Annotated in this window: 48 protein-coding genes, 5 tRNA genes, 3 rRNA genes and 2 pseudogenes (2 of these 58 only partly in view); 37 read left to right on the forward strand and 21 right to left on the reverse strand. The window is 39.7% G+C overall.

Features of this window, described 5'->3' with window-relative positions; translation table 11 throughout:
- From INP95_RS06900 to INP95_RS06915, 4 genes are all read left to right on the forward strand, one after another.
- Nucleotides 1–802: the 3' portion of a FecCD family ABC transporter permease gene (locus INP95_RS06900; protein WP_054418916.1), read on the forward strand. Its footprint begins 248 nt before the window's first position; only the last 802 of its 1,050 coding nucleotides appear in the window; its start codon lies off the left edge, out of view; its stop codon occupies nucleotides 800–802.
- Complete coding sequence (locus INP95_RS06905) at nucleotides 802–1,575, forward strand: ABC transporter ATP-binding protein (RefSeq protein WP_005696236.1); 774 nt, start codon at nucleotides 802–804, stop codon at nucleotides 1,573–1,575. Before INP95_RS06900 ends, INP95_RS06905 begins: the two co-directional genes overlap by 1 nt.
- 12 nt (nucleotides 1,576–1,587) lie before the next feature.
- A complete protein-coding gene (locus tag INP95_RS06910; RefSeq protein WP_197560402.1) occupies nucleotides 1,588–2,022 on the forward strand; it encodes a pseudoazurin in 435 nt (144 codons plus the stop codon).
- Between the two features lie 70 nt (nucleotides 2,023–2,092).
- Nucleotides 2,093–2,914: an ATP-grasp domain-containing protein gene (locus tag INP95_RS06915; RefSeq protein ID WP_197560403.1), complete on the forward strand. Its 822-nt coding sequence runs from the start codon at nucleotides 2,093–2,095 to the stop codon at nucleotides 2,912–2,914.
- A 55-nt stretch (nucleotides 2,915–2,969) separates the two neighbouring features.
- Here INP95_RS06915 and INP95_RS06920 read toward each other — a convergent pair whose 3' ends face one another.
- From INP95_RS06920 to erpA, 12 genes are all read right to left on the reverse strand, one after another.
- Nucleotides 2,970–3,593: a PM1805 family lipoprotein gene (locus INP95_RS06920; RefSeq protein ID WP_111387819.1), complete on the reverse strand. Its 624-nt coding sequence runs from the start codon at nucleotides 3,591–3,593 to the stop codon at nucleotides 2,970–2,972.
- A 100-nt stretch (nucleotides 3,594–3,693) separates the two neighbouring features.
- Nucleotides 3,694–4,017 (reverse strand): c-type cytochrome, encoded by a 324-nt coding sequence (locus INP95_RS06925; protein ID WP_049373315.1) that lies wholly within the window; start codon nucleotides 4,015–4,017, stop codon nucleotides 3,694–3,696.
- A gap of 5 nt (nucleotides 4,018–4,022) precedes the next feature.
- Nucleotides 4,023–4,502: a TlpA family protein disulfide reductase gene (locus INP95_RS06930; protein ID WP_197560404.1), complete on the reverse strand. Its 480-nt coding sequence runs from the start codon at nucleotides 4,500–4,502 to the stop codon at nucleotides 4,023–4,025.
- Nucleotides 4,492–5,163 carry an ABC transporter ATP-binding protein gene (locus INP95_RS06935; protein WP_197560405.1) on the reverse strand — a complete coding sequence of 224 codons (672 nt, stop codon included), beginning with the start codon at nucleotides 5,161–5,163 and terminating at the stop codon, nucleotides 4,492–4,494. Before INP95_RS06935 ends, INP95_RS06930 begins: the two co-directional genes overlap by 11 nt.
- A gap of 1 nt (nucleotide 5,164) precedes the next feature.
- On the reverse strand, nucleotides 5,165–6,298 hold the full coding sequence (locus INP95_RS06940) for an ABC transporter permease (protein WP_005697665.1): 1,134 nt from the start codon (nucleotides 6,296–6,298) through the stop codon (nucleotides 5,165–5,167).
- Entirely contained in the window at nucleotides 6,285–7,625 is a 1,341-nt protein-coding gene (locus INP95_RS06945; protein ID WP_197543210.1) for an ABC transporter permease, read from the reverse strand. The genes INP95_RS06940 and INP95_RS06945 overlap by 14 nt, the downstream gene beginning before the upstream one ends.
- On the reverse strand, nucleotides 7,625–9,019 hold the full coding sequence (locus INP95_RS06950) for a Fe-S-containing protein (RefSeq protein WP_197560406.1): 1,395 nt from the start codon (nucleotides 9,017–9,019) through the stop codon (nucleotides 7,625–7,627). Before INP95_RS06950 ends, INP95_RS06945 begins: the two co-directional genes overlap by 1 nt.
- Before the next feature lie 114 nt (nucleotides 9,020–9,133).
- A complete protein-coding gene (locus tag INP95_RS06955) occupies nucleotides 9,134–9,655 on the reverse strand; it encodes an iron transporter (RefSeq protein ID WP_070590714.1) in 522 nt (173 codons plus the stop codon).
- 28 nt (nucleotides 9,656–9,683) lie between these two features.
- Nucleotides 9,684–11,591 (reverse strand): FTR1 family iron permease, encoded by a 1,908-nt coding sequence (locus INP95_RS06960; RefSeq protein ID WP_197560407.1) that lies wholly within the window; start codon nucleotides 11,589–11,591, stop codon nucleotides 9,684–9,686.
- 219 nt (nucleotides 11,592–11,810) lie between these two features.
- A complete protein-coding gene (mrcB, locus tag INP95_RS06965) occupies nucleotides 11,811–14,210 on the reverse strand; it encodes a penicillin-binding protein 1B (protein ID WP_070590706.1) in 2,400 nt (799 codons plus the stop codon).
- Nucleotides 14,211–14,234: 24 nt separating this feature from the next.
- Nucleotides 14,235–14,588 (reverse strand): YacL family protein, encoded by a 354-nt coding sequence (locus tag INP95_RS06970; RefSeq protein WP_032822421.1) that lies wholly within the window; start codon nucleotides 14,586–14,588, stop codon nucleotides 14,235–14,237.
- A gap of 1 nt (nucleotide 14,589) precedes the next feature.
- Nucleotides 14,590–14,937 carry an iron-sulfur cluster insertion protein ErpA gene (gene erpA, locus INP95_RS06975; RefSeq protein WP_005696219.1) on the reverse strand — a complete coding sequence of 116 codons (348 nt, stop codon included), beginning with the start codon at nucleotides 14,935–14,937 and terminating at the stop codon, nucleotides 14,590–14,592.
- A 125-nt stretch (nucleotides 14,938–15,062) separates the two neighbouring features.
- Between erpA and map the strand changes: the two genes are divergently transcribed.
- Both map and glnD read left to right on the forward strand, forming a co-directional pair.
- Entirely contained in the window at nucleotides 15,063–15,866 is an 804-nt protein-coding gene (map, locus tag INP95_RS06980; RefSeq protein WP_070590703.1) for a type I methionyl aminopeptidase, read from the forward strand.
- Nucleotides 15,867–15,928: 62 nt separating this feature from the next.
- The gene (glnD, locus tag INP95_RS06985; RefSeq protein WP_070590700.1) at nucleotides 15,929–18,514 is read left to right on the forward strand and encodes a bifunctional uridylyltransferase/uridylyl-removing protein GlnD; all 2,586 of its coding nucleotides are present in this window, start codon (nucleotides 15,929–15,931) and stop codon (nucleotides 18,512–18,514) included.
- Between the two features lie 46 nt (nucleotides 18,515–18,560).
- On the opposite strand, the gene hemL is transcribed toward glnD, so the two are convergent.
- On the reverse strand, nucleotides 18,561–19,844 hold the full coding sequence (gene hemL, locus INP95_RS06990; protein ID WP_070590696.1) for a glutamate-1-semialdehyde 2,1-aminomutase: 1,284 nt from the start codon (nucleotides 19,842–19,844) through the stop codon (nucleotides 18,561–18,563).
- A 121-nt stretch (nucleotides 19,845–19,965) separates the two neighbouring features.
- On the opposite strand from hemL, the gene wecA reads away from it, so the two are divergent.
- The 14 genes from wecA to rnd all read left to right on the forward strand — a co-directional run bounded on the left by wecA (nucleotide 19,966) and on the right by rnd (nucleotide 33,170).
- Nucleotides 19,966–21,030: a UDP-N-acetylglucosamine--undecaprenyl-phosphate N-acetylglucosaminephosphotransferase gene (wecA, locus tag INP95_RS06995; RefSeq protein WP_197560408.1), complete on the forward strand. Its 1,065-nt coding sequence runs from the start codon at nucleotides 19,966–19,968 to the stop codon at nucleotides 21,028–21,030.
- A gap of 183 nt (nucleotides 21,031–21,213) precedes the next feature.
- A tRNA-Arg gene (locus INP95_RS07000) sits at nucleotides 21,214–21,290 on the forward strand.
- A 30-nt stretch (nucleotides 21,291–21,320) separates the two neighbouring features.
- Nucleotides 21,321–21,396, forward strand: a tRNA-His gene (locus INP95_RS07005).
- A 24-nt stretch (nucleotides 21,397–21,420) separates the two neighbouring features.
- Nucleotides 21,421–21,497 (forward strand) — tRNA-Pro (locus INP95_RS07010).
- Nucleotides 21,498–21,667: 170 nt separating this feature from the next.
- A 16S ribosomal RNA gene (locus INP95_RS07015) occupies nucleotides 21,668–23,207 on the forward strand.
- An 82-nt stretch (nucleotides 23,208–23,289) separates the two neighbouring features.
- Nucleotides 23,290–23,366, forward strand: a tRNA-Ile gene (locus tag INP95_RS07020).
- A gap of 53 nt (nucleotides 23,367–23,419) precedes the next feature.
- Nucleotides 23,420–23,495: transfer RNA gene (locus INP95_RS07025), tRNA-Ala, on the forward strand.
- Between the two features lie 244 nt (nucleotides 23,496–23,739).
- Nucleotides 23,740–26,637: ribosomal RNA gene (locus INP95_RS07030) — 23S ribosomal RNA — on the forward strand.
- Nucleotides 26,638–26,780: 143 nt separating this feature from the next.
- Nucleotides 26,781–26,896, forward strand: a 5S ribosomal RNA gene (gene rrf, locus INP95_RS07035).
- The 16S, 23S and 5S rRNA genes sit together here with 5 tRNA genes alongside, the layout of an rRNA operon.
- Before the next feature lie 119 nt (nucleotides 26,897–27,015).
- Nucleotides 27,016–28,938, forward strand: coding sequence for a DNA repair helicase YoaA (yoaA, locus tag INP95_RS07040; RefSeq protein ID WP_420026387.1), 1,923 nt, complete (start codon nucleotides 27,016–27,018; stop codon nucleotides 28,936–28,938).
- 2 nt (nucleotides 28,939–28,940) lie between these two features.
- Nucleotides 28,941–29,651 carry a tRNA (adenosine(37)-N6)-threonylcarbamoyltransferase complex dimerization subunit type 1 TsaB gene (gene tsaB, locus INP95_RS07045; RefSeq protein WP_197560409.1) on the forward strand — a complete coding sequence of 237 codons (711 nt, stop codon included), beginning with the start codon at nucleotides 28,941–28,943 and terminating at the stop codon, nucleotides 29,649–29,651.
- Between the two features lie 20 nt (nucleotides 29,652–29,671).
- Complete coding sequence (locus tag INP95_RS07050) at nucleotides 29,672–30,214, forward strand: Slp family lipoprotein (protein ID WP_177989184.1); 543 nt, start codon at nucleotides 29,672–29,674, stop codon at nucleotides 30,212–30,214.
- A gap of 46 nt (nucleotides 30,215–30,260) precedes the next feature.
- Entirely contained in the window at nucleotides 30,261–31,949 is a 1,689-nt protein-coding gene (fadD, locus tag INP95_RS07055; protein ID WP_197560410.1) for a long-chain-fatty-acid--CoA ligase FadD, read from the forward strand.
- A 69-nt stretch (nucleotides 31,950–32,018) separates the two neighbouring features.
- Nucleotides 32,019–33,170, forward strand: coding sequence for a ribonuclease D (rnd, locus tag INP95_RS07060; RefSeq protein ID WP_049384199.1), 1,152 nt, complete (start codon nucleotides 32,019–32,021; stop codon nucleotides 33,168–33,170).
- 87 nt (nucleotides 33,171–33,257) lie between these two features.
- Here the strand turns inward: rnd and pta are convergent.
- From pta to INP95_RS07070, 3 genes and pseudogenes are all read right to left on the reverse strand, one after another.
- Nucleotides 33,258–34,310, reverse strand: a pseudogene (pta, locus tag INP95_RS07065) (phosphate acetyltransferase); the annotation flags it as partial.
- A gap of 75 nt (nucleotides 34,311–34,385) precedes the next feature.
- Nucleotides 34,386–34,709, reverse strand: a pseudogene (locus INP95_RS09950) (AAA family ATPase); the annotation flags it as partial.
- 64 nt (nucleotides 34,710–34,773) lie between these two features.
- Entirely contained in the window at nucleotides 34,774–35,979 is a 1,206-nt protein-coding gene (locus tag INP95_RS07070; RefSeq protein ID WP_049384197.1) for an acetate kinase, read from the reverse strand.
- A 221-nt stretch (nucleotides 35,980–36,200) separates the two neighbouring features.
- On the opposite strand from INP95_RS07070, the gene yfbV reads away from it, so the two are divergent.
- From yfbV to purF, 3 genes are all read left to right on the forward strand, one after another.
- On the forward strand, nucleotides 36,201–36,647 hold the full coding sequence (gene yfbV / locus INP95_RS07075) for a terminus macrodomain insulation protein YfbV (protein ID WP_049384196.1): 447 nt from the start codon (nucleotides 36,201–36,203) through the stop codon (nucleotides 36,645–36,647).
- Between the two features lie 104 nt (nucleotides 36,648–36,751).
- Nucleotides 36,752–37,243: a CvpA family protein gene (locus tag INP95_RS07080; RefSeq protein ID WP_005696203.1), complete on the forward strand. Its 492-nt coding sequence runs from the start codon at nucleotides 36,752–36,754 to the stop codon at nucleotides 37,241–37,243.
- Nucleotides 37,244–37,257: 14 nt separating this feature from the next.
- A complete protein-coding gene (purF, locus tag INP95_RS07085) occupies nucleotides 37,258–38,775 on the forward strand; it encodes an amidophosphoribosyltransferase (RefSeq protein WP_049384195.1) in 1,518 nt (505 codons plus the stop codon).
- 126 nt (nucleotides 38,776–38,901) lie between these two features.
- Here purF and dacB read toward each other — a convergent pair whose 3' ends face one another.
- A complete protein-coding gene (dacB, locus tag INP95_RS07090) occupies nucleotides 38,902–40,341 on the reverse strand; it encodes a serine-type D-Ala-D-Ala carboxypeptidase (protein WP_178162586.1) in 1,440 nt (479 codons plus the stop codon).
- Nucleotides 40,342–40,492: 151 nt separating this feature from the next.
- Between dacB and greA the strand changes: the two genes are divergently transcribed.
- Nucleotides 40,493–40,969, forward strand: a complete 477-nt coding sequence (gene greA / locus INP95_RS07095; protein ID WP_005697514.1) for a transcription elongation factor GreA — start codon at nucleotides 40,493–40,495, stop codon at nucleotides 40,967–40,969.
- A gap of 31 nt (nucleotides 40,970–41,000) precedes the next feature.
- Here greA and yhbY read toward each other — a convergent pair whose 3' ends face one another.
- Nucleotides 41,001–41,300 carry a ribosome assembly RNA-binding protein YhbY gene (gene yhbY / locus INP95_RS07100; protein WP_005699441.1) on the reverse strand — a complete coding sequence of 100 codons (300 nt, stop codon included), beginning with the start codon at nucleotides 41,298–41,300 and terminating at the stop codon, nucleotides 41,001–41,003.
- Nucleotides 41,301–41,466: 166 nt separating this feature from the next.
- On the opposite strand from yhbY, the gene rlmE reads away from it, so the two are divergent.
- The 9 genes from rlmE (at nucleotide 41,467) to bioD (ending at nucleotide 50,894) form a co-directional block, all read left to right on the forward strand.
- Nucleotides 41,467–42,099 carry a 23S rRNA (uridine(2552)-2'-O)-methyltransferase RlmE gene (gene rlmE, locus INP95_RS07105; RefSeq protein WP_005697532.1) on the forward strand — a complete coding sequence of 211 codons (633 nt, stop codon included), beginning with the start codon at nucleotides 41,467–41,469 and terminating at the stop codon, nucleotides 42,097–42,099.
- 96 nt (nucleotides 42,100–42,195) lie between these two features.
- A complete protein-coding gene (gene ftsH, locus INP95_RS07110) occupies nucleotides 42,196–44,094 on the forward strand; it encodes an ATP-dependent zinc metalloprotease FtsH (RefSeq protein ID WP_193451943.1) in 1,899 nt (632 codons plus the stop codon).
- A 115-nt stretch (nucleotides 44,095–44,209) separates the two neighbouring features.
- Entirely contained in the window at nucleotides 44,210–45,040 is an 831-nt protein-coding gene (folP, locus tag INP95_RS07115; RefSeq protein WP_005699464.1) for a dihydropteroate synthase, read from the forward strand.
- Between the two features lie 75 nt (nucleotides 45,041–45,115).
- Nucleotides 45,116–46,450, forward strand: coding sequence for a phosphoglucosamine mutase (gene glmM, locus INP95_RS07120; protein WP_197560411.1), 1,335 nt, complete (start codon nucleotides 45,116–45,118; stop codon nucleotides 46,448–46,450).
- Nucleotides 46,451–46,519: 69 nt separating this feature from the next.
- Nucleotides 46,520–46,993, forward strand: coding sequence for a phosphohistidine phosphatase SixA (gene sixA / locus INP95_RS07125; protein ID WP_197560412.1), 474 nt, complete (start codon nucleotides 46,520–46,522; stop codon nucleotides 46,991–46,993).
- Between the two features lie 179 nt (nucleotides 46,994–47,172).
- On the forward strand, nucleotides 47,173–48,873 hold the full coding sequence (locus INP95_RS07130; protein WP_197560413.1) for a hypothetical protein: 1,701 nt from the start codon (nucleotides 47,173–47,175) through the stop codon (nucleotides 48,871–48,873).
- 301 nt (nucleotides 48,874–49,174) lie between these two features.
- The gene (locus tag INP95_RS07135; protein ID WP_197560414.1) at nucleotides 49,175–49,720 is read left to right on the forward strand and encodes a prolipoprotein diacylglyceryl transferase; all 546 of its coding nucleotides are present in this window, start codon (nucleotides 49,175–49,177) and stop codon (nucleotides 49,718–49,720) included.
- Between the two features lie 70 nt (nucleotides 49,721–49,790).
- Nucleotides 49,791–50,057, forward strand: coding sequence for a YcgL domain-containing protein (locus tag INP95_RS07140; protein ID WP_049371326.1), 267 nt, complete (start codon nucleotides 49,791–49,793; stop codon nucleotides 50,055–50,057).
- A 102-nt stretch (nucleotides 50,058–50,159) separates the two neighbouring features.
- The gene (gene bioD / locus INP95_RS07145) at nucleotides 50,160–50,894 is read left to right on the forward strand and encodes a dethiobiotin synthase (protein WP_070852786.1); all 735 of its coding nucleotides are present in this window, start codon (nucleotides 50,160–50,162) and stop codon (nucleotides 50,892–50,894) included.
- Nucleotides 50,895–50,949: 55 nt separating this feature from the next.
- Here the strand turns inward: bioD and can are convergent, their stop codons facing one another.
- Nucleotides 50,950–51,642: a carbonate dehydratase gene (gene can / locus INP95_RS07150; RefSeq protein ID WP_197560415.1), complete on the reverse strand. Its 693-nt coding sequence runs from the start codon at nucleotides 51,640–51,642 to the stop codon at nucleotides 50,950–50,952.
- Nucleotides 51,643–51,770: 128 nt separating this feature from the next.
- A complete protein-coding gene (gene asnS / locus INP95_RS07155; RefSeq protein WP_197560416.1) occupies nucleotides 51,771–53,174 on the reverse strand; it encodes an asparagine--tRNA ligase in 1,404 nt (467 codons plus the stop codon).
- Nucleotides 53,175–53,314: 140 nt separating this feature from the next.
- Between asnS and sohB the strand changes: the two genes are divergently transcribed.
- Nucleotides 53,315–54,370: a protease SohB gene (gene sohB, locus INP95_RS07160; protein ID WP_197560417.1), complete on the forward strand. Its 1,056-nt coding sequence runs from the start codon at nucleotides 53,315–53,317 to the stop codon at nucleotides 54,368–54,370.
- 213 nt (nucleotides 54,371–54,583) lie between these two features.
- Nucleotides 54,584–55,441 carry an OmpA family protein gene (locus tag INP95_RS07165; protein ID WP_049365443.1) on the forward strand — a complete coding sequence of 286 codons (858 nt, stop codon included), beginning with the start codon at nucleotides 54,584–54,586 and terminating at the stop codon, nucleotides 55,439–55,441.
- Nucleotides 55,442–55,506: 65 nt separating this feature from the next.
- Here INP95_RS07165 and INP95_RS07170 read toward each other — a convergent pair whose 3' ends face one another.
- A complete protein-coding gene (locus INP95_RS07170; protein WP_197560418.1) occupies nucleotides 55,507–56,370 on the reverse strand; it encodes a fructosamine kinase family protein in 864 nt (287 codons plus the stop codon).
- 199 nt (nucleotides 56,371–56,569) lie between these two features.
- Here INP95_RS07170 and pheS point away from each other — a divergent pair, with 199 nt between their 5' ends.
- Nucleotides 56,570–57,559, forward strand: coding sequence for a phenylalanine--tRNA ligase subunit alpha (pheS, locus tag INP95_RS07175; RefSeq protein ID WP_049365446.1), 990 nt, complete (start codon nucleotides 56,570–56,572; stop codon nucleotides 57,557–57,559).
- A gap of 75 nt (nucleotides 57,560–57,634) precedes the next feature.
- Nucleotides 57,635–57,671, forward strand: partial view of a phenylalanine--tRNA ligase subunit beta gene (pheT, locus tag INP95_RS07180; RefSeq protein ID WP_197560419.1) — the 5' end (the start) only. It continues 2,354 nt past the right edge of the window; only the first 37 of its 2,391 coding nucleotides appear in the window; the start codon lies at nucleotides 57,635–57,637; its stop codon lies beyond the right edge, outside the window.

Genomic DNA, 57,671 nt, shown 5'->3' on the forward strand with positions numbered 1-57,671 from the left:
AGTCGGGGCAACATTGGCTGTAGGTGGGGCAGAGATCCAAACCTTATTAAATAACCCTATGGCAAGTCCTTATACATTAGGACTCGCTGCAGCAGCAGGTTTTGGGGCTTCTGTTGTGATTGCTTTCGGAAGTTTTGGTTTACCGGTACAAATTGCAGTGCCAATTGGTGCGTTTGTCATGACCATGCTTGCGTCAGGGATTCTTTTCTTGTTCGCGTCTAAACGTCGTTTTAATTCTGAAATGCTCGTACTGGTAGGGATTGCATTGCTCTTTATTTTCCAATCCTTACTCTCATTAGTACAATTTATTTCGGCTCCCGAAGTCTCGCAGCAAATTCTGTTTTGGCTATTTGGTAGCTTAAATAAAGCCACGTGGCAAAGCTTAGTCATCATTACTGTTGTGACAACGATATGCGTAGCATTACTTTCAAAAGAGCTTTGGAAATTGACCGCACTTCGTTTAGGTGAAGATCGTGCAGCAAGTCTTGGTATCAATTTGCAAGTATTACGTATCAAGGTATTAGTTCTTGTCGCAATGATGACGGCGACAGCAATTAGTTTCGTTGGCGTGATTGGCTTTATCGGCTTAGTTGCACCACATGTTGCTCGAATGTTACTTGGTGAAGATCAACGTTTCTTCTTACCGGGCGCAATGTTAGTCGGTGCAGCATTCTTATCCCTTTCTTCGGTATTATCCAAAGTTATTATCCCTGGTGCATTATTCCCAGTAGGGATTGTTACCTCGTTTATTGGGGTGCCTTTCTTCTTTTGGATTATTTTAAATAACAAGAGGGGACAATAATGTTAGAATTAAAGAATCTTACGGTAAAACGAGGTGATCTCACCGTTGCTGATCACATTAATGTCCGTTTTGAAGAAGGTAAAGTTTACACGGTGCTTGGGCCAAACGGCACGGGAAAATCCTCCATGCTGAAAACCATTTTTGGTGAATTACCACATGAAGGAATGATTACCTATCAAGGCAAACAGCTAGAACGGACGAAGTTAGCAGATTGGCGTAAACCAATTGGTTATATGCCTCAAGATAGCCGAGTAGATGCAAGCTTGACCGCACTTGAAGTTGTCCTTTTGGGACGAATGGATAGTCTAACGATGCGAGTAAGCGATGAGCTTCTCACTGAAGCAGCAAGTATTATGGCACAATTAGGCATTGGTCATTTAGCCCATCGTGATATTCTGAATCTCAGTGGTGGACAGCGTCAAATGGTGATGTTTGCCCAGGTTTTATTACGTGAGCCACAGATTTTAATGTTAGACGAGCCGGTGAGTGCGTTAGATATGCATCATCAGCTTAATCTATTAGAAGAAGTTTACACCTATACGAAACAGAAAAATCTGATTACTATAATGGTATTACATGATTTAAGTCTTGCCGCTCAATTTTCAGATGAGTTGATTTTACTTGGTGAAGGTAAAGTGCAAGGCGTGGGCGATGCGCATCATGTTTTACAAGTTGAAACCATTAATCGTTTATATCGTGTAAACGTTGAATTATTACAATGTAGCGCAGGTTTGCCGGTGGTTCGTCCACAACGTAAATCAGCACATTCTTAGAAGGAAATGAAAATGAAGAAAATCGCACTTGCAGCATTATTAGGTTTAAGTTTTGCTGCTCAAGCCGCTCATCATGACATCAAAATGTTGAATTCAAACAGTGAAGGCTCAATGGTTTTTGAACCGGGTTATTTAAAAGTACAACCAGGTGATACAGTGACATTTCGTCCGGAAAATAAAAGCCACTTTGTACACAGTAAAGCGATTCCTGAAGGTGCACAAAAATTCCAATCTGAAGAAGATCAGGAACTCACGATCACTTTAGATAAAGAAGGTGTTTATGTTTATACTTGCCCAGTACACCGTTCAATGAATATGAATGGTGTGATTCAAGTGGGTGATAATCTATCAAACAAAGAACAAGCAGAGAAAGTGGTGAAAGACCTTGAGAAAAAATCTATGACGAACAAAGGTCGTCTTGAAAAATATTTTGCTCAAGTAAAATAATTATTGAAATCGATGCGCCAGTTTGATGATTGGCGCATCTTCTTTATGTTTAAATCCGTTATTATTTACTATGCTTACAATCACCACTTGCAAAACTTATCCTTCGGCTCCTCAAAATCTTATTCCTGTTCAAACACAACTTTCTGATCAAGGTATTCCTACTCAATTTTTACCTTGGCAAGAAACATTACAGAGCCATTTTATTCTGCCTTTAGCCGCATGGGATTATGCAAATTTTTATGATGAATTTACTCAATGGATTAAACAGCATAAGAATGCGTTCATCAATCCTGCGGAATTAATGTTGTGGAATAGTCATAAAGGCTATCTATGTGATTTACAGAATTGGGGTGTCAATGTTATCCCAACCCTTATTTGTTCACCAAAAACATCTGAAATTTTGACCGCACTTGAAAGCCAAGATTGGCCTGAATTTGTGATTAAACCTGCTGTAGGGCAGAGCGGTAATTTAGTGACAAAACTCAAACAAGGTGAAGCGTTACCTAATCTTTCTGCGTATGGTGAGCAAGTTGTGCTACAGCCGTTTATTCCTGAAGTGGCAACAAATGGTGAAACTAGTTTGATTTTTTTCAATGGTGTATTTAGTCATGCTATTCGCCGACAGCCACCTCAAAATGAATGGCGAGCGAATTCACAATATAAAGTTGAAATTATCCCTGTTGAGGTTGATAGCCATATCATTGAAACCGCTCGTCATGTTTTACATAAATTGCCTGAAATGCCTGTTTATGCCCGCGTAGATGGAACGATTATTAACAATGCATTTTTATTGAATGAATTAGAGTTGATTGAGCCAGCGCTATATTTAGATCGTTGGGAAGGGGCGACAGAACGATTTGTGGATGTGTTGAAAAGCAGAATACTAAAATAAGCGCATAAAAAAACCTTACTTTTTACAGTAAGGTTTTTTTCATCTTAACGATTAATTATTTTGCAGCTGGAGCGGCTGGAGCAGCTGGGGCTGCAGGTGCAAATTTTTGTGCTAAATCAGCACCGTCTTTTTGTAATTTAGCTACTGCAGCTTGTAGTTTTTCAACTTTAGCTTGGTAAGCTTTAGTTTGTTCTTCAGTTGGCGCTTTAGTTGCTAAGTTTAATTGATCAACTAATAATTCGCTTGATAATGAAAGCACTTCTTTATTTTGATCTTTAATGCTTTTCACTGAAGGTGCTGTAATATCTAATTTATCTAAGCTTGCAATTGTATCTTCAACAGTTTTGTTGAACGTTTTGATTGCTTCTTCAATTTTTTTGTCATCTTTTGCTTGAACAGCCGCAGTTAAATCAGATTGAAGTTTTTGTTGAGCAGCCATTTGAGCTTGCGCTTGGCTTGCGTTCCATTCAAGTAATTTGTTGTAGTCAGCTTGTTCTTGCGCTGGTGTAGCTTCAGCTGGTTTTGCAGCTTCAGCAGGTTGAGCCGCTTCTTGTTTAGCTTCCGGTGCAGGCTGAGTGGTTTCAGGTTTTGCTGGAGCTGGTTTATCTGCTGGTTTATCACAAGCAGTTAAGAATAATGCAAATAATGCAGTTGCGCTGATTTTAGTGAATTTGTTCATAAAAAATCCTTTATTGATACAATAAAAATTTCTTAGCTTGTAAAACTAAGCCCCTTCTAAGACCGTACATTTTAGAATTAGTTTAAAAAAAATTCAAAAACTATTTTAGTGTTTGAATATATTCACTTAAATTATGAATATCTTGCTCACTTAAACGTTGTTTTGCCGGGCTTCCTGCACTAGGAATATTTCCTGCTTTTCGTTCTAAAAGTGCGGTTGAAATTTCTTCTGGTTTTAATTGATTAATAATTTTGGATTCACCCATCGCTGGTTTTTCGCCTTGTTTCCCATGACAAGTTGCACAAGAGCGTTTATATACCTTTTCTGCTTTCACTAAGTCAGCTTCGGCAGAAAGGGCAGGAGGGGCAAATAAAAAGCCTAAAACAGGTAAAAGTGTAGAGAGTAAGTAAATTCGTTTTTTCATTTTGGCTAGCCTTTAAATAATTTATCTAAATCTTCTGCGGGAATCGCGCCTTCATATTTAGCCTGAATATTACCTTCAGGTGTAATTACAAAACTTGTTGGCGTACCGATAAGCTGATAGCGTTCAGCAGTAATTTTTAATTGGTCTTTGATAACCGGTAACGTAAGCTGACGTTTGGCGACCACGGCTTTGGTATCCACTTTATCCCCATCCACATTTATGGCGATAAGCTGAACTTTATCTGGATTAGCTTCGGCCAATTTTTCGAATTCTTTTAGTTCTGCGACACATCGTCCACAGGTTTCAGACCAGAATGTCAGTAAGCGAGTGCCTTTCCAATCATTAAGTTTCACTTCTTTACCTTGTAAATCATAGGCAGCGATGTCTGGTGCTTTTTGACCAATTGCAGCGACTTCATCTTTACAAGAAACGCTGCCAAAAATGACCGCACTTATGGCTAGTAGTTTGACGAATTTATTTTTCATGAATTTCCTCTTTTACAAATTTTCCGTGATGGAGATAAATAACACGATCGGTTAACTCACCCAATTCTGGATTGTGTGTCACCATCACAATGGTTCTCCCTTGGCGATTTAATTCTTGTAGTAAATCCAGTACAAGCGCTTCATTTTTTTCGTCGAGATTACCCGTAGGTTCATCGGCAAAAATGACTGGTGGTTGGTTCACCAACGCGCGAGCAATACATACCCGTTGTTGTTCGCCCCCAGAAAGTTGGCTTGGACGGTGATCAATACGATGACCTAATCCCACTTGTTCGAGTACCGCTTTAGCCGCGGCTTCATCAGTCACACTGTGATAGTGCTGAGCCAGCATCACATTTTCAAGTGCGGTCAAATAAGGAATTAAATGGAATTGTTGGAAGACTAGACCAATTTTTTCTGCACGGAAACGCTGACGACCGATTTCATCCAATTGTGCCGCATCGACACCATCTAGAATGACTTTACCTTCACTAGCCGTATCTAAGCCGGTCAGAATATTCATCAGCGTTGTTTTACCGGAACCTGATGCACCCATTATCGCAATAAATTCACCTTGGCGAATTTTAATATTAATATCTTCTAAAGCGGTGACTTGCCCGAATCGTTTATATAAATGTTGCGTTTCAATTACAAATTCACTCATTTTATTCCCCTTTTAATACATTTGCGGTTTGGATATTTAAAGCGCGTTTGGTTGGTACAATCACCGCAATAAAGGCAACCAATAACGATAAGACGATAGTAATTGGAATAACCGGTAGACGCATATCAATGTAAGATTTAAATACGGTTAATCCAAGTAATTGTGCCAAGATGTAGCCGAGAATCAGTCCCGCGACAATTGCACAAAGTGCTATGATGAGAATCTCGGTACTAATCTGTTTAATGATGTCACTTTGTTTGGCACCTAGGGCTTTTTGTAGCGCAAATTCTTTTGCTCGCTCACCAACAATTGCAATCAACGTGGTGTTCACACAAAGGGTCGCGAGAATCAAAATGACCAATGAGATTAAGCCCATCAATCCTTTGATTTTATCTAAAATCTGTCCTTCTGAAGCGGAGACTTTTCGAATCGGTCGAGCCGTCAGATCGGGTTGATGTTGCATAATGTCTTGGGCAAATTGTGCGACATTACCTTGTTCATTTTTTACATTGAGTAAGGCGTTGTTGGCTAATCCTTCTTTATCCAACCAATTTTGGGCAAACTCTAAATTCACGATTAGCATGTTGTCTGTGGCATCACCTGCCTCAACAATACCTTTTATTGTGAATTCATGTTTTTCAACCGCATTTTTAGACAGCGTTAATTTACTTCCGACGCCTAAATTGAGGCGTTCCGCTAAGGTTTTCCCAATCATGGCATTGCGATCATCAAAATTTACATTAATGGCTGAGCCGGTAATTTGCCAATAAGGTGCAAGCACACGCATATCTTCAAACCAGACGCCCATAATCACGATTTTTTCTAAATCACTTCGCGCAACACCATATAAATAAGGACTGGCAGCGGTAATGAAATTATCCGGTGCATTGTGCAGAATTTGCTTTAATTGGCGTTCTTTCATCAATCCACCATTGGCTGCACCGATGTAAAAGTTTGCCCCAAAGGTACGGAGCTCTTGGCTCATTTTGGTATTAATATCGAAATAGACCGCAGCCATTGCTGTCACAATGGACGCACCAACAGTCAGGGCAGAGAAGATAATAAATACTCGTTGTAAGCGTAGGCGTAATGCTTGGAAGATTAAACGCCAAAACATACTTTTATTGGCGGCCATAGAGCACCTCCACAGGGTAAAGTTTGGCAATACGATGAGCAGGGAACCAAGTACCCACTACAGCAATTAAAATAGACAGCATCAATACGCAAGGGATTACAATCCAAGCAAAACTGAGCGGAACACCAAATAGCGCAGATCCAATAAATCTTGCTAAGCCCCAACCAGCAATACAACCAAGCGAACCACCAATTAAGGCACTGATAATGGCTTCACAATAAAACAATAACGCGATTTGCCATTGGTATGCGCCTAACGCTTTCATTAAACCAATTTCTTTTGAACGCTCAATGATCCCTGTACTCATTAATGAGGCAATCCCCATAGCTGCCGCGATTAAAGCGGCGAGAGTCACGACAGCAAGCAATAACTGGATTTTACCAATGACGACCCCTTCTGATGCGGCAACTTGCCAAATTGGGCGAACAATAGCACCAGAAATGGCTTCTTCTAACTGATGTGAAATAGAAGAGACATAAGCCGTACAATACCAACGATCGTACTCTTCCGCATCTAATGCATCGGTATTAGCACGGGCTTTACGAGAAAGATCATTTTCTGGTACGGTAAGCGCAGAGACTTTAACTGATTGAATTTTTCCTTCTAAGCCCAGTAATTTTTGCACAGCGTTGAGCGGCATGACTAATTGATTATCTTCAGTCCCACCCGTGGATAAAATACCGGTAATTTCAACCGCACTTTGATTATCTAGCTCATTATTTTGATAGCGAAGCTGGATTTTATCACCTTGTTTTAAGCCAGTTCGTTGAGCCAATTGCTCACCAATCAATGCAGGAATAAATTCTCCTTGAGGTGTTTCAAGATCGTTGACCCATTCCCCTTGCACATGCCAATAAGGACTAATGATTTTTTGTCCTGTGTGGTAATCATCTTCATCTGGTACAGGGATGTTGTGATCGAAAAACGTACCTAACACATTAATTTGTCCAAGTGCGGTTGATTTATCGTGAGTGTTTGTGGAAAGCGTTTCCGCTTTTACATCTGCACTTAATAACGGTGCAAAACCTACGATATTATTTCGCCAGAAAATATCTTTAATATTCGGCAGCTCTTTTTCATCGAGAAAATCTTGGCTACTTAAATCTGCGTTATGACTGAGTTCATCAGGCAAGGCTGCATTACTTGCAGGTTCAACTAAAATATTGGCTCCGTAAGATTTGAGCTCTTTTGCCATTTTATCGCCAATATCAATGGATACCGCCAAGAGCGCAGAGACTAAGCCAGCCGCTAAGAAAATAGTAATAACGGCCAACAGTTTACGTTTAATGCTGAAGCGCCAAGATTGAAATAACATTCTTGCTAGCATTATTCCCCCTTACCTAAATATTTTTCAGGGTTATCACGGAATAAATCAAGATTTTTCTCACTTTCAAAGAAGTAAGTTTTACCTTCGTAATTATATTTGTGTTCCGTTTTAGTGTTTTTCATTTGGGCGCCACTAATCGGATCTTTTACATCGATTTCAACAATCGTGCTAAATAAATTTAACCCTTCTTCTAAGCTGGTTCGATTAATGAGAATTTCAGTCTCAGTTTGTTGCCAATCTTCAATCGGCACAGGATTACAGCCACCCGGTTTACCAATAGATGGAATAAACATATGTACGCCGCAGCCTACACAAACGACTTGGTTACCTTCCATCACATAGCCTTGGTCACCACAAAGCAAGCAGGCATCAAATACCGCAGCTAGACTCAATTTATCTGGTTGACGATTAATGACAAAGAAACGTACGGCTTTACCGTCATCAGCAATCCAAACAAAACGATGCAATTTGCCATCTTTTACTTGCTCAATTGGAATATGGACTTGTTGCTTTTCATCTAAGGTCAAAGGAATCGCTTCTGAAAGTTGTGGTGGACGAGAAGCAATTTGCTCCCAATAAAGCTGTGTAGCAAAAATAATCGCTAAGGCCAAATAGCCCCAACCAAGTAAGCGAGAGGAGGTACGCAATGCGGCTAATTTTTGGCGTTTTTCAATAGGTTCTTGTGTCGCATTAACTTGTTGCTTGCGTGATAAATGAATTTTGCTGTAGAAGATGGCAAGTACAACGAAGAGTAAGGCAGCACAGATGTAATTCAACCAGCGAGTAATTTCGCCAGATTTCGCAACAAAGCTTAAACGTAGTTTGGTGAGTTCAAGCACTTGAAGCTTCATTAAAATTAATAAGAGTTCGCCAATAAGTGGAACCAGTAAGCAAATTAAGAGAAGGCCCATTACACCTTTTAAAAGTGCGGTCGATTTTTGTTGTGTTTTTCCCGCTTGTTTTAAAAGTAAATCGATCCAACCTTGTAAACATAAACAAAAAACAAAGGCAAAAATGACCGCACTTATGTGCAGGATTGAGTCTGTGTTGATGACATCAGTAGAAACAAGCGCGGTAATGTTAGGATCTTTTGCCCAGAAGCTGCCTGCGATAAGCATTAATACCGTTTGCCAGAAGGCCGGTAAGCGACCTTTACCGAAAATTAAACATAAGGCAAAGATAAACAATAGTGCCAATATTACGCCATTGAGCACTAAATTGGTCATTTGTCCCGTAGGTAAACTAAGACGTAGTACGATACCGGCAGTAAAGCCAAATAAGCTAAGCCAAATTATTTTTTTTGCACTCACAGCGGATTGTTTGCTGTGATAAACACCGAGCAGTAATGAAAAGGGTAAAAGTGCTTGAAGGAAAAAAGTAAAAAAATAATTCATAGTTTGACCATTTAATAGGATAAAACAGACGATATTTTAAGGTTAAATGAAATGCTATTGCCTTCCCCTGACAAACAAGGGAAGGCAAGTCGGTAAAATGAGATTTACCTTAGATTATTTGATGCCAGTGAATTTGAATTCATAGTTAACATCAAATGGTTTCCACCAACGACCAACACCTGTTTCAGAGTCGGTATGACGGTGCATACCCGCTTTTGATGGTGGGTCGATGTGGTAAGTTAATTTATAGTTACCCACGCCCATCATTTTCACGTTAGCACCGTAGTGAGGACCGTCACCCGCTACCATTGGCATGAAGGTACCTTCTTGTTTTTCACCCGTATCAGCATTTACTAAAGTATAGTTGATGGTTAAGTAAGGCATCCATTCACCATCACCAAAGCCATTTTTATTACCTTTTACTGCGTGGATGTCCGCTTCTAAGTGGATATCTGATTTCGCAGCAGGTAAACCCATACCACGTGGTTCCATATCGATTGGTTTGAGATAAACCGCCGCAATTTCCATTTCATTCATGGTTACCGCTTCACCGATTGGATATTCTTGGAATGCGTTAGCAGTAGATGCGGTGAAAATACCCGCAAATAATGCTGTTGCTAAAAGTGCTTTTTTCATTGTTTTTCTCCTAAAGGATTGTTGGGTATTACGCGGCTTTTTTGCTTTGATATTTCATAATAAACAGAGCAAATACGGCTGCGACGAGTAAGATTGCTTGTGGAATCAAGGTTTCCATATAAGGATAAATACCTAACCACGAAATTTCAGGCATACCGCTAATCAGCGTTGGCTCGAAAAGTTTGCCTTCAATGAGTTCTAAAACAGATTTACCGGCGAATACAAAGGCCATTAAGTACATAAATGAACCCGTAAACATAAAGAATGGTTTAAGCGGTAATTTCACCACGGTATAACGCATCACGAAGTAGCAAATGGTGAGAATAATTGCGCCGACAATGATACCTGCGAAAAGGTAGATGAAACTGACCGCACTTTTCGCATCACCTACAAGGGCATAATAGAACAATACCGTTTCCGCCCCTTCACGATATACGGCTAAGAAGCTGGTAAGCCATAGGCCAATGAGTGAGCCAGTAGTAAGAGCAGTAGACAGTTTACCTTCTAAATAACGTTTCCAGTTTTGTGCTTCGACTTTCGACAATAACCAGTAACTCATCATAAAGAGCATGACGACGGCAAAAATCATCGTAAAGCCTTCGAGTAATTCGCGGTTTTGACCCGAGTTTTCAAAGATAAGTTGGAAGATAAATGCGGTAACCACACTGGCAATTAGCGCCACATAAACAGACTGACGAATAACCGGCAGTTTATCTTGGTGATTATTTTTAATTAAGTAAGTCACGATAGCCGCAACAATTAATAAGGCTTCTAAACCTTCACGAAGAATGATTAAAAGGCTATATAAGAACATAGACCAATCGCTTTGCTCTTCGCCCTGTAACATTTCAACCGCTTTAGTTAAATTCTGGTTTAGGCCATCAGCTTGAGCTTGTAACTTATCACCTTGTTCAGCTTTCATTAAACTCACGAGACGAGTAAAGTAGCCTTCAAGTTCAGCTTTAAAGTTACTATCACGAGAACCTACTTTGTTTTCCATTCCAGTGCTTTCAAACACGTCGAAATAGGTGTCTTGTACGGAAAGAATCGCTTTTTTGCTTTCACCTTGTTGATAGAGGGTAATCGCTTGTTGGATACGTTGGTTGATCTCTTGTTTAATCTTATTCCAATCTTGCTCTTGTTGGTTATCAGTTGCTTGCTGTGCTGCATTGGATTGAACATTTTGTTCTTCACGTGTCGTTGGCAGGTTAGGCAAGTTTTCTTCAATATCTTGTAATAATTGAGTGCTTTGATAACCAATCTCTGTGATTTGATCGGCTTGTTCGCTTAAACGAATGATGTTGTAAAACTGTTGGTTAATCGCAGCTGAGATTTCTGCAGAGCGATTTTGGCGAATGGACATTTCCATTTCTGAGTTTTTATAGCCATCATATTGTGCTTGTTGGAACAATTTTTTGGCATTGGCAAGATCACCATTTTGATAAGCATCGATCCCTTGAGCGATTAAATCATCAATGGTTTTAAAACTTTGTTGCCAATAAGGGGCAATCGCTTGATTATCATAAACGCCATGTTGTCCGTCAGCATTGAGTTGATGACCTTCAACCAATGATGGCAGCACTTCTTGTAATTCTTTTTTGAGTTGATCGATTTTAGCCTGAATCTCTTTTTGTGAACTGCCTTCACCAATCATTTTACGGATCTCGCCAAAAGTCGCTTCCATTTGGTAACTTTTTTGTGCGGAGAAATTGATACGAATTGGGCCTTCTAGATTTTCAAAGACTTCAAAATAAGCCATTTGCACTTCAGTACGGGCGTCATCTTTATTGCCTTGTTGGAGCAGTTGAGACGTTTTATCTAAGCGAGCCGTAATATCATCAACCCATTGTTGATAGTTATCTTGTGCAAAGAGTGAAGAAGAAGAAAAGGCGAGTGAAAAAATTAAAAAGAAAAATCGAATAGAACGGAATAGCATCGTCTATTTACCTCATTACCTAAAATGAAATTAATTCCTATTTATAATTATCTTTTGATATCAGTGAAATGACAATAAATAATTTTAATTTTTGTGATGGAGATCAAAAAATTCACAAGAGTCGGAAATGTCTAGAGGGTTATTGTATGCTTAAAAGAATAAAGCGTCTTTGTTAGGCGCTTTATGGAGATATAAAAGTGTGGTCAAAAATAAGCGAGTTTATTGAGCGGGTGCAACTTCTTCAACAGGCGCTTTATTATCTAACACATCCCATACACTTTCTTGTTTTGCGGATTCTGGTTGCTCAGGTTGTGGCGATTGCGTAGTCTGCGCTGCGGTAGCTGTTGCCGTACTCGTCGTTGGTGCAGAAGCGCAGAAGTTTTGATCTTTATTTATCCATACAGGGATCGTCCGACTGCTACCACAACTCCAACTGCCGTAAGCATTGATGCCAACCCATTTAATGGTAGAAGGTTGACCGAGTTTCAGTTTTTCAATAACCACACGGTTTAAATAATCTTTATAGATTTGTAGTGCACCAGAGGCACCCGTTAATTTAGTTTCACCGTTATCATCGCGACCTAGCCAAATGGTGCTAACATTTTTACCATCAATCCCCACAAACCAAGTATCACGGGCATCATTGGTGGTGCCTGTTTTACCTGCAAGACGAAGATCCGCGTAATCATTTTGTAAACTACGCGCGGTACCTCGTTCTACGGTTTGTTGCATCGCATATAAGGTTTGATAAGCAGCCTCTCTCGGCACCACTTGATCCGGCACGGTATTGTGTTCGTAAATAATATTCCCTTGGCGATCAGCAATGCTTTGAATGGTACTTAACTCAATTTTGCCACCTTGATTTGCAATGGTTTGATAGAGTTTGGTCACATCATAAGGTGAAATACTATAAGAACCAAGCAAGGTTGCAGGCACTTTTGGAATGGCTACATTATCCCAGCCCATGGCTTTTTGCGTATCGATCACTTTGCTTAAACCGACTTTCATCCCAATGTTTACCGTTGGAATATTCAGCGAGCGAGCAAGGGCATCCATCAACATCACCGAACCGCTGTATTTGCGATCGTAGTTACGAGGTTGCCAAGGTTGGCTACCTTTAACATAAATCGTGATTGGCTGGTTTTGAATTGGCGTATTTAAACGAAATTGTTCCGGATTCATCAGTGCGGTCAAATAAATGGATGGTTTTACCAAAGAACCAATTTGACGTTTTGACATTAAGGCTCGGTTAAATCCGGCATATTCTGTTTGTAATCCACCGACAACAGCACGTATTTCACCCGAGTGATAATCCGCGACAATCATTGCGCCTTCTAAATGTGGATTTTTAGTTTGTATTTGTAATTGATTAACCGTATTCACCACAGCATTTTCAGCTTGTTCCTGTTGTTTTAAATCCATAGTGGAGAAAATACGCGCACCAAGTAGCGCAGAGGTTTTATTTTCCCCTAATTGACGGCGAAGATCGGCTTGCAATGTTTGAATGAAAGCAGGGTATTTACGAGAAATTTGACCTTTAGCTTGCACGCCTAATGGACGTTTACTCAACATCTCATACAACTCATCCCCAATCATTTGGTGATCAAGCATCAGTTTTAACACCACATTTCGGCGATCGAGTGCATATTGTGGATTTCGCCATGGATTATAAAGGGATGGTCCTTTTACCATGCCGACTAAAAGGGCAATTTGGTCAAGGCTAATTTCACGGATAGAACGACCAAAATAGAATTGGCTTGCCAATGCAAAACCGTGAATTTGGATATCACCATTTTGACCAAGGTAAATTTCGTTAAGATAGGTTTCTAAGATACGGTTTTTATCATATCGCCAATCTAATACTAATGACATCAACGCTTCATTGGCTTTACGTGTAATAGAACGTTCGCTAGATAAGAACAAGTTTTTCACTAATTGCTGAGTCAGTGTACTGCCGCCTTGAACCGTTTGACCCGCTCTAATATTAGCAATCATTGCACGCATAATACCGATAGGGTTAATCCCGTTATGATCATAAAAACGGCGATCCTCAGTGAGTAATAAGGCATCAATGAGTAAGCGAGGGTAGTGCTGTAATGGAATCGCTAAGCGATCTTCATTATCTGATTCCAACATGGCAATTAATTTAGGCGCAAGACGGAATTCATCAACCGCTTTGACGTTGACTAAATCTTCAATACGAGAAAGTTTGTTATCTGTAAAACGTAAACGCAATACACGTTGAGGTTCAGGCTTGTCAGGATAAGGGAATGCTCGACGAAGTAATACGATGGTATCCTCTTCGAGTTTAAAATCGCCCGGTGCTGCAATCATAGTAGTTTGACGGTATTCGTTATCCAATAAGATTTGAATCACTTCGTCAAAAGAAAGGTTATCAGACAGTTTTACACTTTCTAAGCGACTATACACTTCAGCCGGTAAACGCCAAATCTGGCCATCCATTTTTGAGCGAATTTGCCAGTCTAAATAGCCACCATAAAATACGGCAAGCGTCCCTAAAGTAAAGGTCGCTTTAGCTAAAAAGATTTTACAAGAACGGCGCTTATCTGGCGCTTGTGTTTCTTGTTGTTCTGATGAGGTGTTTTCCGTTTCCGACATAATAGTTAGCTTCAGAGAATGAGGTTAAGCAATAAATTCAAAATAGGCATTAAGAAAGTGGATGAAGTCTGTTGTACCACAGAAGGCGATACTTTCTTCATCATAATAATGGAAGTCGTCTTCTAAAATTTCATCTGTTTCAATTGCAAGGTTGTTGGCGCGAATCATCACTTCATCGGTATTGATAAAAAGCGTGTATTCGGAACCAATCAGCGTGACTTCATCATTATTTTTAATCTGCTCACAGGCAGAAAGTGCGGTCAAAAACGCTTGAGGATTTGACCGCACTTCTGAATTAAACCAATTGGCTAGAGCAATGTGTTCCATCGAACATTTGGCATGCACATTGCCTAGATAATGGGTAAATTGAAAATCCATATTAGATGCTGAATGACGAACCGCAACCACAGGTACTGGTTGCATTTGGATTGTTCACCACAAAACGAGAACCTTCCAAGCCTTCAGTGTAATCCACGGTGCCGCCAATTAAGTATTGTAAACTCATTGGGTCAATCACTAATTGCACACCGGCTTTTTCAATGGTTAGGTCGCCTTCATTGACTTTGTCGTCAAAGGTGAACCCGTATTGGAAACCACTGCAACCGCCACCGGTAATATAAACGCGTAATTTTAATTCGTTGTTTTCTTCTTCGCTAATTAAACTTTTTACTTTATTGGCTGCCGCATCAGTAAAAGTTAGCGGTACGGCCATATCTAAATCTGACATATCTCTATCCCCACTTTCCTAAAAATAATCCTTGTATTATCTAATAACCTGTTAATTCATTCAAGATTTTTCACGGAATTAGTGCTATTATATGCGAATAAATCTGAATTAAATAAGGAGAAATAATGGGCATTCCATTAAGAACTGAAAAAGAAATTGTTAAGTTACGTGAAGCGTGTAAATTAGCGTCTGATGTCTTGGTTATGATCGAACCTTATGTCAAAGAAGGTGTGACCACAGGTGAATTGGATCGCATTTGTCACGATTACATGGTGAATGTACAAAAAGTGATTCCTGCATGCTTAAATTATCATGGTTTTCCTAAAGCAACCTGTATTTCTATAAATGAAGTGGTTTGCCATGGTATTCCAAGCGACGATAAAAAATTAAAACGTGGTGATATTGTCAATATTGATGTGACTGTGATTAAAGACGGTTATTTCGGAGACAACTCTAAGATGTATGTTGTGGGTGAAACCAATATTCGTAGCCAAAAATTGGTTGAAGCGGCACAAGAAGCGCTTTATGTGGGATTACGTACGGTTAAGCCGGGTATTCGTTTAAATGAAATTGGTAAAGCGGTACAAAAATATACTGAAAGCCAAGGCTTTAGCGTAGTACGAGAGTACTGTGGCCACGGTGTAGGAACTGAATTCCACTGTGAACCGCAAGTATTACACTATTATGCTGATGACGGCGGTGTGGTTTTAAAACCGGGTATGGTATTCACCATTGAGCCAATGATTAATGCGGGTAAAAAAGAAGTACGCATTATGGGTGATGGTTGGACGGTAAAAACCAAAGACCGTAGCCATTCAGCGCAATATGAACACCAAATTGTTGTGACAGAAACTGGTTGTGAAGTGATGACTATTCGTGATGAAGAAATTGCGGAAGGTCGAATTCAACGTATAATGAATAACCTTTAAGTTCAGCTAAAAGCCTACGATAGTGGGCTTTTTTTTATAATTGTTTTGTTTGTGGAATACCTATGCTTTTTCCTTATCATTTCGACTCTCCACTTACGCCAAGTGCGGTCAAAATTCAGCGTGAAAATTTAAAGGAATTGGAACGTCAGCATTTTGCTGATTATTCTGTTTTTGAGCTGATCGCTAACCGTACACAATTTTGTGATGATTTGTTAAAACAGCTTTGGCAGCAATTTGAATTAAATAAAGCTCATCTCACCTTAATTGCAGTAGGCGGTTATGGCAGACAAGAAATCTTTCCTTTATCTGACCTAGATGTTCTTATTCTTTCAAAAGAAGAAAGAGAGTCTGAAACGGAAGAAAAAATTGCTCAATTTGTGCAGTTCTTGTGGGATTGTGGATTTGACGTAGGGCATAGTGTTCGTTCTTTAGAAGAATGTGAAAAGGAAGGCAAACAGGACATTACTATTGCCACTAATTTGCTTGAATCTCGTTATTTATCGGGTGATTTATCCCTTTTTAATGCTTTAGAGGAAATACTGAAAAAGCCAGATTTTTGGGCGGTAAAACCATTCTTTGATGCTAAAGTTCAAGAGCAAATTGAACGTTATCAGCGCTATCATAACACCAGTTACAATTTAGAGCCCGATTTAAAATACAGCCCAGGTGGTTTGCGGGATCTTCATCTTTTATATTGGATCGCATTACGACACACTGGGGAAATGACCCTTGATGGCATTTTGAAAAGTGGCTTTATTTATCCATCAGAACACCAACAATTATTAGAAAGCCAAGAATTTTTATTTAAAGTGCGGTTCGCTTTACACTTGATTTTAAAACGTTATGACAACCGTTTGTTGTTTGATCGTCAAATCAAAGTGAGCGAGATGCTTGGTTTTGAAGGCGACGGAAACCGTGGTGTCGAAAAAATGATGAAACGTTTTTTCCAAGCTTTACGCACGATTTCTCGTTTAACCGATATCCTGATTAAGCATTATAAAGAACATTTTTTATCAACGGATGGCGAGGTTTCTATTCATCCTTTGGATGATAATTTTGAGCTAGTAAATCAAAGTTTGTGTTTACGTAAAAATGATCTGTTTTTACGTTATCCAGATCGTATTTTGGATCTATTTTTATATCTAACGCAGCATGAACAAGCTGAAATTCATTCTTCAACATTACGCCAACTTCAGATTGCGTTGGAAAGCTTGACGCAGAAATTATGTGATATTCCTGAAGCAAGAGAGAAATTTATTCGGTTATTTAATCAACCGAAAGCCATTCAGCGAGCATTTCTCCCAATGCACCAATATGGTGTGTTAACGGCTTATTTGCCACAATGGCAGGGAATTGAAGGTTTGATGCAATTTGATCTCTTCCATATTTACACCGTGGATGAGCACACCTTGCGAGTGATGTTGAAATTAGAAAGTTTCTTAGCTGAAGAGGAAGCCGAATCCCATCCCATTTGCCATCAAATATTTAGCCAAATTTCTGACCGCACTTTGCTTTATGTTGCCGCACTTTTTCATGATATAGCGAAAGGTCGAGGAGGGGATCATGCAGAGTTAGGGGCTGAAGATATCGCTGACTTTGCTCGTTTGCATGGTTTTGATCGTCGAGAAATTGAAACAATGATCTGGTTGGTGAAAGAACATCTGCTCATGTCAATTACCGCACAGCGTCGAGATATTCATGATCCAGAAGTTGTGATGAGCTTTGCGGAAAGTGTACAAAATCATGTGCGTTTAGATTATCTCACTTGTTTGACGGTTGCCGATATTTGTGCAACAAACGGTACCTTGTGGAATAGCTGGAAACGTTCTCTTTTTGCCTCTTTATACGATTATACGTCGCAACAATTCCGACAAGGGATGAATTTATTATTAGATAATAAAGAAAAGATCCTTGAAAATCGCCAATTGGCGCTGGCAATTTTATCCGAAGATCAACCAGAATTATCGGAAGAAAAAATCTTAGCACTCTGGCAACGTTGTCCTGATGATTATTTTTTACGAAATAGCCCAAAACAAATTGCATGGCATACCGAGTTATTAACTGAATTTGATGGTGAAGTACTGGTTAAAATTAGTAATCGTTTTTCTAGCGGTGGGACTGAAATTTTCGTTTATTGCCCTGATCAAGCTAACTTATTTAATAAAGTGGTTTCAACCATTGGTGCGAAAAAATTCAGTATTCATGATGCCCAAATTTTAACATCCGATGATGGGTATGTATTCGACAGCTTTATCATCACAGAATTAAATGGTGAGTTGGTTCGTTCAGAACGTCGCCGAGAATTAGAAGCAGTATTAACCTCTGTTTTATTAGGCGAAAAATTGCCATCTGTGTCTTTTGCAAATAATCGACAGTTGCAACATTTTACCGTAAAAACTGATGTACGTTTTTTGAAAGAAACCAAAAAAGAGCATACGGAGTTAGAAATCGTTGCTTTAGACAAACCCGGTTTATTGGCTCAAATCAGTCAAATTTTTACCGAGTTAAAACTCAATCTTTGTAATGCAAAAATTACGACAGTAGGGGAAAAAGCCGAAGACTTCTTCATTTTGACAAATGAAAAAGGAATCGCATTAACTGAAGAGGAAAGGGGATTGTTAGAAACCGTGCTCTATGAACGTTTGTAATATGAAATAAAAAAGTGCGGTTAAAATTAACCGCACTTTTTATATTTTAAGCCACTGCGGCAAATGCAGTATCAGCGGCAGCAAGCGTTTTTTCAATGTCTTCATTTGTATGAGCTAAAGACATAAAGCCTGCTTCAAAAGCAGAAGGCGCAAGATAAATGCCTTGATCGAGCATTTTATGGAAGAACACTTTGAATTTTTCGGTATCACATTTCATGACTTCTGCATAAGAGGTAACTTGTTTTTGGTCAGTGAAGAAAATACCAAACATGCCGCCTACATGATTAATCACAAATGGCACATTGTGTTTTTGAGCTAATGCTTTTAAGCCATCGCAAAGTTTTGTGGTTAATTCTGCAAGGTGTTGCTCGTTACCTGCTTTTTTCAATTCGGTTAAACAGGCTAAACCAGCAGCCATTGCAATCGGGTTACCAGAAAGAGTACCTGCTTGATAAACAGGGCCGGTTGGTGCGAGGTGTTGCATAATCACTTTTTTACCGCCAACAGCACCCACAGGCATACCGCCACCAATGACTTTACCTAATGTGGTAAGATCAGGTGTTACACCATAGTAAGCTTGTGCACCCGCAAGTGAAACACGGAAACCTGTCATGACTTCGTCAATAATGAAAAGTGCACCATATTGATCACAAATTTCACGAATGCCTTGTAAGAATCCTTCTTTTGGTGGAACACAGTTCATATTACCTGCAACTGGTTCAATAATCACACAAGCGATATCGTTAGGGAATTCTTCAAATAATTTTTTAACAGAATCAAGATTGTTATATTCTGCAGTTAAAGTGTGTTTTGCAAAATCTTCAGGCACACCTGGAGAGCTTGGTTGACCAAGTGTTAACGCCCCCGAACCTGCTTTGACTAAAAGTGAATCAGAGTGACCGTGGTAACAACCTTCAAATTTTAAGATTTTGCTTCTATTTGTATAACCACGCGCAAGACGAATAGCAGTCATGGTTGCTTCAGTACCTGAACTCACCATACGAACCATCTCAATAGATGGCACAATTTCACAGACTAATTCTGCTAAATCAATTTCAGATGGTGTTGGCGCACCAAAGCTTAAACCATTCTCCGCTGCTTTTAATACAGCATCTAAAATAGCAGGGTGATTGTGACCTAAAATCATTGGCCCCCAAGAACCCACATAATCGATATATTGTTTGCCTTCGGTATCGTAAATGTAAGCACCTTTGGCTTTTTGAATAAATACGGGTGTGCCACCTACGCCTTTAAAAGCACGAACAGGGGAGTTTACACCACCAGGAATAACTTCTTGTGCACGAGAGAAAAGTGCGGTTGATTTTGTCATGATTTTTAATCCTTATATTAAAAGTGGGCATATTGTACTAAAAAACTGAATTTGAGAAAAACCTTTGTGTGCTGATTTTTCTTTATGTTATCCTTTGCAAAAAATTTTTAGGATACAAACTATGCTAAGTCTTATTGTAACTTTCTTAGGGGCATTTTTAACCTTGATTGTGATGCGACCAATTGCGAATAAAATTGGTTTGGTTGATAAACCAAATTATCGTAAGCGTCACCAAGGTGCGATTCCACTTATTGGCGGTGTTTCTCTTTTTATGGGAAATCTTTGCTATTATTTAATGGAGTGGGATCAACTTCGTTTACCTTATCTTTATATATTCAGTATCTTTATTCTACTCGCAATCGGTATCTTAGATGACCGCTTTGATATTAGCCCTTTCTTGCGTGCAGGAATTCAAGCGGTGCTTGCGATTTTAATGATCGATTTGGGTAATGTTTATTTAGATCATTTAGGCCAAATTCTAGGTCCATTCCAATTAACGCTTGGTTCTATCGGATTGATTATTACCGTATTTGCCACAATCGCGATTATTAATGCCTTTAATATGATTGATGGTATTGATGGATTGTTAGGTGGGTTGTCTATTGTTTCATTTGCTGCTATTGGTATCTTGATGTTCCGTGATGGACAAATGGATATGGCATATTGGAGTTTTGGCTTAATTGTAGCGATTTTACCTTATCTATTATTAAACTTAGGGATTCCGTTCGGGCCAAAATATAAAGTGTTCATGGGCGATGCTGGAAGTACTTTAATCGGCTTTACTATTATTTGGATTTTACTTTTAAGTACGCAAGGAAAAGGACATCCGATGAATCCAGTGACCGCACTTTGGATTATTGCAGTGCCTTTAATTGATATGGTGGATATTATTTATCGCCGTTTACGCAAAGGGAAAAGTCCATTCCGTCCAGATCGCTTACACGTACACCACTTAATGGTTCGTGCTGGATTAACCTCTCGCCAAGCCTTTTTATTAATTACCTTCTTTGCGGCAATTTGTGCCACAATCGGTATCTTAGGCGAAGTCTTCTATATTAATGAATGGGCAATGTTTATTGCGTTTATTGTATTATTCTTCCTTTATGCTTATTCAATTACAAAAGCATGGAAAATCACCCGATGGGTACGAAGAATGAAACGTCGCGCACGTCGTAACAAGCAATAAATGAAATAAAGAGGATAGCAATTTGCTATCCTTTTTTACGTTTTAGCACTAAAAATAAACGAATACATAATAAATTCTATACAAATTGAACAAAAATTTATCTTTTGATATTTTTTTTTCAAAAAAGTGCTAGACAAGGTATTTGGAAATCATTAATATACGCCCCTGCAACGACGCAGTAACGCGTTCGTAGCTCAGTTGGATAGAGCGTTGGCCTCCGGAGCCAAAGGTCGCAAGTTCGAATCTTGTCGAGCGCGCCAGAAGTCAATGCGATGAACAACTAATCAATGGTGGCTATAGCTCAGTTGGTAGAGCCCTGGATTGTGATTCCAGTTGTCGTGGGTTCGAATCCCATTAGCCACCCCATCTTCTCTTAATTGAGAAATCTGACGGCGAGTAGCGCAGCTTGGTAGCGCAACTGGTTTGGGACCAGTGGGTCGTAGGTTCAAATCCTATCTCGCCGACCAATTATTTTTTTGCTCTTTAACAATATATCAGACAATCTGTGTGGGCACTTGTTGATTGACTTGTTTTAAAAATATTTTTTAATTTTGAAGTCTTAATAGGTGCTAACTAGAAATTCATATACTTTTTAAGTAGTGACATTTTATGTCAGCAGTATTGAGCGATTGAACTTGAATTGAAGAGTTTGATCATGGCTCAGATTGAACGCTGGCGGCAGGCTTAACACATGCAAGTCGAACGGTAACATAAAGAAGCTTGCTTCTTTGATGACGAGTGGCGGACGGGTGAGTAATGCTTGGGAATCTAGCTTATGGAGGGGGATAACTACGGGAAACTGTAGCTAATACCGCGTAGTATCGGAAGATGAAAGTGTGGGACCTTCGGGCCACATGCCATAGGATGAGCCCAAGTGGGATTAGGTAGTTGGTGAGGTAAAGGCTCACCAAGCCGACGATCTCTAGCTGGTCTGAGAGGATGACCAGCCACACTGGGACTGAGACACGGCCCAGACTCCTACGGGAGGCAGCAGTGGGGAATATTGCGCAATGGGGGCAACCCTGACGCAGCCATGCCGCGTGAATGAAGAAGGCCTTCGGGTTGTAAAGTTCTTTCGGTAGCGAGGAAGGCATTTAGTTTAATAAACTAGGTGATTGACGTTAACTACAGAAGAAGCACCGGCTAACTCCGTGCCAGCAGCCGCGGTAATACGGAGGGTGCGAGCGTTAATCGGAATAACTGGGCGTAAAGGGCACGCAGGCGGTGACTTAAGTGAGGTGTGAAAGCCCCGGGCTTAACCTGGGAATTGCATTTCATACTGGGTCGCTAGAGTACTTTAGGGAGGGGTAGAATTCCACGTGTAGCGGTGAAATGCGTAGAGATGTGGAGGAATACCGAAGGCGAAGGCAGCCCCTTGGGAATGTACTGACGCTCATGTGCGAAAGCGTGGGGAGCAAACAGGATTAGATACCCTGGTAGTCCACGCTGTAAACGATGTCGATTTGGGGGTTGAGCTTTGAGCTTGGCGCCCGTAGCTAACGTGATAAATCGACCGCCTGGGGAGTACGGCCGCAAGGTTAAAACTCAAATGAATTGACGGGGGCCCGCACAAGCGGTGGAGCATGTGGTTTAATTCGATGCAACGCGAAGAACCTTACCTACTCTTGACATCCAGAGAACTTTCCAGAGATGGATTGGTGCCTTCGGGAACTCTGAGACAGGTGCTGCATGGCTGTCGTCAGCTCGTGTTGTGAAATGTTGGGTTAAGTCCCGCAACGAGCGCAACCCTTATCCTTTGTTGCCAGCGATTAGGTCGGGAACTCAAAGGAGACTGCCGGTGACAAACCGGAGGAAGGTGGGGATGACGTCAAGTCATCATGGCCCTTACGAGTAGGGCTACACACGTGCTACAATGGCGTATACAGAGGGAAGCGAGAGTGCGAGCTGGAGCGAATCTCACAAAGTACGTCTAAGTCCGGATTGGAGTCTGCAACTCGACTCCATGAAGTCGGAATCGCTAGTAATCGCAAATCAGAATGTTGCGGTGAATACGTTCCCGGGCCTTGTACACACCGCCCGTCACACCATGGGAGTGGGTTGTACCAGAAGTAGATAGCTTAACCTTCGGGGGGGCGTTTACCACGGTATGATTCATGACTGGGGTGAAGTCGTAACAAGGTAACCGTAGGGGAACCTGCGGTTGGATCACCTCCTTACCAAAAACGAGAGACAATAAGTGTCCACACAGATTGATTGATATATTGTAGACAATATCGAGCAGAAAACCGTTATTCCCTTGGGTCTGTAGCTCAGGTGGTTAGAGCGCACCCCTGATAAGGGTGAGGTCGGTGGTTCAAGTCCACTCAGACCCACCACTCAAACTGAGTGAGTGATAAAGGTGAATAAGGTGATAAATAAACGATGACATGGGGATATAGCTCAGCTGGGAGAGCGCCTGCCTTGCACGCAGGAGGTCAGCGGTTCGATCCCGCTTATCTCCACCACTTATCATCGTTAAGTAAATTGACTGATTTAATGCTTAAAATGCTTTAATGAGTTTATTTAACGATGATAACTGAAAATGTTATTTCTGTTCTTTAACAACCAGAAAACAAGCTGAAAAACTGAAGAGACTTTCAAGTCCTTTTAAGGATAAGAAAAAGTCTGAGTAAGAAGAAAATCTTGATTGAACAAAAGCAATCAAGTGTTTAGTTGAAAACGCAACATCAAGAATTTTTGAGGTTGTATAGTTAAGTGACTAAGCGTACAAGGTGGATGCCTTGGCAATCAGAGGCGAGGAAGGACGTGCTAATCTGCGAAAAGCTTGGATGAGTCGATAAGAGGCGTTTAATCCAAGATGTCCGAATGGGGAAACCCAGTAGATGAAGAATCTACTATCACTTACTGAATCCATAGGTAAGTGAGGCAAACCGGGAGAACTGAAACATCTAAGTACCCCGAGGAAAAGAAATCAACCGAGATTTCGTTAGTAGCGGCGAGCGAACGCGAAGGAGCCTGTTAGTGATAATGACAGAGACAGAGGAACAAGCTGGGAAGCTTGGCGATACAGGGTGATAGCCCCGTACTCGAAGTCCAGGTCATGGTACTAAGCTAACGACAAGTAGGGCGGGACACGTGATATCCTGTTTGAAGATGGGGGGACCATCCTCCAAGGCTAAATACTCCTGATTGACCGATAGTGAACCAGTACTGTGAAGGAAAGGCGAAAAGAACCCCGGTGAGGGGAGTGAAATAGAACCTGAAACCTTGTACGTACAAGCAGTGGGAGCCCTTTAAGGGTGACTGCGTACCTTTTGTATAATGGGTCAGCGACTTATATTTTGTAGCGAGGTTAACCGAATAGGGGAGCCGAAGGGAAACCGAGTCTTAACTGGGCGAATAGTTGCAAGGTATAGACCCGAAACCCGGTGATCTAGCCATGGGCAGGTTGAAGGTTGGGTAACACTAACTGGAGGACCGAACCGACTAATGTTGAAAAATTAGCGGATGACTTGTGGCTGGGGGTGAAAGGCCAATCAAACCGGGAGATAGCTGGTTCTCCCCGAAATCTATTTAGGTAGAGCCTTGAGCGGACACCTTCGGGGGTAGAGCACTGTTTCGGCTAGGGGTCCATCCCGGATTACCAACCCGATGCAAACTACGAATACCGAAGAGTGATACTCAGGAGACACACGGCGGGTGCTAACGTCCGTCGTGGAGAGGGAAACAACCCAGACCGCCAGCTAAGGTCCCAAAGTCTATATTAAGTGGGAAACGAAGTGGGAAGGCTTAGACAGCTAGGATGTTGGCTTAGAAGCAGCCATCATTTAAAGAAAGCGTAATAGCTCACTAGTCGAGTCGGCCTGCGCGGAAGATGTAACGGGGCTCAAATATAGCACCGAAGCTGCGGCATCAGACGAAAGTCTGTTGGGTAGGGGAGCGTTCTGTAAGCGGATGAAGGTGAATCGAGAGGTTTGCTGGACGTATCAGAAGTGCGAATGCTGACATAAGTAACGATAAAACGGGTGAAAAACCCGTTCGCCGGAAGACCAAGGGTTCCTGTCCAACGTTAATCGGGGCAGGGTGAGTCGGCCCCTAAGGCGAGGCTGAAAAGCGTAGTCGATGGGAAACGGGTTAATATTCCCGTACTTGGATAAACTGCGATGTGGGGACGGAGCAGGTTAGGTTATCGCACTGTTGGATATGTGCGTTTAAGTTGGTAGGTGAGAAGTTTAGGCAAATCCGGACTTCTTTAACACCGAGAGATGATGACGAGGCTCTACGGAGCTGAAGTAACCGATACCACACTTCCAGGAAAAGCCACTAAGCTTCAGGTTTATCTAAACCGTACTGAAAACCGACACAGGTGGTCAGGTAGAGAATACTCAGGCGCTTGAGAGAACTCGGGTGAAGGAACTAGGCAAAATAGCACCGTAACTTCGGGAGAAGGTGCGCCGGCGTAGATTGTAGTCCCTAGCGGGCGAAGGTTGAACCGGTCGAAGATACCAGCTGGCTGCAACTGTTTATTAAAAACACAGCACTCTGCAAACACGAAAGTGGACGTATAGGGTGTGATGCCTGCCCGGTGCTGGAAGGTTAATTGATGGTGTAATCGAAAGAGAAGCTCCTGATCGAAGCCCCAGTAAACGGCGGCCGTAACTATAACGGTCCTAAGGTAGCGAAATTCCTTGTCGGGTAAGTTCCGACCTGCACGAATGGCATAATGATGGCCAGGCTGTCTCCACCCGAGACTCAGTGAAATTGAAATCGCCGTGAAGATGCGGTGTACCCGCGGCTAGACGGAAAGACCCCGTGAACCTTTACTATAGCTTGACACTGAACATTGAATTTTGATGTGTAGGATAGGTGGGAGACTTAGAAGTAGTCACGCCAGTGATTATGGAGTCGACCTTGAAATACCACCCTTTAACGTTTGATGTTCTAACGAAGATTACGAAACGTGGTCTCGGACAGTGTCTGGTGGGTAGTTTGACTGGGGCGGTCTCCTCCCAAAGAGTAACGGAGGAGCACGAAGGTTTGCTAATGACGGTCGGACATCGTCAGGTTAGTGCAATGGTATAAGCAAGCTTAACTGCGAGACAGACAAGTCGAGCAGGTACGAAAGTAGGTCATAGTGATCCGGTGGTTCTGAATGGAAGGGCCATCGCTCAACGGATAAAAGGTACTCCGGGGATAACAGGCTGATACCGCCCAAGAGTTCATATCGACGGCGGTGTTTGGCACCTCGATGTCGGCTCATCACATCCTGGGGCTGAAGTAGGTCCCAAGGGTATGGCTGTTCGCCATTTAAAGTGGTACGCGAGCTGGGTTTAGAACGTCGTGAGACAGTTCGGTCCCTATCTGCCGTGGGCGTTGGAGAATTGATTGGGGCTGCTCCTAGTACGAGAGGACCGGAGTGGACGCACCACTGGTGTTCCGGTTGTGTCGCCAGACGCATTGCCGGGTAGCTAAGTGCGGAAGAGATAAGTGCTGAAAGCATCTAAGCACGAAACTTGCCAAGAGATGAGTTCTCCCTGTTTTTAAGACAGTAAGGGTTGTTTAAGACTAAGACGTAGATAGGTCTGGTGTGTAAGCGGTGCGAGCCGTTGAGCTAACAGATACTAATTGCCCGAGAGGCTTAACTATACAACGCTCAAGGGTTTTGGGTGTTGTAAGACGAAACTCAGAGACGAAAGAGAAAGTTTTGAAGTTTAATCAGCTTGTTTGGTTGTGAGACACTAGAGATAGTGAGAGCAGAAAGAGATAGAAGAAGTTATTAAAGGAATAATCCTGGCGGCGATAGAGCGGTGGTCCCACCTGACCCCATACCGAACTCAGAAGTGAAACGCCGATGCGCCGATGGTAGTGTGGGGTTTCCCCATGTGAGAGTAGGACACCGCCAGGTACTGAATGTAGAACCCCGAGCTGAATGGCTTGGGGTTTTGTTTTATAAAATATTAGAATTCATATATAAATGAGCCTAATAATGATAAAATCTTCGCCTATTTCTAGATAGCAATAATTATGAAAAAACAGATAAGTAAGATCTTTTCCAGTGATGGCGAATTGAGTAAGAATATCAAAGGATTTAAACCGCGAGCAGAACAGCTCGAAATGGCTCAATCTGTAGGATATGCTATTCAAAATAAGCGATCGCTTGTTGTAGAAGCTGGAACAGGTACTGGAAAGACTTTTGCTTATTTAGCTCCGGCACTTATTGCAGGAAAGAAAACGATTATTTCAACCGGCTCTAAAAATCTACAAGATCAGCTTTTTTCAAGAGATCTTCCCGCTATTAAAAAAGCCTTAAATTATTCTGGAAAAATTGCATTATTGAAAGGGCGATCCAATTACTTATGTTTGGAGCGTCTGGATCAAGTTATTGCTCAAGGTGTGCTTGGGGATAAATCTGTTTTAGCCGATTTAAGTAAAGTAAGAAAATGGAATAATGCGACGAAAACAGGTGATTTAACAGAATGTATTGAATTGGCTGAAGATAGCCCAATTTTGCCTCAATTGACGAGCACAGCAGAAAGTTGTTTGGGAACAGATTGTCCTAACTACGCTGAATGCTATGTCGCACAAGCTCGTAAAAAAGCGCTAAATGCGGATCTTGTTGTAGTCAATCATCATCTTTTCTTTGCTGATATGGCGGTAAAAGAAAGTGGCTTTGGTGAGCTTATCCCTAATGCAGAAGTTATTATTTTTGATGAAGCACATCAACTCCCCGATATAGCAAGCCAGTACTTTGGCCAATCATTAACTTCTCGCCAGCTATTTGATTTATGTAAAGATATCAATATTGTTTATCGAACAGAATTGAAAGATATGCCGCAGCTTGGCACAACTGCAGATACCTTGCTTAAAGTTATTCAAGATTTCCGTCTTCTTCTTGGGGAAGGAAATCAGCGAGGAAATTGGCGTGAGCTATTTAAACAAAGTGCGGTCAAAAAATCGGTTGAATTATTGCAAGAAAAAATAGAGTTTCTTTCTGAAGTTATCAAGATTGCATTAGGTCGCTCTCAGACTTTGGATAGTATTTTTGAACGTACTGAAGGTATTAAAAATCAATTAATGCGTCTTTGTGATACGGCTATAGTCGGTTATTGCTACTGGTACGAAAGTATGGGGCGACAATTTGGTTTGCATATTACACCACTCACTGTCGCAGATAAATTTGGTGAACAGCTAAATGATAAAGAAGCAGCTTGGATTTTCACTTCAGCGACTCTTGAAGTTGGCGGCACTTTTAATCATTTCTGTCAGCGACTAGGTATTGAGCAAGCAGAACAAAAAATTCTTCACAGTCCTTTTGATTATCCTAATCAATCGCTACTTTGCGTGCCACGTTATTTACCAGCAACGAATCAAAATAATACGTTACAAGCTCTTAGTGAAATGTTGTTGCCTATCATTGAAGCGAATAAAGGGCGATGCTTTGTGCTTTGTACTTCTTATTTAATGATGAGAGGCTTGGCAGAGTATTTTAGAGAAAATAGTGAGCTTTCTATCTTATTACAAGGTGAAACGCCTAAAGCAAAATTACTCGAACAATTTATTCATGAAACCCATAGTGTGCTAGTTGCTACTTCTAGCTTTTGGGAAGGCGTGGATGTCCGTGGTGATGCACTTTCCTTAGTCATTATTGATAAATTGCCTTTTACTGCACCAGATGAACCTTTATTAAAAGCACGCATTGAAGATTGCCGATTACAAGGAGGCGATCCATTTAATGATATACAGATCCCAGAAGCGGTTATTACGCTGAAACAAGGTGTAGGACGCCTAATTCGAGATGTGACTGATCGTGGTGCTGTAATTATTTGTGATAATCGTCTTGTTATGCGAAATTACGGCGAAACCTTTCTAAAAAGTTTACCTAATTCAACCCGTACCCGAGATCTCAACAAAGTGGTACAATTCTTACAAAATGAGAAAATGGATTAATAATGAAAAATATCACCTTATTAGCACTTGATACTTCAACAGAAGCCTGTTCAGTTGCACTTTGGCATAAAGGCGAAAAAACATATTTAGATGAATTAGCACAACGTACACACACAAAACGTATTCTTCCAATGATTGATGAGTTGCTTGTCAATTCAGGTATTAATTTGAAGCAAGTAGATGCGTTAGCATTTGGACACGGTCCTGGTAGTTTTACTGGTGTTCGTGTCGGCGCAGGGATTGCTCAAGGGCTTGCATTTGGTGCTGATTTACCTGTTATTGCGGTATCAAATTTAACAGCAATGGCTCAGGCTGCATTTGAATTACATCAAGCTGAAAATGTGGCAGCTGCCATTGATGCAAGAATGAATGAAGTTTATTTTTCTCAAGTAAAACGAGAAAAAGTGCGGTCAGAATTGGGTGAGTTTTTCCAATGGAATCCTGTTATAGAAGAACAAGTTTGCCAACCTGAAAAAGTGCTTGAACAGCTTTCAGATTTAACCGCCTATCGAGTCGGAACAGGTTGGGCAGCGTATCCTCAATTTAAAGACAGTGGTTTCGGAGGGAGTGATATTATTTTACCTTCTGCACAATATATGCTTGAACTTGCTTTAACAGATTATGCACAGAATAAAGTCATATCCGCCTTAGAAATTGAACCGGTTTATTTGCGTAATGAAGTGACTTGGAAAAAATTACCTGGGCGTGAATAATTTTCAAAAAGGAGTTGAAGATGAATAAAAAAACGATCTTAGTTTTGACCGCACTTTCGACCACATTAGTGGGATGTGTTAATGCACCGAAAGGACTGGAAAAAGAACAGTTTACTTTAAAATCATTATCTTCAATTCAACAGAGTGATTATAGCTGTCAGTGCAAATCAATTCGTTTAGGCGGAAAAGTATTAACAGCACAAGCCCAGCCGAATAAAACTAAAATTGAAGTATTAAGCTATCCAGTTTACTCAACCTCTGCAAAACCCATGATTGATGAACAACCTAATGGACGTTTTATTACTTATCTTGATGGTTTTGTTGAGCCTGAAAGTTTAAAAGACCAATTTATTACAATTGGCGGCACCTTATTGAAAACAGAACAAGGCAAGGTTGATCAGGCAAGCTACACTTACCCTGTAATTCAAACCAATCACTATCGTGTCTGGAAGCTTTCTCAAAGCTATTATTATCCAGATGATATGTGGGATGATTGGGGCTTTTTTGGTCGACGACCATATTATTGGTATGGCGAGCCTGAAATTCGCTATTATCTCTACTAACTAAATGATAAAATTAAGAAAATTTTCCAAAGAATAAGGATAAAAAATGGAAAAAGTTTGGTTTCAAAATTATCCAGAAGGTTCACCCATCACGCTGGATACCTCAAAATATGATTCAATTCTCGATATTTTAGATAAAGCAATTCGTGAGCATCCAGACCGTCCTGCTTATATCAATATGGGACAAGTGCTGACTTTTCGCAAATTAGAAGAGCGAAGCCGTGCATTTGCTGCATATCTACAAAATGAATTGAAATTAAAACGTGGCGATCGTGTTGCTCTCATGATGCCTAATTTATTGCAATATCCTATTGCGCTTTTCGGTATCTTACGTGCTGGCCTAGTTGTCGTAAACGTGAATCCACTTTACACCCCGCGTGAATTAGAACATCAGTTACAAGACAGCGGTGCAACGGCGATTGTTGTTGTTTCAAACTTCGCTTCAACCTTGGAAAAAATCGTGTTTAACACTAAAGTAAAACATGTAATTTTAACAAGAATGGGTGATCAGCTTTCTTTTGGTAAGCGTAATTTGGTCAATTTTGTCGTGAAATACGTCAAAAAGTTAGTGCCAAAATATAAATTACCGAATGCTGTCACTTTCCGTGAAGTATTGAGTATTGGTAAATTTCGTCAATATGTTCGTCCACAAGTGGATCGTGAAGATCTAGCCTTCTTACAATATACAGGTGGAACGACCGGTGTTGCTAAGGGCGCAATGCTGACACATGGCAATATTATTACCAATATTTTCCAAGCGAAGTGGATTGCAGAGCCATTTATTGGCGATCATGCTAAGCAACGTGTTGCCGTACTGGCTTTACCGCTTTATCATGTTTTTGCCTTAACGGTAAACTGTTTACTCTTCTTAGAGCTTGGTGTTACCGCGCTCTTAATTACGAACCCACGTGATATTGATGGCTTTGTTAAAGAGCTCAAAAAATACCGCTTTGAAGCGATTACAGGGGTAAATACCTTATTTAATGCGCTACTTAATAATGAAAATTTCAAAGAAGTGGATTTTTCACAATTAAAACTTTCTGTTGGCGGCGGTATGGCGATCCAACAATCGGTCGCAACGCGTTGGCATGATTTAACTGGCTGCAATATCATTGAAGGTTATGGTATGACAGAATGTTCACCGCTAATTGCCGCTTGTCCGATTAATGTGGTTAAACACAATGGTACAATCGGTGTACCAGTACCAAATACCGATATTAAAATTATCAAAGATGATGGCTCGGAAGCACAACTTGGTGAAGCTGGAGAGCTTTGGGTTAAAGGAGAACAAGTCATGCGTGGGTATTGGCAACGTCCTGAAGCGACTGCTGAAGTGCTTCAAGATGGTTGGATGGCAACGGGTGATATCGTCATTATGGACGAGAGCTATAGCCTCCGTATTGTTGACCGCAAAAAAGATATGATCTTGGTTTCAGGCTTTAATGTTTATCCAAATGAAATCGAAGATGTGGTTATGCTAAATTATAAAGTCGCTGAAGTCGTTGCTATCGGTGTGCCACATGAAGTGTCGGGAGAAACCATCAAAATCTTCATCGTGAAGAAAGATGATAGCCTCACGCGTGATGAATTACGTCAACATTGCAGACAACATCTGACGGGCTATAAAGTCCCGAAAGATATTGAGTTTCGCGATGAATTGCCGAAAAGTAATGTAGGCAAAATTTTAAGACGCATACTGCGTGATGAAGAAATAGCAAAACGCTCACAACATTAATTTAACCAGGGATATGTGTTCATATCCCTGTTTAGTCTTTACTTCTATTTGAAAATACATCCTATTACAATGATAAAAGAATGCCAAAATCAACCGCACTTTACGTTAATTCAAAATAATGAAGAACTGGCTCAGGTTTGCCAGTTAGCTCGTCAGCAAAGTGCGGTCGCTTTAGATACCGAATTTATGCGGGTATCGACCTATTATCCTAAATTAGGATTAATTCAACTTTATGATGGTGAACGTGTTTCATTGATCGATCCTTTATCCATTACTGATTTTTCACCTTTTGTGGAATTATTACGCGATCAGCAGGTGACAAAAATTTTGCATGCTTGTAATGAAGATTTATTGGTTTTCTTACAAGAGTTTGATGCACTTCCACAGCCTATGATGGATACGCAAATTATGGCGCGTTTTTTAGGTTTTGCTAATTCAGCGGGCCTGGCCAAATTGGTATTACATTATTTAGGCATTGAAATGGATAAAGGGGCAACACGTACAAACTGGCTAAAACGTCCACTTTCACCCGTACAGCTACAATATGCCGCAGGGGATGTATGGTATCTCTTGCCGGTCTATCAAAAGATGCAAATAGAATTAGCGCAATCACCTTGGCTTCAAGCGGTAATTGATGATTGCCAGCTTGCGATCTCGAAAACCAGTAAATTAGACGATCGTGATCCAAATAAAGCTTATTTAGATATTCCAAATGTCTGGAAGCTTAATCCCCTTGAATTAGCGCGTTTACAGCTATTGGCAAAGTGGCGACAAGAAACGGCAATGGCTCGAAACTTAGCCCTTTCTTATGTGGTGAAATCAGACAACCTTTGGAAAGTGGCAAAAAATAATCCTCGTAATACATCAGAAATGTTAGCGCTTGGATTATCTGAAAATGAAGTCCGTGTGCGTGGTAAAAAAATGCTTCAATTGTTAGCACAAAGCCGCCGAATTTCCCCTTATGATTATCCTAAACGTTTAGTGCGTATTGTTGATGATCCTCGTTATAAAAAGGCAATTCGATTATTACAAGAAAAAGCTTATGAACTGACGCCAAAAGGATTAACTATCGATATTCTAGCCAGTAAACGGAATTTAGAAGATCTCATTAAATGTGTCTGGTTAAAAAATGAAGATATAACAAAACAGCCCGATTTGCTTTTAGGATGGCGAAGAGAGATTGGCTTAAAGCTGGTTGAATACTTAAAATCCGTAGAGTAGCCATTAAAAATAATCCTAAAAATAACCGCACTTTGAATCATCAAAAGTGCGGTTATTTTCTTTAGTGTTTTACGACAATGGCTTTAATTAAGCTTGAGTTGCTTGGATTGCAGTTAATGCGATGGTGTAGATGATATCATCTACTAATGCACCACGAGATAAGTCATTAACCGGTTTACGCATACCTTGAAGCATTGGGCCTACAGCGACTAAATCAGCAGAACGTTGAACTGCTTTATAGCCGATATTACCTGCGTTGATATCAGGGAATACAAATACGTTTGCTTGGCCTGCTACTTTAGAATTTGGTGCTTTAGACGCCGCCACATCTTTCATAACCGCAGCATCGTATTGTAATGGACCGTCGATTAATAAATCAGGACGTTTTTCTTGTGCAATACGGGTAGCTTCTTTTACCTTCTCTACAGATTGACCAGAACCAGAAGTACCGGTTGAGTAAGAAAGCATTGCCACTTTCGGATTTAAACCAAATGCTTTTGCAGATTCGGCGGATTGAATTGCGATTTCAGCCAGTTGTTCTGCAGTTGGTTCTGGGTTTACTGCACAGTCACCATACACTAATACTTGGTCTGGTAATAACATGAAGAATACAGACGAGATAATTGAGCTACCTGGTGCTGTTTTGATGATTTGCATCGGTGGACGAATGGTATTTGCAGTGGTGTGAACGGCACCAGAGACTAAACCATCTACTTCACCCGCTTCTAACATCATCGTACCTAATACAACAGTGTCTTCTAATTGTGCACGTGCTTGTTCTTCCGTTAAGCCTTTAGATTTACGTAATTCAACTAAACGAGCAACATAGTTTTCGCGTACGTCAGCAGGATTGATGATTGTTACATCAGCACCTAAAGTTACGCCTTGTTCTGCTGCGACTTTTTTCACTGATTCAGGATCTGCTAATAATACTGATTTTGCGATACCACGTTCAGCACAGATAGCCGCTGCTTTAACGGTACGAGGTTCGTCACCTTCTGGTAATACGATAGTTTTGCCCGCTTTGCGTGCTAAATCAGTTAATTTGAAACGGAATGCTGCTGGAGAAATACGTGCTTCACGAGCAAGTGGTGCAGAGATTGCAGCAGCTAATGCTTGTGCATCTAAAGCTTTAATTTTGCCTGCTTGTGCACCAAATACACCTAAGATGTCAGTGTTATTCACACCGCCAAATTCTGAAGCAACGGCTTCTACTAATGTACCTTCTTCATTGTTTGCTACTAAGATAATTTGTGCATCTAAGGTTTGTGCAATCGCAAAGTTTAAGCTATTTGCAAAAGGCGCTTGAGATGAAGGTTGAACACCTTTAACAATCACTAAATTTGCATTTAATGCTTGGAAATCAGCAACGATTTTTTCTAATAACACGTCTTTTTGATTATTTGCGATTAATGCTTGAGCGGCTTTTACATCTTCTACTGCATTGAATACGACAGCGCCTGTTGTTTTAGCTGCGTCTAATGCTGCCGCTAAATTTGCTTCTGCGCTAGTTGGAATAAGAATAACTGCTTTAGTCATTTTGATATACCTTTTAATGAATGAAAAAACCTGCTGATTTCTCAGCAGGTTTGAAGGAAGTTGATTAGCCCGCTAAACGTGCTGTATCTTGTGCAATTACTAATTCTTCGTTGGTTGGAAGAACGATCGCTTTGAATGCAGAGTCATCAGCAGTGATCACGCCTGATTTACCAAAGCGAGCAGCAAGGTTGCGTTCTTTGTCTAATTTGATGCCGAATAATTTTAAGTGTCCTAATGCTAATTCACGAACGTGAGCAGAGTTTTCACCGATACCACCTGTAAATGCGATGGCATCTAAGTGATCGTCACCTAAAACTGCCATGTATGCACCAATGTATTTTGCTAAACGGTAGCTGTAAACATCTAATGCACGTTTTGCTTCTGGTTTAGAAGCATCATCATAGTTATCTTCTGCATAGCGACAGTCGCTTGTTACTTCAGTTAAACCTAAAAGACCTGATTTTTTCACTAAAGTCTCTTCGATTTGATCCATTGACATGCCTAATTCTTTATATAGGTAGAAAACGATAGCTGGGTCGATGTCGCCACAACGAGTTCCCATGACTAAACCTTCTAACGGGGTTAAACCCATAGAGGTATCGATACATTTACCATGACGAACCACAGAAACAGAACCACCGTTACCTAAGTGACAGATAATTGCGTTTACTTGGTCTGCTGGTTTGCCTACGAATTCAGCGACTTCACGAGAAACGAAGTAGTGACTGGTACCGTGTGCACCGTAGCGACGTACGCCGTGTTCTTTGTAAAGTGAGTATGGAAGTGCATATAAGTATGCTTCTTCAGGCATAGTTTGGTGGAATGCTGTATCAAATACGACAACGTTCTTATCTTTTAAGTGTGGGAATGTTTTGAATGCTTCACGGATACCGATTAAGTGAGCAGGGTTGTGAAGTGGTGCAAATTGTGCAGCATCTTCAATACCTTTAACCACTTCATCTGTTACAACAACAGATTGGGTGTATTTCTCACCACCGTGAACGATACGGTGACCAATCGAGGTGATAGAGTTTTTAAGCTCATCAGTCATAATGTTTGACGCGATGAAATTAAGCGCTTCAGTGTGCGCTGCACCAGCACCTAAATCTGCGCTACCTTTTTCACCGTTAATTTTCCACTTAATACGAGCTTCAGGAAGGTAAAATGCTTCAGCTAAGCCTGATAATTTTTCTTCACCTGTTGCAGGATCAAGGATTGCAAATTTTAATGAAGAACTACCACAGTTAAGGATGAGAACAAGTTTTGACATAGGAACCCTATTTTTGATTGAGGTTAATAAAAATCCGTTCAAAAGAACAGACTACAAATTTTGCATAGAATACACCTTTTGGCGTATAAAATAAATTCACTAGAAGGGAAAAATACGATCTTTTATTAGAAAAGTTGAAAATTTCAACAGTTTCTAGTTAAGGATGACAATTAAACCTAAACTAGAGTATTATAAGTGCGGTTATTTTCTAGGATGTTTTTATGTCATCATTTTTTTCAACCTTAAAACGTGGGCAAATATATTTGCAAACGTGGCCATTAGAATCGAAACTCGGTATTATTTTCCCCGAAAATCGCATTATTAAAGCCACGAAATTTGCACAAAAGTTCATGCCTTTTATGGCGGTATTTTCGGTGGTTTGGCAACAGCTTTATGCCAAGACGGATCTTACTGCATTAGCGATTGCTATTTTGACCGCACTTTGTGCGTTAGTGATGCCATTGCAAGGCTTATACTGGTTGGGAAAACGTGCAAAATCACCGTTAGAACCGCAAAGTTCTCAGTGGTTTTATGAGATTAGTGAACGTTTAAGAAAACAACATGAAAGTTTGCCAACCGTGCAAGATAAACCGACATATCAGCACTTGGCAGAAGTACTACAAAAGGCACAGCAAAAATTAGACAAAGCATTTTGGCAGGAAATCTAGTCAATGGCTACAAATTTAATTGACGCAAACGTTTTCCTTTTGTTGTTTTTTATGTAAAATACTGCGGTCGCAATGGCGGCCCTTTTTAATTGAGAGACTATTTAATGATTGATTACATTATCATTGGCATCATCGCATTTTCGATTATCGTGAGTTTATTACGTGGGTTTGTGCGAGAGGTGATGTCCCTTGCAAGTTGGGTCGTTGCATTTATTGTCGCTAGCCAATTTTATCCTTATCTCGCCACTTATCTTACTCAAATCGAATCTGACTACGTGCGTAATGGCACAGCAATCGGCATTTTATTTGTTTTAACCTTAATCGTAGGTGGCATTGTTAACTATGTGATTAGTCAATTAGTGGATAAAACAGGACTTACTGGAACAGATCGTGTTCTCGGTGCGGCATTTGGCTTAATTCGTGGTGCGTTAATCGTTGCTGCGATCTTATTCTTCTTGGATACCTTCACTAACTTTGAACAAACCGATTGGTGGAAAGAATCAAAATTAATTCCTCATTTCGGCTTCATTATTGAATGGTTCTTCCAACAACTACAAGCAAGTTCTAGTTTTTTAAACTCAACTTTTAAACAATAAGGTAGTCAATCAGTATGTGTGGAATTGTCGGTATCGTTAGCCAAAATCCGGTTAATGAATCCATTTATGCAGCATTAACGTTATTACAGCATCGAGGTCAAGATGCGGCGGGGATTGTCACAATCGATGATGAAAACCGCTTTCGTTTGCGTAAGGCTAATGGTCTTGTAAGCGATGTATTCAGACAAGAACATATGTTACGTTTACAAGGTCATGCAGGCCTCGGACATGTACGTTATCCAACCGCCGGCAGTTCAAGTGTATCTGAAGCGCAGCCTTTCTATGTTAACTCACCTTATGGTTTAAGCCTTGTTCACAATGGTAACTTAACCAATTCAGACGAATTAAAAGATAAATTATTTAAAGAAGCACGTCGTCACATAAATACTAATTCGGATTCAGAACTTCTTCTCAATATTCTTGCAAATCATTTAGATAGAGTGAATAAATACCATCTCGATCCGCAAGATATTTTTAATGCAATTCGTGCTACACACAAAGATATCCGTGGTGCTTATGCATGCTTAGCGATGATTATTGGACATGGCATGGTGGCATTTCGCGATCCGTTTGGTATTCGTCCACTCGTGTTAGGTAAACGAGAAGAAAACGGCTTTGTAGAATATATGTTTGCCTCTGAAAGTGTGGCATTAGACGTCGCAGGTTTTGAATTAGTGCGTGATGTTGCACCGGGCGAAGCGATTTATGTGACCTTTGATGGTCAGCTTTATGCTGAGCAGTGTGCAGAAAGTGCGGTCTTAAATCCGTGTATTTTTGAATACGTGTACTTTGCTCGTCCTGATTCAACAATAGACGGTGTGTCTGTCTATGCCGCACGAGTTCACATGGGCGAACATTTAGGTAAAAAAATTGCAAAAGAATGGGTTGAGGAAGCCGATAATATTGACGTGGTGATTCCAGTACCAGAGACTTCAACGGATATTGCGTTACAGATTGCGAAAATCTTAGGCAAACCTTATCGTCAAGGCTTTGTGAAAAACCGCTATGTTGGCCGTACATTTATCATGCCTGGTCAAGCACAACGTATTAGTTCAGTCCGTCGCAAGCTCAATACGATTAAAGCAGAATTTAAAGACAAAAATGTGTTATTAGTCGATGATTCTATTGTTCGAGGTACAACATCCGAACAAATCGTGAGTATGGCTAGAGCAGCGGGGGCGAAGAAAATTTACTTTGCATCCGCAGCACCAGAAATTCGTTATCCGAATGTTTACGGTATTGATATGCCAACAAAACAAGAACTCATTGCTTATGGCCGTAATGTTGATGAAATTGCGAAATTGATTGGCGTAGATAAATTAGTTTTCCAAGATCTTGAAGCGCTGACAGAATCAGTACGCCAAGAAAACCCAGCCATTCAAGGCTTTGATTGTTCAGTCTTTACTGGCGAATATATCACTGGCGATATCACGCCAGAATACCTTGACAGCATCGCTTCTCAACGTAGTGATTCGGCAAAGAAAAAACGAGAAAAAGATGCAAGCAACCTTGAAATCCATAATGAAGGTTAAGTGCATTTAAGATCGTAAAAAAGCACTAAATTCAATGCAATGTTTGGTGCTTTTTCTTTTTAATTAAATAGAAAGAAAAATGACCGCACTTGATGTATTCAAAGTGCGGTCATTTTTTTATGCGTTTTAGTCTTTATAGAGATCGTTATAAAGCGTACTTTCAAATTGCACAAGTGGAGCGCGCTTTGTTTTACTTTCTAAATCACCGGTTGAATAGCCATTGATAAATTGAACGAAAGCCACTTTTTCACCACGTGCATTAGTCATAAAACCGGCAAGATTATATACCCCTTTCAGTGAGCCGGTTTTAGCGATAACGTTTTTCACCAATGGTGGATTAATTAAGCTACCACGCCCACTGATTGTGCCGTCTACACCTGCAATTGGAAAGGTTTCCATTAAGTGTAATTTATCTTCGTTTTTGGCAATGTACTCTAGGACTGAAAGCATGGTTTTAGGTGCAACCAAATTATGACGAGAAAGACCAGAACCATCGGCTAAGATGCTGTTACCAAATTTAATGCCTTGTTTTTGTAATACTGATTTCACCGCTAATGTGCCTAATTGGAATGAAGCAGGGCGTTTATAGTAGTTGTAGGCTACTGCTCTAAATAAAGCATCGGCAATTTGGTTATCCGATTTTTTCATCATTTTTTTCAATAGCTCAGGCAATGGTTTAGATAAATGCTGGGCAAGTTTTTGTCCTTGCTGTGGCTTTTGAGGTTGTTTTACCTGGCCGGTAAATTCAATACCAAGACGTTTTAATTGACGTTGAATAATGGCAGCTGCGTAGGCATCTGGATCTTGCACAGCGAAACTGAGCCCAAATGGTTTAGTTTGGCGTGCAATACAGCCTTTTACTTGATAGCGATTATTGTCGTGAACAACGACATCTAACTGGCAATAACCGGCTTCTTGCTGATCCACAATATAAACTTGCCCGAAAACTTGAATAGGAAATTGAGCGGGAACATTAATTTTGACTGTTTCACCCACTGGTTGATTTGCATCTAGCTCGGCATAGAAACAGTTATTATCGATATTTGCTGCAGCAGGAGGGGAGTTAAAGCACATCGTAAGATCGTTCCAAATCCAACCTAGCCCACGGTCATGGCTAGCAAATACAGAGGTATCTAAAATAAGATCTCCATTGATTTTCTGAATGCCTTGGTTCTTTAAATTGGCTAATAGGCTATAAAGTTGTCCACTGGTCAGATCAGGATCGCCAGTAAACTGCACAACAAGATCGCCTTCTAAAACATTATTCTGAATTTTTCCATTACTTAAAAGTGATGTTTCAAACTGAAAGGCGTCACCTAATACCAATTTAGCAGCGACAGCTGTGAAAACTTTTTGCGTACTGGCAGGCAACATAAACGTTGAACCATTGTAATCCGCGATAATTTGATCTTTATTGAGGTTTTTGGCAATGATACTGGCAGAAGCACCTTCCGGTAAGTATTGGGTGATAGAAGCCACATTAACTTCAGCCATGGAGGAAAAAGAAAAGCCGAGAGTGATAAATGCCGCTTTAAGTGCGGTCGAAATAGAAGATTTTTTAGTCATTTTAGTTCTGTTATGGTTGCTATTTTTCTCAAGACGAATAATAATAAGCTCCGAACTCAATAGAGTAAATCATTTTTTATTTTTCATTGACTGCGGCAAGGTTGCAAGACGTTGTCGTGGTTTTGTTTTTACCAAATTTCAAGGAAAAAGAATGAAACAAATTCCAATGACCGTGCGCGGTGCGGAGCTATTACGTCAAGAATTAGATTTCTTAAAGAATGAGCGTCGCCCTGAAATTATTAAGGCGATTGCTGAAGCACGTGAGCATGGTGACTTAAAAGAAAATGCAGAATATCACGCTGCGCGTGAACAACAAGGTTTTTGCGAGGGGCGTATTCAAGAAATTGAAAGCAAACTTGCAAATTGTCAGGTTATCGATGTCACTAAATTACCGAATAACGGAAAAGTTATTTTTGGTGCGACAGTTGTATTAGTGAATACCGATACCGATGAAGAAGTGACTTACCAAATTGTGGGCGATGATGAGGCAGATATTAAGTCAGGTTTGATTTCTGTGAATTCACCGATTGCTCGTGGCTTGGTGGGGAAAGAGTTGGATGATACCGTGAATATTACCACACCAGGTGGAACGGTTGAGTTCGAGATTATTGAAGTAAATTACATCTAAAAAACATCCCCTCAAATTGAGGGGATAACAATTATTTACGAGGCAGCTGGATTTTACTTTCCTCGCTTGGTCGATAAAGCACCAAAATATGTCCGATGGTTTGAACATTAGATGATTTGGTTTCACGAACAATCGCATCAATAATTAATTGTTTGGTTTCGCGATCTGCGCCAGCAATTTTTACTTTGATTAATTCGTGATGATTTAATGCATTATCGATTTCGGCTAATACCCCTTCGGTTAAGCCGTTACCGCCAAGCATGACGACAGGACTAAGGTGATGAGCAAGTCCTTTTAAAAATTGTTTTTGTTTTGTTGATAATATTGTCATAAGGAATCCTTTAAATAGATGAATATGAGTCAAAAAAAGACCGAAAAGAGCGGTCAGAAAAAACGTGGTTTTTCAGCACTTTTTGGTAAGTCTAGCCTTGAATTTGGCAGATTGTACCCAAATATAGACGAAACTACTACAAAAAATAGTACAAAAGAAAGAGATTATGGGAAAGAAAAAACGTTCGGCGAGTTCTTCTCGTTGGCTAAACGAACATTTTAAAGATCCGTTTGTTCAGAAAGCACATAAGCAAAAATTACGCTCGCGTGCTTACTTTAAGTTAGATGAAATTCAACAAACGGATAAATTGTTTAAACCGGGAATGACTGTGGTGGATCTCGGTGCCGCACCAGGTGGTTGGTCACAGTATGTTGTGAGCCAAATTGGTGGAAAGGGCCGAGTGATTGCTTGTGATATTTTGGATATGAATCCAATTGTCGGCGTGGATTTCTTGCAAGGCGATTTTCGTGACGAAAATGTGCTGAATGCATTATTAGAACGAGTTGGTGAAGCAAAAGTTGATGTAGTGATGTCTGATATGGCGCCAAATTTTAGCGGTATGCCATCTGTTGATATTCCTCGTGCAATGTATTTAGTTGAACTGGCTTTAGATATGTGTAAGCAAGTTTTGGCGAAAAAAGGCAGTTTTGTGGTCAAAGTATTCCAAGGAGAAGGTTTTGACGAGTATCTGCGCGAAATTCGTTCACTCTTTAGTGTCGTAAAAGTGCGTAAGCCTGAAGCCTCTCGTGGGCGTTCTCGCGAAGTTTATATTGTAGCAAGCGGTTATAAAGGCGAATAGATAATTGCTTTGATAGCTTTTCATTGTATCGGGGATGAGATAGTATCTCGTTTAATTTTAATTAACTTAAGAAAGGCAGGTTAAACCTTGAACGATATGGTCAAAAATCTAGTTCTATGGGTTGTGGTAGCAATTGTCATGATGACAGCTTACCAAAGTTTTAATTCCAATGGCGTGAGTGACTCAACAGATTACACAACCTTTGTGTATGATGTGAGTAACAGTCAAGTGAAAGAAGCGCGTTTTGATGCGAATGAAATCACAGTGACCAAAAATGATGGTTCTAAATATATGACCGTCATGCCACCGTTGGAAGATAAAAAGCTCTTAGATGACTTACTAAATAAAAAAGTTAAAATCGAAGGTACGCCTTTTGAAAAACGCAGTTTATTATCACAAATTTTAATTTCGTGGTTCCCAATGTTATTCCTTGTAGGGGTATGGATTTTCTTCATGCGTCAAATGCAAGGTGGCGGTGGTAAGGCCATGAGTTTTGGTAAAAGCCGCGCTAAAATGCTGAACCAAGATCAAATCAAAGTGACTTTTGCGGATGTTGCAGGTTGCGATGAGGCAAAAGAAGAAGTCGGTGAAGTAGTTGATTTCTTGCGTGAACCTAAAAAATTCCAAAACCTTGGTGGTAAAATTCCAAAAGGGATTTTAATGGTAGGTCCTCCAGGTACAGGTAAAACCTTATTAGCAAAAGCTATTGCGGGTGAAGCAAAAGTGCCTTTCTTTACTATTTCAGGTTCTGACTTTGTGGAGATGTTTGTGGGGGTTGGTGCTTCTCGTGTACGAGATATGTTCGAGCAAGCGAAGAAAAATGCACCATGCTTAATCTTTATTGATGAAATTGATGCCGTAGGTCGCCAACGTGGTGCCGGTTTAGGTGGTGGACACGATGAGCGTGAACAAACCCTTAACCAAATGTTAGTTGAAATGGATGGTTTTGGTGGTAACGAAGGCGTAATCGTTATTGCAGCAACGAACCGTCCAGATGTACTTGACCCAGCATTAACGCGTCCAGGCCGTTTTGACCGTCAAGTTGTTGTGGGTTTACCTGATGTGAAAGGTCGTGAGCAAATTTTAAAAGTTCACATGCGTAAAGTCCCTGTGGCTGATGATGTTGATGCAATGACACTTGCTCGTGGTACACCAGGTTATTCGGGTGCGGATTTAGCGAACTTGGTTAATGAAGCGGCATTATTTGCTGCACGTAGTAATAAACGTACTGTATCGATGCTTGAGTTTGAAAAAGCCAAAGATAAGATCAATATGGGACCTGAACGCCGTACCATGATCATGACGGATAAACAAAAAGAATCAACAGCGTACCATGAAGCTGCTCACGCGATTGTGGGTTACTTAGTACCTGAGCATGATCCTGTACATAAAGTCACGATTATTCCTCGTGGCCGCGCATTAGGTGTGACTTTCTTCTTGCCTGAAGGTGATCAAATTAGTATCAGCCAAAAACAATTAGAAAGTAAACTTTCAACACTTTATGCAGGACGTTTAGCAGAAGATTTGATTTACGGTGAAGAAAATATTTCGACTGGTGCATCTAACGATATTAAAGTGGCAACCAATATTGCACGTAATATGGTGACCCAATGGGGCTTCTCAGATAAACTCGGTCCGATTCTTTATACCGAAGATGAAGGCGAAGTATTCTTAGGTCGCTCAATGGCGAAAGCAAAACATATGTCAGATGAAACGGCGCATGCGATTGATGAAGAAGTTCGTGCGATTGTAAATCGTAACTATGCGAGAGCAAGACAGATTCTGATCGACAATATGGATATTCTTCACGCCATGAAAGATGCGTTAGTGAAATATGAAACCATTGAAGAAGAACAAATCAAACAGCTAATGAATCGTGAACCTGTTACACCACCATCTGGTTGGGAAGATAACAAAGATACAAAACCAACAGCAAAACCGCAGGAAGAAAAAACTGAAAGTGAGGTTAATCATTCAGAAGATCCTGAAGAGTAAGAATAAAGCCTTCCTAATTAGGAAGGCTTTTTTTATTTATAATGTCATTCTTTTCATCACTATATTCCGTTATAATCTAGCCTTTAAAATTTGATTTAAAAATTGACCGCACTTTATGAAACTTTACGCTAATAACAAATGTCTAGATTTATCATTACCTCAAATTATGGGAATTTTGAATTTCACGCCTGATTCATTTTCAGATGGCGGACAGTTTTTTAGTCTAGACAAAGCATTATTTCAAGTTGAAAAAATGCTCAAAGAAGGTGCAACAATTATTGATATTGGCGGGGAATCAACTCGACCAATAATGGCAGAAGAAGTGCCTGAAACTGAAGAGTTGCAACGAGTGATACCTCTTGTTGAAGCCGTGCAAAAACGTTTTGATTGTTGGATTTCAGTGGATACCTCTAAAGCAATTGTGATGCAAGAAGCAGCTAAGGTCGGCATGGATTTAATCAATGATATTCGTGCTTTACGTGAACCTGGTGCACTCGAAATAGCAGGACAGTTGAATTTACCCACTTGTATCATGCACATGCAAGGACAGCCGCGCACAATGCAGACTAATCCGCATTATGATGATGTAGTCCAAGATGTTTATCAGTTTTTAGAAGCTCGGACTAAAGCTTGTTTAGATGCGGGAATCGCTAAAGAAAATATCATTTGGGATATGGGGTTTTGTTTTGGTAAGACCGTGCAGCATAACTATAAACTTTTACAGCAATTAGCACACTTTTGTGAAAGTGGTTATCCCATTTTAGCAGGTCTTTCACGTAAATCGATGATTGGTACCGTATTAGATAAACCCGTAACTGAACGTGTTGTGGGAAGTGTAGCTGGCGCATTAATTGCTGCACAAAATGGTGCGACAATTTTACGCGTACATGATGTCGCTGCAACGGCAGATGCTTTGAAAGTATGGCAAGCAACGCAACAAGCGTAAAAACTAACAGATTTTATATGTTGTAGAACTAATGATTTCTGCAACATCATTATTCAAATTTAATAAGGAATAAACATGGCAAATCGTAAATATTTTGGTACTGATGGTGTACGTGGAAAAGTAGGTACATATCCAATCACGCCAGATTTCGCATTGAAATTAGGTTGGGCTGCGGGTAAGGTTTTAGCCTCTCAAGGTTCTCGCACGGTATTAATCGGGAAAGATACCCGTATTTCAGGTTATATGTTGGAATCTGCACTTGAAGCAGGTTTGGCTGCAGCGGGTTTAACTGCCGCATTTACCGGTCCAATGCCAACACCTGCCGTGGCGTATTTAACCCGCACTTTCCGTTTAGAAGCGGGTATTGTCATTTCGGCATCACATAACCCTTATTATGATAATGGGATTAAATTCTTCTCTTCACAAGGCACAAAATTACCAGATGATATTGAAGAAGCGATTGAAGCTATGCTTGATCAGCCAATGGATTGTGTGGAGTCTGCTGATTTAGGTAAAGCAAGCCGTATAAGTGATGCCGCAGGACGTTATATTGAATTTTGTAAAAGCACTTTCCCTGCACATCTTGGTTTAGATGGTTATAAAATCGTAGTGGATTGCGCAAATGGTGCGACCTATCATATTGCGCCAAATGTATTACGTGAGTTAGGCGCTGAAGTGATTGAAATTGGTACAGATCCAAACGGAATCAATATCAATGAAAAATGTGGTGCAACCGATGTAAAAGCGTTACAGGAAAAAGTGCTTGAAACTAAAGCGGATGTTGGTCTCGCTTATGATGGTGATGGTGACCGCATTATGATGGTGGATCACTTAGGTAATAAAGTAGATGGTGACCAAATCCTTTTCATTATTGCTCGTGAAGCTTTACGTTCAGGTCAGCTAAAAGGTGGCGTAGTGGGCACATTAATGAGTAATATGAGCTTAGAGATTGCTTTAAAAATGTTAGGTGTACCTTTTGTGCGTGCTAACGTTGGCGACCGTTATGTGTTAGAAAAAATGGTAGAACATAACTGGACGCTAGGCGGAGAAAACTCAGGCCATATCATTATTGCTGATAAAAATACGACAGGTGATGGTATTATTGCATCACTAGCTGTATTAAGTGCAATGGTTCAACATCGTTTATCTTTAAACGAGCTTGCAAGTGCGGTGAAATTATTCCCTCAAGTACTCATTAATGTTCGTTTTGCTGGTGGTGATAATCCATTAGAAAGTGAAACGGTAAAAGCGGTAGCTGCAGATGTGGAAAAACGTTTAGAAGGCAAAGGTCGAATTTTACTGCGTAAGTCAGGTACAGAGCCACTTATTCGCGTAATGGTGGAATGTGAGGACGGCGCACTTGCAAAACAATGTGCAGAAGAAATTGCGGAAGCAGTTAAAGTGAATTAATGAAGTGGGGGCTTGCCCCCATTTTTGATCATAAAATTTATCTTTTATTATTTTTAGGAAAGCAAAGAAATGAAAGTTTTTATTATGCGACATGGGGAAGCTGAAGTTGTCGCTTCATCAGATGAGGCTCGGCATTTAACCGAGTATGGACGCAAACAGTCAATATCACAAGGTCAATGGCTTAAAACACATCTAAATTTAACCGCACTTTCAGTTCAGAAAGTGATTGTTAGTCCTTATGTTCGTGCTCAAGAAACGTTTGAGCTCGTCAATTCAGGGTTAGACAATATTCTTAATGATGTTGAAACTTGGAGTGGAATTACACCTTACGGGAATGCTACGCTGGTAGCAGATTATTTATCTGTTTTGCAGAAACAAGGGGTTGAAAGTGTTTTGCTTGTTTCTCATTTACCTTTAGTGGGCAGTATTGTTTCAGAGCTTTATGGCAAGCGAAATCCAATCAGTTTTTATCCTTCAACGATTGTTCAGATTGACTGGAATGGTGAAAAAGGCACCATTGAAGCTTTCCATTATCCAAAATAGAATGGCTAAAATACGAAAAACAAAGTTTATATGATTTACTTTTTAAAAGCAGTCAAAAATAAGCAACACCTAAAATGTGTATTTTTAGGTGTTTTTTTAAAATTTTTTTGATAGACTGAAAATGAGCTATAAATGAATAGCTTAAATTAAGCCATCACAATGACACAAGGAGAGTAGCTATGAACAATAAAATCGAAGATAAAGCAACTGAAGTAAAAGATACGACAGTGAATGCTGCAACACAAGCTAAAGATGCATTAGTTGCAGCGGCTAACTATATTAAAGATGCTGTGACACATAAAGCGTCCGAGGCAAAAGAAGTGGTTGAAGACAAAGCTACTGAAGTGAAAGATGTAACTGAAGATAAAATATCTGAAGTAAGAAAAGCAGTTTCTGAAGCAAAAGCAGCAATCGATGATAAAGCTACTGAAATGAAAAAAGCAATCGATGACAAATTTTCTGAAGTAAAAAGAGCCGTCGAAGATAAAGCATCAGAAGTGAAAAAAACAGTTTCAGAAGCTACAGATGAAGCGGCAGATAAAGCAGTAGAGCTAAAAGATGCAGCTGAAGACAAAGTTGCTGAAGTGAAAGATGCGGCTGAAGATAAAGCAAAAGAAGTAAAAAAAGCAGTTTCAGAAGCAAAAGATGAAGCTGCAGATAAAGCATCTGAGCTAAAAGATGCAGCTGAAGATAAAACTGTAGAAGCAAAAGAAGCGGCTTCAGAAGCAAAAGATACAGTTGTAGACAAAGTAGTTAAATTCAAAGATGCAGTTGTAGATAAAGTTGCTGAAGTAAAAAATGCAGTTTTTGAAGCAAAAGATGAAGCTGCTGATAAAGCGGCTGAGTTAAAAGATGAAGCTGAAGATAAAGCTGCTGAAGTGAAAGATGCGGCTGAAGATAAAGCAAAAGAAGTAAAAAAAGCAGTTTCAGAAGCAAAAGATGAAGCTGCAGATAAAGCATCTGAGCTAAAAGATGCAGCTGAAGATAAAACTGTAGAAGCAAAAGAAGCGGCTTCAGAAGCAAAAGATACAGTTGTAGACAAAGTAGTTAAATTCAAAGATGCAGTTGTAGATAAAGTTGCTGAAGTAAAAAATGCAGTTTTTGAAGCAAAAGATGAAGCTGCTGATAAAGCGGCTGAGTTAAAAGATGAAGCTGAAGATAAAGCTGCTGAAGTGAAAGATGCGGCTGAAGATAAAGCAAAAGAAGTAAAAAAAGCAGTTTCAGAAGCAAAAGATGAAGCTGCAGATAAAGCATCTGAGCTAAAAGATGCAGCTGAAGATAAAACTGTAGAAGCAAAAGAAGCGGCTTCAGAAGCAAAAGATACAGTTGTAGACAAAGTAGTTAAATTCAAAGATGCAGTTGTAGATAAAGTTGCTGAAGTAAAAAATGCAGTTTTTGAAGCAAAAGATGAAGCTGAAGATAAAGCTGCTGAAGTGAAAGATGCGGCTGAAGATAAAGCTGTAGAAGCAGAAGAAGCGGCTTCAGAAGTAAAAGATGCGGTGGAAGATAAAGCATCAGAAGTGAAAAAAGTAGTTTCAGAAGCAAAAGATGAAGCTGCAGATAAAGCATCTGAGCTAAAAGATGCAGCTGAAGATAAAGCTGTAAAAGCAAAAGAAGCTGTCGAAGATAAAGTTGCTGAAGTAAAAGATTCGCTTTCAGAGGCAAAAGATGTAATGTCTTCTAAAGTTGAAGCTGCAAAAGATGCAACAGTAAGCGCGGCAGTACAAGTTAAAGATGCTGTGGTTGCAGCAGCTAACTATGTTAAACATGTTGCGGAAAATAAAATGACTGAAGCAAAAGATGCTGTGTGCTCTAAAGCAGAGGAAGTAAAAAATGTAGATTCTGAAACAAAAGATCAATCTGCAGCCGTAAAAAAGTAACTGAAAAGTAAAAGCAATGGTTAAGGATTATTCAAATTAACTGAGTTTGGTTGTTCAAAAAAAACACAAAAAAGTAATTTTTTATCTTTACAAAAAATAAAATTTTTATAATGAACTTTTTTACAAGTCTTTTAAATTCATGGGGTTATAGTTATTTTAGAGAGGTATTATAAAAAAACTATATCTTTAGAAATGTAAATTTTTTTGGAAGATGTTTTATTTTAAGTTTTTTTTACGTAAACTAGATCACACAAAGCAAATAGCTTTGGATTAATTCTTAATTATAAAATGGAGAATGACAATGAAAAAATCAGTATTAGCCGTATTAGTATTAGGTGCATCTTTAGCCGTAACTGGTTGTTTCGATAAACAAGAAACAGCTCAAAAAGTTGAAGCAGCAAAAGATGCAACAGCAAATGCAGCAACACAAGTTAAAGATGCAGCAAAAGAAGTTGCAACTGATGTTAAAAATGCGGCAATTGACGCAAAAGATTCAGCTGCAAATAAAATGGCTGAAACAAAAGAAGCAGTAGCTGATAAAGCTTCTGAAATGAAAGATGCTGCTGCAAATAAAATGGCTGAGGCAAAAGATGCAGTGTCTTCTAAAATGGAAGAAGTAAAAAATGCAGCTTCTGAAGCAAAAGATGCAGCAGTAGATAAAGCAGTTGAAATGAAAGATGCTGCAGCAAATAAAATGGCTGAAGCAAAAGATGCGATGTCTTCTAAAATGGAAGCAGTAAAAAACTCAGCTTCAGAAACAAAAGATGCGGCAGCTGATAAAGCGGCTGAAGCAAAAGATGCAGCGGCAGATAAAGCAGCTGAAGTAAAAGAAGCTGTGACTAAATAATTAAACTTTCGTAAAATAAAAACCTATCAGAGATTATCTGGTAGGTTTTTTCTTTTTGGAGCAATATGAAATGTTATGTGCAATTTATAAAAGTAAACGTAAACCAGGCTGCTATCTTTATATTTCAAAACGAGATGATTTTTCAGCTGTACCGGATATATTAATGCAGAGTTTTGGTAAGCCTCAATTTCTTATGCCTTTCAATTTGAGGGGGAGTAAACCGCTTGTTCATGCAGATAAAGATGAGGTTATGGGGAAAATTACTCAGCAAGGATTTTATCTTCAAATGCCAAAACAAGATGATGGCTTGTTTAATAGTTTGAGTGAGATCAAATAAGCCTTTTATTTTTTCCTAAAAATATCCAAATCTTGCTTTATCTCAATATTTTCCTCAAAAAACTCCTTTAGAATTGACCGCACTTTTAAAAGGAGAATAAAAATGAGTAGTTTCTTTGTGGCAGGTACAGATACTGACGTGGGTAAGACCACCGCCTGCCGTGCCATTATTCAGGCATTACAAGCAAAGGGCGTGCGAATTGTGGGTTATAAGCCGATTGCTTGTAGCTGTGAAGAGGGGATTTATCCTGTCGAAAATCAGTCTAATGAATCCCAAACAGATTATGATGCTGAAAATAATTCAGACGTGTTAGCTTTAATGGATGCAACGAATGAGTCCGTATCTTATCAAGAAGTAAATAGCTATACTTTTGCTCATTCCTTGCCGATGCTGACTCGAGATAAATCACGCATTAAATTAAGTAAGATTAATCAAGCCTTAACAACATTAGTTCAAAAATATCAATCTGTTGTCGTGGAAGGTTCATTTGGTTTACTCACCCCCATGGCAGAAGGTAAGAGTTTTGCTGATTGGGTTGTTGAACATAAAATGCCTGTTGTGCTGGTTGTCGGCATTAAAGAAGGTTGTATTAATCACGCATTGCTGACAGCCCAAGTGATTAAACAACTAGGTGTCCCTTTATTAGGTTGGATTGCGAATCGAATTAATCCTTGCTTAGGGCATTATAAAGAGGTGGTAGATATTTTGGAGGCTCAGATTGATGCACCTCTACTAGGTAAAATCCCTTATATTCATAAACCAGAATCTCAAGAATTGGGGCATTATTTAACCAATATAGATCGTTTGATGTATATGCAAACAGAGTTAGTTAAATAGTAAGTTTGAAATAAAAAGTGCGGTTAAAACTCATTAGATTTTAACCGCACTTTTTTTATTCTTCGTTTTCTGGAAGCTCTTTTTTCAGGATATCTTCTTCCGCGAGGCTAGATAGGCGAGCAATCGCATTACGGTAAGAGATTTCAAGAGTTTCCCGACTGGTTGCAATAACACCTTGATCTACTAAGAATCCATCATTTACATCATATACCCAGCCATGTAGGGAGAGTTTTTGTCCACGTTCCCAAGCGCTTTTTACGATAGATGTGCGTCCTAGGTTATAAACTTGCTCTGCAACATTTAATTTAGTGAGCATATCTGAACGTTTTTCTGCTGAAAGATTGCCTAATAGATGACCATGTTTAAACCAAATATCACGAATATGGAGCAACCAGTTATTGATTAGCCCTAGATCTTGATCTTGCATCGCTGCTTTGATACCACCACAATTGGTGTGGCCGCAAATAATAATATGTTCAATTTTGAGTACATCAACGGCATATTGCACAACTGAAAGGCAGTTAAAATCTGTATGAATAACTTGATTGGCTACATTACGATGTACAAATAACTCGCCTGGTTCAAGATTTGTGAGTTTTTCAGCAGGAACACGGCTATCAGAGCAGCCAATCCAAAGATAATGAGGTGTTTGGTGATCGGCAAGTTCTTTAAAATAAGTGGAATTTTCTTCTTTCATTCTTTGCGCCCAACTGTAGTTGTTTGCAAAGAGTTGTTTAATTTTGTCCATTTCTACTTTCCTTAATATGATGTATTTGAAAGATTGATTCAAACACAATAAATAAAATAGGGATAAAATTTATCGCCTAAAATGATGACCGCACTTTAAAGAAAGTGCGGTCAATTTAAACAATATTTTTAGAAATTTGCATTTCTTGGTGCGCGAGGGAATGGAATCACATCGCGAATATTTTGTACGCCAGTTACATAAACAATTAAGCGTTCAAAACCAAGACCGAAACCTGAATGTGGTACAGTACCATATTTACGAAGATCGCGATACCACCAGTAATCTTCAGGATTTAGGCCCATTTCTTCCATACGTTTATCTAATACGTCTAAACGTTCTTCACGTTGTGAACCACCGATGATTTCACCAATTCCAGGCGCGAGAACATCCATTGCAGCTACAGTTTTGCCATCGTCATTTAAACGCATATAGAAGGCTTTGATATCTTTCGGATAGTTTTTCACCACAACCGGTGATTTGAAATATTCTTCCGCTAAGAAACGTTCATGTTCAGAAGACAAATCGATACCCCAAGATACTGGGAATTCGAATTTCTTACCTGATTTTAATAACACGTCGATCGCATCGGTATAGTCGATTTGAGCAAAATCAGAGTTTACAAAGTTTTCTAAACGAGTAATAACATCTTTATCTACATGTTTTTCAAAGAATTTTAAGTCATCTTTACGTTCAGCAAGCACGGCGCGGAAAACGTATTTCAACATGTCTTCTGCTAATTTCGCATTATCAGCAAGTGTTGCAAAAGCGACTTCAGGTTCAACCATCCAGAATTCTGCAAGGTGACGAGTGGTATTTGAATTTTCAGCACGGAATGTTGGACCGAAAGTATAGATTTTGCTTAATGCACACGCGTAAGTCTCACCATTTAACTGGCCTGAAACGGTTAAAAATGATTCTTTGCCGAAGAAGTCTTGACTGAAATCGACTCTACCATCTTCACCACGAGGAAGATTTTCTAAATCAAGCGTTGAGACACGGAACATTTCACCCGCACCTTCAGTATCTGATGCAGTAATTAATGGGGTAGCGACCCAATAGAAACCTTGTTCATGGAAGAAGCGATGAATAGCTTGAGCTAAGCAGTGACGAACGCGTGCGACTGCACCGATAATATTGGTACGAGGACGTAAGTGTGCCACTTCACGTAAGTATTCAATTGAGTGACGTTTTGCCGCCATTGGATAAGTATCAGGATCTTCTACAAACCCTGTCACTTCTACTTTTTCAGCTTGAAGTTCAACAGCTTGACCTTCAGCAGGTGACTCAACAATAGTACCGGTTACGATAACAGAGCAACCCGTTGTTAAGCGTAAGACTTCGCTCTCATAATTTTCAATATCGTTATTAACAATCGCTTGAATAGGGTCAAAGCAAGAGCCGTCATAAACAGCAAGGAAAGAAAGACCTGCTTTAGAGTCACGACGGGTACGGACCCATCCGCGTACGGTAACTTTTTCGCCTATAGCGATTTTACCTTGTAACACATCAACAATAGATGCAACTTTAGACATATAAACCTCTGTAATTCATTATAAATTAGGCAATAAAACTGTGTTAGTTTACCTTAAATCGCAAAATTTTCCATAAAAAGTTAGTGTAAATCGGGCTTGCACAGTAAAATAATTCCTTCACTTTATTTTAGGAGAAAACTATGTGGTCTGATATTTTGACCGGCTATGGCATTTTTATTTTGGAGATTTTAACGATTTTACTTGTGATTGCCGCTATTGTCGCAATGATTATTTCGGCAAAACAGCGTAATGCAACACATCATGGTGAGTTGGTCGTGACAGATCTTTCAGAAGAATTTAAGGAAACAGTAAAGCATTTACGCGATTTCCAGCTTTCAGAAGAAGAACTTAAACAAGCAGAAAAAGCAGAGAAAAAAGCGAAAAAGCAAGAAGCAAAGGCATTAAAAGCGAAATTAAAAAATGGTGAGAAAGAAACGCCTAAACCTTGTGTTTATGTGCTCGATTTTAAAGGTGATATTTCTGCATCAGAAACAACCGCACTTCGAGAAGAAATTTCGGCGATTATTAATGTAGCAAAAGCCGATGATGAGGTCTTACTACGTTTAGAAAGCCCAGGTGGTGTTGTTCATGGTTATGGTTTGGCTGCTTCACAGTTAGCTCGCTTAAAACAAAAAGGAATTAAATTAACTGTTGCAGTAGATAAGGTGGCTGCAAGTGGTGGGTATATGATGGCTTGCGTGGCAGATAAAATTGTTTCCGCACCTTTTGCGATCATCGGTTCTATTGGAGTGGTTGCACAAATTCCGAATATTCATCGTTTATTGAAAAAACATGATGTCGATGTTGATGTGATGACAGCAGGAGAATTTAAACGCACCGTTACAGTATTAGGTGAAAATACTGAAAAAGGAAAACAGAAATTCCAAGCCGAACTTGAAGAAACCCATCAATTATTTAAACAATTTGTTACTCAAAATCGACCGCACTTAGATGTGGATAAAGTCGCAACTGGTGAGCATTGGTTCGGTCAACAAGCCTTAGCGCTTCAACTAGTCGATGAGTTAGCAACCAGTGATGATATTATTCTTGAAAAAATGAAAGATAAGTCTGTGATCGCGGTGAAATATAAAGTGAAAAAGCCACTTTTACAAAAAATAGGTAAGCAAGCTGAAGAGAGTATTGAGGGAATTATCCATCGAAATTTAACAAAAAATGGACAGGATTTTATTCACTAAGAAAAAAATTTACTTATTTGACAACTCTTTACACAACTTTACAAAAAAGTTCCATAAAAAATCATTTTTTAATGTTTTTTTATTTACAAGTTAAAGAATTATGACTACCATACGCCATGAAACTTTTTATAGTTTTATTTGTAAAATTTATAAAGTTTAGTTGTGTAGGTTCTTCTTGCAAGGATTGCACCTTAACAGTAAAAAGGTAAAGAAATGAAATTATCTCGTATTTTATTATCTGCAGTAGCAGTAGCGACAGTTGCTGCTTGTGGTAACTTAAGCAAAGTTACAGAAGCTGGTACTCCAGAATATAAAGAAGTTGATGGTCAACAAGTACCACAACTCGTATGGCCTAAGATTGATAAAGCTGGTTTCAACCATGACGGTAGCCAATTTGGTTCATGGCCAAACTGGGATAACGTTCGTATGATCGAACGTGGTATGAACAAAGATCAATTATATAACCTAATCGGTCGTCCACACTTCTCTGAAGGTTTATACGGTGTTGAAGAGTGGGATTATGCGTTCAACTATCGTGAGAACGGTGTTCACAAAATTTGTCAATACAAAATATTATTTGACAAAAACCACAATGCTCAAAGCTTCTTCTGGTATCCAAACGGTTGTAACGGAAACTCAGCATTTACTTTAAGTGGTGACTTCTTGTTCGACTTCGATAAAGATACTTTAACTCCACGTGGTAAAGAAGTTGTTGATAACGTTGCAGCACAATTAAAAGAAACTGGTGCTAAAGAAGTTAAAGTTGCAGGTTATACTGACCGTTTAGGTTCTGATGCTTACAACTTAGATCTTTCTCAACGTCGTGCAAACCGTGTTAAAGCTCGTTTAATTGAAGATGGCGTAACATCTGAAATTACAGCTGTTGGTTACGGTAAAGTGCCACAAGTTAAAGCTTGTAATGGTTACAAACACGCAAGTAAAGCTGAGAAAGACTGTTTACGTCCAAACCGTCGTGTAGAAATCACTGCTTCTGGTTCTGTATTAAAATTACAAGAAGGTGGTCAAGTTAACGGTGGAACTCAAGGTCCAGCACCTCTTTATCAAAAATAATAGATAGAGAAGATAGAAAGAGCGTAATGAAAATTACGCTCTTTTTTTATCTGATGTTTAAGAAATTATTCAAGTAGAAGTTCTTCAATCAATTTAGTGGTTAAGTTGATATAACTTCCATTAAAACGATGACTGAAATTTAGCAGATAATAGAGCTGATAAAGGTGTTTTCTTTCTTCAAAACCGTCTTTATCAAGTGGGAAAGTGCGGTCATAAATTTCATAGAATTCAGCTGAGAATGGTTGGAAAAGCTCACTGAATGCTAAATCACACTCTCTATCCCCCCAGTAGCAAGCAGGATCATAGGTAAAGGTTTGATTGCCTACGATCGCCGTATTTTCAACCCATAGGTTACCATGTAACAAAGAGGGTTTAGGATTATGTTTTGAAAGTTTGTATTTTACCTTTTCAATAATTAAATCAATATCACCAAAGTCTAAACCTTTATCTTTGCAGAGTTGCAATTGCCATCCAATACGCTGTTCTGCAAAAAACTTCGCCCAACTTCCATTCCATTTATTGGGCTGATACTCTGGGCCAAGCCAAGTATCAAAATCTAATCCATAGTTTTTAGTGCCAGACACTTGATGGAGTTTTGCTAATTCTTCAGCAAAATGTGGCGTTGCATTGGTTTGTTGAGTAATAGGAAGCGCTTCTAATAACAAGAAACTATGGTTTTGAGAACAGCCTACGCCATACACTTGCGGAAGTCGGATTGTATTGGTTTTGCCTAGTAGGTTTAATTGGTCAGCTTCTGCACGAAACATTGAACGATAGGACCGTTCATTCACTTTAACAAAGACAGGTTGGATTCCATCCGTAATAAGCCAAGTTTCATTTACTTCGCCACCAGGCACTTTGTTTTTTTCTTTGATGTTATAGTAAGCACCAAATTGATCAGCTAAGACTTGAGAAATTGATTTCCACATAATACGCCTCCTAGACATGGTCGATTCTTCTTCATTCTAACGAAAGCACTAAAAATTACTGTGATATATCTCAAAAAATAGCAAAAATTTTTGTCATTTTTCATCTGAAACATCAATTCAACAAGAAACGCGTGATTTTTTAATGAGTTAGTATTATCATTAGGTGTATTTTAGTTAGAAAAGATAATCAGGGGAAACTATGCAACATCTGAAAGATCTTGTTGAGAAAGCAAAATCGGCGATTGAACAAATCGAAAATAAAAGTTTAACCACATTAGATGAAATTCGTGTGGAATATTTTGGTAAAAAAGGGCATTTTACCCAACTTATGCAGGAATTGCGTAATGTTGCAGCGGAAGAGCGTCCTGCGATGGGCGCTAAAATCAATGAAGCGAAACAAGCTGCGTTAGATTTTTTAAATGCTAAAAAAGCAGAATGGGAACAAGCTGAACTCAATGCGAAATTAGAAAAAGAACGCATTGATGTGAGCCTTCCAGGTCGTAAAACAGAAACGGGTGGTTTACACCCAGTGACCATTACCATCAATCGCGTAACAAAATTCTTTTCAGAGTTAGGTTTTTCTGTGGAAACCGGTCCCGAAATTGAAAGTGATTATTACAATTTCGATGCATTAAATATCCCTAAACATCACCCAGCACGTGCTGATCACGATACATTCTGGTTTAATCCTGAATTATTACTTCGTACACAAACCTCAGGTGTGCAAATTCGTACCATGGAAAAAATGCAGCCACCTATTCGTATTATGGCGCCAGGTCGTGTATATCGTAACGACTACGATCAAACACACACACCAATGTTCCATCAAATTGAATTGCTTTATGTAGATAAAAAAGCAAACTTCACCGAGTTAAAAGGCTTATTACACGATTTCTTACGTGCATTTTTTGAAGAGGATTTACAAGTTCGTTTCCGTCCTTCCTACTTCCCATTTACCGAACCTTCTGCAGAAGTCGATGTAATGGGTAAAAATGGTAAATGGTTAGAAGTACTAGGTTGTGGTATGGTGCATCCTAATGTGTTACGTAACGTAGGTATTGATCCAAATGAATATTCTGGCTTCGCAGTAGGCATGGGGGTTGAACGTTTAACCATGTTACGCTACAACGTCACAGATTTACGTTCATTCTTTGAAAACGACTTACGTTTTTTAAAACAATTTAAGTAATTAACCGTTTGGTTAAATTGACGATAATGATTAATTTAGAACGTAACACGTTCATCAATAAAGGATACAGAGATAATGAAATTTAGCGAAAATTGGGTGAGAGAATGGGTTA

The organism is Haemophilus parainfluenzae (assembly GCF_014931375.1).
Classification (GTDB): domain Bacteria; phylum Pseudomonadota; class Gammaproteobacteria; order Enterobacterales; family Pasteurellaceae; genus Haemophilus_D.

Coding starts and splice junctions, on each gene's coding strand:
- sohB (WP_197560417.1), top strand. CDS start 53,315: ATGTGGTCTGATATTTTGACCGGCTATGGCATTTTTATTTTGGAGATT.
- INP95_RS06925 (WP_049373315.1), bottom strand. CDS start 4,017: ATGAAAAAACGAATTTACTTACTCTCTACACTTTTACCTGTTTTAGGC.
- dacB (WP_178162586.1), bottom strand. CDS start 40,341: ATGACTAAAAAATCTTCTATTTCGACCGCACTTAAAGCGGCATTTATC.
- yfbV (WP_049384196.1), top strand. CDS start 36,201: ATGTCATCATTTTTTTCAACCTTAAAACGTGGGCAAATATATTTGCAA.
- INP95_RS07080 (WP_005696203.1), top strand. CDS start 36,752: ATGATTGATTACATTATCATTGGCATCATCGCATTTTCGATTATCGTG.
- erpA (WP_005696219.1), bottom strand. CDS start 14,937: ATGTCAGATTTAGATATGGCCGTACCGCTAACTTTTACTGATGCGGCA.
- glmM (WP_197560411.1), top strand. CDS start 45,116: ATGGCAAATCGTAAATATTTTGGTACTGATGGTGTACGTGGAAAAGTA.
- can (WP_197560415.1), bottom strand. CDS start 51,642: ATGGACAAAATTAAACAACTCTTTGCAAACAACTACAGTTGGGCGCAA.
- mrcB (WP_070590706.1), bottom strand. CDS start 14,210: ATGTCGGAAACGGAAAACACCTCATCAGAACAACAAGAAACACAAGCG.
- INP95_RS07170 (WP_197560418.1), bottom strand. CDS start 56,370: ATGTGGAAATCAATTTCTCAAGTCTTAGCTGATCAATTTGGTGCTTAC.
- INP95_RS06915 (WP_197560403.1), top strand. CDS start 2,093: ATGCTTACAATCACCACTTGCAAAACTTATCCTTCGGCTCCTCAAAAT.
- purF (WP_049384195.1), top strand. CDS start 37,258: ATGTGTGGAATTGTCGGTATCGTTAGCCAAAATCCGGTTAATGAATCC.
- hemL (WP_070590696.1), bottom strand. CDS start 19,844: ATGACAAAATCAACCGCACTTTTCTCTCGTGCACAAGAAGTTATTCCT.
- INP95_RS07165 (WP_049365443.1), top strand. CDS start 54,584: ATGAAATTATCTCGTATTTTATTATCTGCAGTAGCAGTAGCGACAGTT.
- rlmE (WP_005697532.1), top strand. CDS start 41,467: ATGGGAAAGAAAAAACGTTCGGCGAGTTCTTCTCGTTGGCTAAACGAA.
- INP95_RS06955 (WP_070590714.1), bottom strand. CDS start 9,655: ATGAAAAAAGCACTTTTAGCAACAGCATTATTTGCGGGTATTTTCACC.
- INP95_RS06950 (WP_197560406.1), bottom strand. CDS start 9,019: ATGAATTATTTTTTTACTTTTTTCCTTCAAGCACTTTTACCCTTTTCA.
- INP95_RS06905 (WP_005696236.1), top strand. CDS start 802: ATGTTAGAATTAAAGAATCTTACGGTAAAACGAGGTGATCTCACCGTT.
- INP95_RS07070 (WP_049384197.1), bottom strand. CDS start 35,979: ATGTCAAAACTTGTTCTCATCCTTAACTGTGGTAGTTCTTCATTAAAA.
- bioD (WP_070852786.1), top strand. CDS start 50,160: ATGAGTAGTTTCTTTGTGGCAGGTACAGATACTGACGTGGGTAAGACC.
- sixA (WP_197560412.1), top strand. CDS start 46,520: ATGAAAGTTTTTATTATGCGACATGGGGAAGCTGAAGTTGTCGCTTCA.
- map (WP_070590703.1), top strand. CDS start 15,063: ATGGGCATTCCATTAAGAACTGAAAAAGAAATTGTTAAGTTACGTGAA.
- INP95_RS06940 (WP_005697665.1), bottom strand. CDS start 6,298: ATGGCCGCCAATAAAAGTATGTTTTGGCGTTTAATCTTCCAAGCATTA.
- rnd (WP_049384199.1), top strand. CDS start 32,019: ATGATAAAAGAATGCCAAAATCAACCGCACTTTACGTTAATTCAAAAT.
- asnS (WP_197560416.1), bottom strand. CDS start 53,174: ATGTCTAAAGTTGCATCTATTGTTGATGTGTTACAAGGTAAAATCGCT.
- pheS (WP_049365446.1), top strand. CDS start 56,570: ATGCAACATCTGAAAGATCTTGTTGAGAAAGCAAAATCGGCGATTGAA.
- INP95_RS06930 (WP_197560404.1), bottom strand. CDS start 4,502: ATGAAAAATAAATTCGTCAAACTACTAGCCATAAGTGCGGTCATTTTT.
- fadD (WP_197560410.1), top strand. CDS start 30,261: ATGGAAAAAGTTTGGTTTCAAAATTATCCAGAAGGTTCACCCATCACG.
- INP95_RS06970 (WP_032822421.1), bottom strand. CDS start 14,588: ATGGATTTTCAATTTACCCATTATCTAGGCAATGTGCATGCCAAATGT.
- greA (WP_005697514.1), top strand. CDS start 40,493: ATGAAACAAATTCCAATGACCGTGCGCGGTGCGGAGCTATTACGTCAA.
- INP95_RS06945 (WP_197543210.1), bottom strand. CDS start 7,625: ATGCTAGCAAGAATGTTATTTCAATCTTGGCGCTTCAGCATTAAACGT.
- wecA (WP_197560408.1), top strand. CDS start 19,966: ATGCTAAGTCTTATTGTAACTTTCTTAGGGGCATTTTTAACCTTGATT.
- ftsH (WP_193451943.1), top strand. CDS start 42,196: ATGGTCAAAAATCTAGTTCTATGGGTTGTGGTAGCAATTGTCATGATG.
- yoaA (WP_420026387.1), top strand. CDS start 27,016: ATGAAAAAACAGATAAGTAAGATCTTTTCCAGTGATGGCGAATTGAGT.
- yhbY (WP_005699441.1), bottom strand. CDS start 41,300: ATGACAATATTATCAACAAAACAAAAACAATTTTTAAAAGGACTTGCT.
- INP95_RS07130 (WP_197560413.1), top strand. CDS start 47,173: ATGAACAATAAAATCGAAGATAAAGCAACTGAAGTAAAAGATACGACA.
- INP95_RS06935 (WP_197560405.1), bottom strand. CDS start 5,163: ATGAGTGAATTTGTAATTGAAACGCAACATTTATATAAACGATTCGGG.
- tsaB (WP_197560409.1), top strand. CDS start 28,941: ATGAAAAATATCACCTTATTAGCACTTGATACTTCAACAGAAGCCTGT.
- glnD (WP_070590700.1), top strand. CDS start 15,929: ATGCTTTTTCCTTATCATTTCGACTCTCCACTTACGCCAAGTGCGGTC.
- INP95_RS06960 (WP_197560407.1), bottom strand. CDS start 11,591: ATGCTATTCCGTTCTATTCGATTTTTCTTTTTAATTTTTTCACTCGCC.
- INP95_RS07050 (WP_177989184.1), top strand. CDS start 29,672: ATGAATAAAAAAACGATCTTAGTTTTGACCGCACTTTCGACCACATTA.
- INP95_RS06920 (WP_111387819.1), bottom strand. CDS start 3,593: ATGAACAAATTCACTAAAATCAGCGCAACTGCATTATTTGCATTATTC.
- INP95_RS07140 (WP_049371326.1), top strand. CDS start 49,791: ATGTTATGTGCAATTTATAAAAGTAAACGTAAACCAGGCTGCTATCTT.
- folP (WP_005699464.1), top strand. CDS start 44,210: ATGAAACTTTACGCTAATAACAAATGTCTAGATTTATCATTACCTCAA.
- INP95_RS07135 (WP_197560414.1), top strand. CDS start 49,175: ATGAAAAAATCAGTATTAGCCGTATTAGTATTAGGTGCATCTTTAGCC.
- INP95_RS06910 (WP_197560402.1), top strand. CDS start 1,588: ATGAAGAAAATCGCACTTGCAGCATTATTAGGTTTAAGTTTTGCTGCT.